At 48.9% G+C, this 46445-nt stretch carries 38 protein-coding genes; 30 read left to right on the top strand and 8 right to left on the bottom strand.

Features of this window, described 5'->3' with window-relative positions; genetic code table 11:
- Positions 1–109 precede the first annotated feature (109 nt).
- On the bottom strand, positions 110–238 hold the full coding sequence (locus BN162_RS18395) for a helix-turn-helix domain-containing protein (RefSeq protein WP_020225125.1): 129 nt from the start codon (positions 236–238) through the stop codon (positions 110–112).
- A gap of 219 nt (positions 239–457) precedes the next feature.
- Here BN162_RS18395 and BN162_RS10840 point away from each other — a divergent pair, with 219 nt between their 5' ends.
- From BN162_RS10840 to BN162_RS10825, 4 genes are all read left to right on the top strand, one after another.
- Positions 458–1396, top strand: coding sequence for an AEC family transporter (locus BN162_RS10840; protein WP_020225124.1), 939 nt, complete (start codon positions 458–460; stop codon positions 1394–1396).
- 18 nt (positions 1397–1414) lie between these two features.
- Complete coding sequence (locus tag BN162_RS10835; RefSeq protein ID WP_081587894.1) at positions 1415–2563, top strand: transglutaminase-like domain-containing protein; 1149 nt, start codon at positions 1415–1417, stop codon at positions 2561–2563.
- A gap of 418 nt (positions 2564–2981) precedes the next feature.
- A complete protein-coding gene (locus BN162_RS10830) occupies positions 2982–4337 on the top strand; it encodes an MATE family efflux transporter (protein ID WP_020225121.1) in 1356 nt (451 codons plus the stop codon).
- A gap of 219 nt (positions 4338–4556) precedes the next feature.
- Complete coding sequence (locus BN162_RS10825) at positions 4557–4916, top strand: hypothetical protein (RefSeq protein WP_020225120.1); 360 nt, start codon at positions 4557–4559, stop codon at positions 4914–4916.
- Position 4917: 1 nt separating this feature from the next.
- Here BN162_RS10825 and BN162_RS10820 read toward each other — a convergent pair whose 3' ends face one another.
- Positions 4918–5751 (bottom strand): MurR/RpiR family transcriptional regulator, encoded by an 834-nt coding sequence (locus BN162_RS10820; RefSeq protein WP_020225119.1) that lies wholly within the window; start codon positions 5749–5751, stop codon positions 4918–4920.
- 235 nt (positions 5752–5986) lie between these two features.
- On the opposite strand from BN162_RS10820, the gene BN162_RS10815 reads away from it, so the two are divergent.
- The 4 genes from BN162_RS10815 (at position 5987) to BN162_RS10800 (ending at position 9094) form a co-directional block, all read left to right on the top strand.
- On the top strand, positions 5987–6766 hold the full coding sequence (locus BN162_RS10815; protein ID WP_020225118.1) for a PTS mannose/fructose/sorbose/N-acetylgalactosamine transporter subunit IIC: 780 nt from the start codon (positions 5987–5989) through the stop codon (positions 6764–6766).
- Positions 6759–7580 (top strand): PTS system mannose/fructose/sorbose family transporter subunit IID, encoded by an 822-nt coding sequence (locus BN162_RS10810; protein WP_020225117.1) that lies wholly within the window; start codon positions 6759–6761, stop codon positions 7578–7580. Before BN162_RS10815 ends, BN162_RS10810 begins: the two co-directional genes overlap by 8 nt.
- 5 nt (positions 7581–7585) lie before the next feature.
- Entirely contained in the window at positions 7586–8308 is a 723-nt protein-coding gene (locus tag BN162_RS10805; RefSeq protein ID WP_020225116.1) for an N-acetylmannosamine-6-phosphate 2-epimerase, read from the top strand.
- 81 nt (positions 8309–8389) lie between these two features.
- Positions 8390–9094, top strand: coding sequence for a sugar isomerase domain-containing protein (locus BN162_RS10800; protein WP_020225115.1), 705 nt, complete (start codon positions 8390–8392; stop codon positions 9092–9094).
- A gap of 90 nt (positions 9095–9184) precedes the next feature.
- On the opposite strand, the gene BN162_RS17980 is transcribed toward BN162_RS10800, so the two are convergent.
- The 3 genes from BN162_RS17980 to BN162_RS10785 form a co-directional block, all read right to left on the bottom strand.
- The gene (locus tag BN162_RS17980) at positions 9185–12127 is read right to left on the bottom strand and encodes a hybrid sensor histidine kinase/response regulator (protein WP_020225114.1); all 2943 of its coding nucleotides are present in this window, start codon (positions 12125–12127) and stop codon (positions 9185–9187) included.
- Positions 12111–13073, bottom strand: a complete 963-nt coding sequence (locus tag BN162_RS10790) for a substrate-binding domain-containing protein (RefSeq protein ID WP_020225113.1) — start codon at positions 13071–13073, stop codon at positions 12111–12113. The genes BN162_RS17980 and BN162_RS10790 overlap by 17 nt, the downstream gene beginning before the upstream one ends.
- A gap of 335 nt (positions 13074–13408) precedes the next feature.
- Positions 13409–14677: an RNA polymerase factor sigma-54 gene (locus BN162_RS10785; RefSeq protein ID WP_020225112.1), complete on the bottom strand. Its 1269-nt coding sequence runs from the start codon at positions 14675–14677 to the stop codon at positions 13409–13411.
- 152 nt (positions 14678–14829) lie between these two features.
- On the opposite strand from BN162_RS10785, the gene BN162_RS10780 reads away from it, so the two are divergent.
- The 8 genes from BN162_RS10780 (at position 14830) to glyA (ending at position 24848) form a co-directional block, all read left to right on the top strand.
- Positions 14830–17655 carry a sigma 54-interacting transcriptional regulator gene (locus tag BN162_RS10780; protein ID WP_020225111.1) on the top strand — a complete coding sequence of 942 codons (2826 nt, stop codon included), beginning with the start codon at positions 14830–14832 and terminating at the stop codon, positions 17653–17655.
- 108 nt (positions 17656–17763) lie between these two features.
- A complete protein-coding gene (locus BN162_RS10775; RefSeq protein ID WP_020225110.1) occupies positions 17764–18183 on the top strand; it encodes a PTS sugar transporter subunit IIA in 420 nt (139 codons plus the stop codon).
- Entirely contained in the window at positions 18177–18650 is a 474-nt protein-coding gene (locus tag BN162_RS10770; RefSeq protein WP_020225109.1) for a PTS sugar transporter subunit IIB, read from the top strand. The genes BN162_RS10775 and BN162_RS10770 overlap by 7 nt, the downstream gene beginning before the upstream one ends.
- A gap of 15 nt (positions 18651–18665) precedes the next feature.
- Positions 18666–19448, top strand: coding sequence for a PTS mannose/fructose/sorbose/N-acetylgalactosamine transporter subunit IIC (locus BN162_RS10765; protein WP_020225108.1), 783 nt, complete (start codon positions 18666–18668; stop codon positions 19446–19448).
- The gene (locus tag BN162_RS10760) at positions 19441–20262 is read left to right on the top strand and encodes a PTS system mannose/fructose/sorbose family transporter subunit IID (RefSeq protein WP_020225107.1); all 822 of its coding nucleotides are present in this window, start codon (positions 19441–19443) and stop codon (positions 20260–20262) included. Before BN162_RS10765 ends, BN162_RS10760 begins: the two co-directional genes overlap by 8 nt.
- Before the next feature lie 50 nt (positions 20263–20312).
- Positions 20313–21383 (top strand): SIS domain-containing protein, encoded by a 1071-nt coding sequence (locus BN162_RS10755; RefSeq protein WP_020225106.1) that lies wholly within the window; start codon positions 20313–20315, stop codon positions 21381–21383.
- Positions 21384–21472: 89 nt separating this feature from the next.
- A complete protein-coding gene (locus BN162_RS10750; protein ID WP_020225105.1) occupies positions 21473–22834 on the top strand; it encodes an MATE family efflux transporter in 1362 nt (453 codons plus the stop codon).
- Positions 22835–23618: 784 nt separating this feature from the next.
- Positions 23619–24848 (top strand): serine hydroxymethyltransferase, encoded by a 1230-nt coding sequence (glyA, locus tag BN162_RS10740; RefSeq protein WP_020225103.1) that lies wholly within the window; start codon positions 23619–23621, stop codon positions 24846–24848.
- 77 nt (positions 24849–24925) lie between these two features.
- On the opposite strand, the gene BN162_RS10735 is transcribed toward glyA, so the two are convergent.
- Complete coding sequence (locus BN162_RS10735) at positions 24926–26275, bottom strand: ATP-binding protein (RefSeq protein WP_020225102.1); 1350 nt, start codon at positions 26273–26275, stop codon at positions 24926–24928.
- 5 nt (positions 26276–26280) lie between these two features.
- Positions 26281–26997: a LytR/AlgR family response regulator transcription factor gene (locus tag BN162_RS10730; protein ID WP_020225101.1), complete on the bottom strand. Its 717-nt coding sequence runs from the start codon at positions 26995–26997 to the stop codon at positions 26281–26283.
- 844 nt (positions 26998–27841) lie between these two features.
- Here BN162_RS10730 and BN162_RS10725 point away from each other — a divergent pair.
- The 4 genes from BN162_RS10725 to BN162_RS10710 all read left to right on the top strand — a co-directional run bounded on the left by BN162_RS10725 (position 27842) and on the right by BN162_RS10710 (position 32515).
- Positions 27842–28285, top strand: a complete 444-nt coding sequence (locus BN162_RS10725) for a PTS sugar transporter subunit IIA (RefSeq protein ID WP_020225099.1) — start codon at positions 27842–27844, stop codon at positions 28283–28285.
- Positions 28286–28312: 27 nt separating this feature from the next.
- On the top strand, positions 28313–29140 hold the full coding sequence (locus BN162_RS10720) for a PRD domain-containing protein (RefSeq protein ID WP_020225098.1): 828 nt from the start codon (positions 28313–28315) through the stop codon (positions 29138–29140).
- 343 nt (positions 29141–29483) lie between these two features.
- Positions 29484–30872 (top strand): PTS transporter subunit EIIC, encoded by a 1389-nt coding sequence (locus BN162_RS10715; protein WP_020225097.1) that lies wholly within the window; start codon positions 29484–29486, stop codon positions 30870–30872.
- A 191-nt stretch (positions 30873–31063) separates the two neighbouring features.
- Complete coding sequence (locus tag BN162_RS10710) at positions 31064–32515, top strand: M81 family metallopeptidase (protein WP_020225096.1); 1452 nt, start codon at positions 31064–31066, stop codon at positions 32513–32515.
- Between the two features lie 43 nt (positions 32516–32558).
- Here the strand turns inward: BN162_RS10710 and BN162_RS10705 are convergent, their stop codons facing one another.
- On the bottom strand, positions 32559–33428 hold the full coding sequence (locus BN162_RS10705) for a MurR/RpiR family transcriptional regulator (RefSeq protein WP_020225095.1): 870 nt from the start codon (positions 33426–33428) through the stop codon (positions 32559–32561).
- A gap of 95 nt (positions 33429–33523) precedes the next feature.
- Here BN162_RS10705 and BN162_RS10700 point away from each other — a divergent pair, with 95 nt between their 5' ends.
- The 10 genes from BN162_RS10700 to BN162_RS10655 all read left to right on the top strand — a co-directional run bounded on the left by BN162_RS10700 (position 33524) and on the right by BN162_RS10655 (position 46433).
- Positions 33524–34927: an aminopeptidase P family protein gene (locus BN162_RS10700; protein WP_020225094.1), complete on the top strand. Its 1404-nt coding sequence runs from the start codon at positions 33524–33526 to the stop codon at positions 34925–34927.
- Complete coding sequence (locus BN162_RS10695) at positions 34924–36375, top strand: M81 family metallopeptidase (RefSeq protein WP_020225093.1); 1452 nt, start codon at positions 34924–34926, stop codon at positions 36373–36375. The genes BN162_RS10700 and BN162_RS10695 overlap by 4 nt, the downstream gene beginning before the upstream one ends.
- 55 nt (positions 36376–36430) lie before the next feature.
- Positions 36431–37888: a M81 family metallopeptidase gene (locus BN162_RS10690; RefSeq protein ID WP_020225092.1), complete on the top strand. Its 1458-nt coding sequence runs from the start codon at positions 36431–36433 to the stop codon at positions 37886–37888.
- 60 nt (positions 37889–37948) lie between these two features.
- Positions 37949–39010, top strand: a complete 1062-nt coding sequence (locus tag BN162_RS10685; RefSeq protein WP_020225091.1) for an AbrB family transcriptional regulator — start codon at positions 37949–37951, stop codon at positions 39008–39010.
- A 17-nt stretch (positions 39011–39027) separates the two neighbouring features.
- On the top strand, positions 39028–40227 hold the full coding sequence (locus BN162_RS10680; protein WP_020225090.1) for an MFS transporter: 1200 nt from the start codon (positions 39028–39030) through the stop codon (positions 40225–40227).
- Positions 40228–40371: 144 nt separating this feature from the next.
- A complete protein-coding gene (locus tag BN162_RS10675) occupies positions 40372–41781 on the top strand; it encodes a glycoside hydrolase family 1 protein (protein ID WP_020225089.1) in 1410 nt (469 codons plus the stop codon).
- A gap of 2 nt (positions 41782–41783) precedes the next feature.
- Positions 41784–43196 carry a glycoside hydrolase family 1 protein gene (locus BN162_RS10670; protein ID WP_020225088.1) on the top strand — a complete coding sequence of 471 codons (1413 nt, stop codon included), beginning with the start codon at positions 41784–41786 and terminating at the stop codon, positions 43194–43196.
- 91 nt (positions 43197–43287) lie between these two features.
- Positions 43288–44220 carry an AEC family transporter gene (locus tag BN162_RS10665; protein WP_020225087.1) on the top strand — a complete coding sequence of 311 codons (933 nt, stop codon included), beginning with the start codon at positions 43288–43290 and terminating at the stop codon, positions 44218–44220.
- A 14-nt stretch (positions 44221–44234) separates the two neighbouring features.
- Positions 44235–45602, top strand: a complete 1368-nt coding sequence (locus BN162_RS10660) for an MATE family efflux transporter (RefSeq protein ID WP_020225086.1) — start codon at positions 44235–44237, stop codon at positions 45600–45602.
- A 21-nt stretch (positions 45603–45623) separates the two neighbouring features.
- Positions 45624–46433: an HAD-IIB family hydrolase gene (locus tag BN162_RS10655; RefSeq protein WP_020225085.1), complete on the top strand. Its 810-nt coding sequence runs from the start codon at positions 45624–45626 to the stop codon at positions 46431–46433.
- Positions 46434–46445: the final 12 nt, after the last annotated feature.

Raw genomic sequence — 46445 nt, 5'->3', positions numbered from 1 at the left:
AAGGCGGTACGCTACCCCCCTCCACGGGGCGCATACCGCCTTTTCTTGTTATCCAGCCCTCCGGCTGTATCGGTTGAGCAAAAGTCAGCGTGGGAATGGTGTGGTATCTTTATCTAAGTGATACCCCGCTTTCCCATTTTGAAACGGCCTGACGTGAAACGTTGAGTTCAAAAGCCAGCTGTTCCTGGGAAAAACCGGCATCTTTTCTTTTTTTCTGGAGTTTTTGGGCAAAATTCATCATTGTTCACCTAACCTTTATTTGATGTCTATATTGTAGGGGATATTGACAGGGAAAGCTACCAAGTTGTGTTTGCGTTTTTCAGCAACTTGAAGTTGCGGGACGAAAAAAAGGCAAAAACAGCTGTTATTGGATAAAAATTTCCTTTTTTTATCCTTTTTCAGCTGGACAATGAAGTTCATCGTTTTACAATATTGGGGTAGAGAGTGGGGATAGGAAATGGAGAGTCTTATTTTATCATTGAATGTGGTGATGCCGCTGTTATTTTTAATTTTGGTAGGTCAGGGCGTGCGCCGGCGGCATCTTTGTGATGAGCGGACATTAAAACAGATGAATCAGTGGGTCTTTAAATTGTTTTTGCCGTGTACATTATTCAATAATATACTGGCGACTGACTTAAAAACGGTACTGCAGCCGCAATTGTTAATCTATGCTGCTTCCGGCGTGCTGATCGCCTGTGCGGCAGGATGGCTGATCATGCCGCGAATCAGTCCTGATCCGCGGAAACAGGGCGTCATGATTATGAATACATATCGAAGCAACGCGGTGTTGTTCGGCATGCCGATTGTGCAGCTAATTTACGGCGACGCTCAGCTGGGTGTGATGTCGATGCTGATCGCTGTGATTGTGCCTTTGTTTAATATTTTATCGGTGATTGTGCTGGAGTCGTTCCGCGGGGGAAAAGCGCGGTTATCCAAATTAGCTGAAGGGATTGTGACCAATCCCCTAATCCTTGCGTCAGGGCTTGGCTTGCTTTGCTTATTTACCGGAATTCATTTGTGGAAACCGCTGGCTTCTGTCATCAGCGATATGGGGAAAGTATCGACGCCGTTGGCGTTGATCATTTTAGGAGCTGGCTTTCAGGCGGAAAAAGTCGCTGAGAATAAGAAGGAGCTGATCGCCTCGGTTTCTGCCCGATTGGTATGGACACCGCTGGCGGCCCTGGGAACGGCGGTTGTTCTGGGCATCCGCGGCGTGGCACTGGTCAGTCTTCTGGCGATCTTTGCTTCACCCAACGCGGTATCGTCTTATTCGATGGCTGAAGGAATGGGCAGCGACAGCGAACTGGCCAGTCAGGGACTTTTGTTCAGTACGGTGTTCTGCATTCCGACTATATTTCTGTGGATTTTCTGTTTTAGTCAGTTCGGCTTCATATAAGCTGGAAAGGAGAAGCAAATGATGGTTTGTTTTCAGCTGGATCCCAAAGATTGTCCGGATATCCGGCATGCCGGACAACGGATCATTGAAATGAATTCAGTGCCGGAGAATCCGCAGTGGAGAAGCTGGACTGTCGAATCCGGGAAAGAGAATTTAGAAGGCTTAATCCAACAGCTGCAGAAAGTCGCAAAGCATCGGCAGGTTCTTCCGCAAAGCTCCGATTTCGGCGCTCTTCTTGAGCTGCAAGAAGCGGCCCGGCGGTTAAGCCGGCAGACTGAGGATGATGTGGAATGGCTTGCGGCAGCGATCACTTTCATCCAGCAGCGAATGACTTATGATCCGCAATTGGCAGAGGATTACAGCCGCGGCAGAGATTCAGGTTTATCCTTAAAGGAAGCCTGGTTCCGCGGTCGGGGAACATGCCGGGAATTTGCGATGGAGATGGCGGCGCTTTGCCGGGAACAGGGGATTCCTGTTCGTTATGTTCAGGGAATCAGCGCCCCGAATCAGCTGCACGTGTGGAATGAAGTTTATTTTGATCCGACAGGCTGGCTGGCTGTGGATGCGCTATCCGGCTTGATCGGATATTGGGGAAATCGTGTGACGCTTCGGATTGCGGAAACGATCAGCGAATTGCCGATGCCGTCTGTGTTAAAGCTTAAAATTACTGAACCTCTGGCAATTCAGCAGGATCGGCAGGTTTATCTCCATTTTAAGAAAATGCCGAAAGCGTTGGAGGGGGCAGGGCAGTTTCTTTTGAAAGCGTGGCGGAATGAATTCGGAGTTCGATGTCTTGTACATCTTCAGGCTTATTCATCAACGTCAAACACGGCGTTGTCGCCGGCTGTGTTTGAAAAAATTTCGAGTTTCACTCAAACTGAACTGCTTACACAGCTCGAAACCAGTTCAGAGGCTGCAATGCAAGTATGGGAACAACTTTGCGAATCGTTAAGACAGTCTGGCTTCGCTGTGCGCATCGCTTCCGGTGTGAATTGGATTACAGGGCAGCCGGCAGTCTGGCTGGAACTTGAAGCTACGCCGTGTGAATGGCTGAAGCTGGATATCTCGACACAGACTTTGGGATATCCATCGGATTGCGTGCGGCTGAGTGTTGGAAATTCTGCGGCGGAGGTGATAGCCGGATTGCGGGAAAGCGCCGGCAACTGAGGAATCTTTTCGTCTGATTTGCAGAACCGGCTGTTAAGAAGAAGCGTCCGGGGTTCTTCATGATTGATATGAAGACTGAAGCGGAAGAAAAAATGGATTTGCTGTGTGCCGGCTCTGCCTCCCGGTTAGGCTTTTGAGCAAGGCTGCAAGCGGAATTAAAAAGAGCCGCGGGAATGCAGGGAAAAGTCCTGAATGATCACGGTAAGTTCAATCGAGGCGTCGATCATCCGCGGAATCTGTTTTTTCCCGGATGCAGCTGCGTACAAATGTGGTGAAGAAACGTTGACATTGACCGCAGATTTCAACTATAATGACAGTATTCATCGGAGGGGAAATCACATTCGGGTGATTTGCTGGATAAGATGGCTGACGGAAGCGTCAGTGTCTTATCCTTTTTTGATTGATTGGAGGAGTTTCAATGAGAGCTGAATTTACGAGTGGAAAAATTTTAGCGCCGCTGATGAAATTTACGGTGCCGATTATGATCGCCTTAATTTTACAGGCACTGTATGGGGCGGTGGACTTACTGGTTGTCGGTCAGTTTGCTTCGCCGGAAGCTGTGTCTGCGGTAGCGACGGGCAGTCAGGTGATGCACACGATGATGGTGATTATCACGGGACTGGCGATGGGCATCACGGTCTTAATCGGGCAGCAGTTTGGTCGGGGCGAACCGGAAAAAGTGGGTCAGACTGTGGAAAGCGGTGTTTTTCTGTTTGGCTGCCTGGCTTTAATTCTGACCGGGATCATGTTGTTCGCAACGCCGGCTCTGGTTACGCTGATGCAGGCACCGGCGGAAGCGGTCGCGTTTACCAATCAATATGTTCTGATATGCTCCGGCGGGATTTTGTTTATCGCCGCCTACAATACGCTGGGCAGTATTTTCCGCGGATTGGGGGATGCGCGCACGCCGCTTTTAGCCGTCGCGATTGCTTGTGCTGCGAATATTGTTCTGGATCTGCTTCTGGTTGCCGGATTTAAAATGGGCGCGGCCGGCGCGGCGCTGGCCACGGTCATGGCCCAGGCAATCAGTGTGATTTTGTCGCTGATGGTGGTTGCCCGTCAGGGCCTGCCGTTTCCTTTTTCCTGGCGGCATATTCGATTTCACGGCTCGACGATCAAGGAAATCGTTAAACTGGGCGCGCCCGTAGCGCTGCAGGACCTGCTTGTCAGCATTTCCTTTTTAGCGATTACGGCCATCGTCAATCAGCTTGGCGTTATCGCTTCTGCGGGCGTGGGTGTCGCGGAAAAAGTCTGTACCTTTATTCTGTTGGTGCCTTCGGCCTATGCGCAGTCCATCTCGGCCTATGTCGCTCAGAATATCGGCGCGAATCAACCCCAGCGGGCAAAGCGCGGCATGGTCTGCGGCATTGCGACATCGCTGTTATTCGGCATCTTCATGAGTTATTTCGCATTCTTTCACGGTCATCTGCTTTCCGGCTTGTTCGCACGGGACGCGCAGGTCATTTATGCTGCGGCAGATTATCTGAAAGCTTATGCAATCGATACGCTGCTGGTGTCGTTTATGTTCTGCTTTGTCGGGTACTTCAACGGCTGCGGCAAGACGACCTTCGTGATGTTTCAGGGACTGATCGGCGCTTTCTGTGTGCGGATTCCGGTTTCTTACCTAGCCAGCAAATGCGTACCAGTTACACTGTTTCGGATCGGTCTGGCAACGCCGTGTTCGACCTTTGTGCAGATCATCCTCTGCGTTCTCTATTTCTTTGTCTTAAGCCGAAAAGAAAAGAAAAATGCCTCACTGGCTTCGGCCCAATAAAATGACAAAAGAAAGCTGCAGAGCCGCAAGACCACACATTTACTGTTCGTTTCTTTGTTTGGCTTGACTGATTCAGAAAACGCAGGCAGCTTGAAGACTTAAAATTATAGCGAAGAGTTTATAAAAAAAGCCAGTTTTGATCGACTGGTTTTTTTGACCTCAATTTGCCTTGTTGGTTTTGTGGCAATCCCTTACAATAAATAAAACGGAGGAATTAGAATGGCTAAAATGAGTCTTTGTCGGCGCGGCGCATCGCTGCCGCAGACGCGAATCTGGATTCAGCATCAGCTGCTTCAAATCGATGACAGGCTGAGAAAAGCTGAGGAATTCAGCTCAGAAAATGCCTGGCTGGTGGTCTATGCGCATGAATTTACGCCTGCAACAATTCTGTTGGAAACGCTGACAGTCTCGCTGCGGTATGACGGCGATCTTTTAATCGTTCAGGCCCTTTCAGCAAGCTCCCAGAATGTTCAGCTGACAATTCGATTCGCATGGGATGTAGGGAATGTTCAGGCTTTGCGTCAGGCGTTGGAAACACAGGGATTTACTTTCTATCGTGAAGAACAGGAAACGCATTGACTTACCCGTTATATTTATAATCCAATAATTTCTCAGATTCCGCGATGATTTTTTCATAATGCTCAAAATCTGTCTTATACAAATTCAAATAGATCATATCCAAAAGACACAGCTGTGAACACCGCAGCGTCATGGCGTTCAGCCGGGTGTTGGTTTCGTAGTTTACGGTCTTTAATACAATATCTGAATAACCGTGAAGGCGGTTTTTTTGAATTCGCGTCATAGCGATGACCGTCACATTTTGATGTCCGGCAATTCTTGCGGCCTTTAAGATTTCCGGTGTTTCACCGGATTCGGAAATCAAAAACAAAACATCCTGCGGTCCAAATTGACTGAGCATAGAAAAAATAATGTGCGAATTAGCGCTGCAAAAGGAATCCAGACCCATTTTCAGCCACTGATTGGAAATATACTCCGCAAATAAATTCGAGTTGCCAAAACCAAAAACCATGATTTTCCGCGCATTTCTCAGCGCGGATACAGTCTGATCAATGACTTGCGGCGGATTGAATTCAAGAGTCAGTTCCGCCATCTTCTGATACTGCTGGATGATCTTCTGATTGGTGGAAGAGGTGCCTTCGTTGACGACGATTTCTTCCTTAACCTTTTCCTCGGTTAAAGAAATCGATAAATCTTCCAACAGCTCCCGAAAGCTGCGGTAGCCCAGTTTCTTGGAAAAGCGGATAATGGTGGATTGGCCGATATTCAGCCTGTCCGCAAGCTGATATGACGTAAAACTGCGCGCTTCCAGCGAATGCTTTTCAAAGAATTCCACAATGACTTTTTCGGTCTGCGTCAATTCATTTTGAACTTGTTTTAATTTTTCCTGATACATGAAATCCACCTCATTCTTCTGAATTTATTATAGCGAACCCAATATGAAAGAACAAGTTGATTATTCACAAATGACTCGGAAAGTCTTCGCAAAATAATTTATTTTTAAATTAATGACTTAATATCATTGACAAAAAGGAAGCGGAAAGATTATGATCTGGGTGTGTTAATTCATTTTATTTGCGCAAAGTAATGAATTAAAGAGTTATTGCGATGGATCGCAAGGAGGGCGTTTTATGACTTTAATTCAAGCTCTGCTGATAGCTTTATGCGGCTATCTCTCTTCCAATTATTCACCTTGGATCTTCGGCCAGCTGGGTGGCTGGTATACGATGGGCCGCCCATTGGTTTCCGGCTTGATCATCGGTCTGATTCTTGGGGACGTGCGCACGGGAATTTTAATGGGCGCCGCGGTTCAGACATTATACATTGGTTTGGTAACGCCGGGATTATCGATGCCGGCTGATCTCAATTTTGCGGCCTATATGGGGATACCGCTGGCAATGGTCGCCGGGGCATCCACAGAATACGCGCTCAGCTTATCCGTTCCATTAAGCTTCTTAGGCGTATCGCTGGTTTATGTCGTTGCTTCCGTGAACGTTTACTGGGTGCGCAAACAGGAACAATGGATTGAACAGGGAAAGATTAAAAAAGCGGCGAATGCACCGGTCTATGCTTCAATCTCTCAATTCATCGCACGGTTTGTTCCGATCTTTCTGGCTTGTTATTTCGGACAAGATTTCATTATTTCAGTTGTTCAGGCGATTCCGACCTGGCTTGGCGATACCTTTGTGATTTTCGGCAAGATGCTGCCGGCAGTCGGGTTTGCGATGCTGCTGCGGTTTGTCTTAAGCAAAAATATCGAGCTGGTCTATTTCTTCGTCGGCTTCATCATGATCGCGGTCTTGAAGATGCCGATTGTGGCCGCAACGATGGTTGCCTGCTTCCTGGCTTATCTGGATATCCGCTATACGGCAAAAAAGGAAAATGAACTGGAGGTTGAAGTCGATGAGTAACACGAAAAAATTATCGAATCGGGACTTATTCAACGCTTATGCTTATTGGATGATGTTCGCGCTGGCCGCGCAGAACATGGAACGGATGGAAGCTCCGGCCTTTGCGGGAATGATGGGCAAGGCCGCGGATAAGCTTTACGAAGATCCTGAAGAACAGAAGGCATTGATGCTTCGGCATACGCAGTTCTACAATACCCAGCCGATGGTCGGCGTGATGATCAACGGGATTGCGTTGGGCATGGAAGAACAGCGGGCCTGCGGCGAAAATGTTCCGGACGAATTGATCGCCTCGACCAAAACCGCTTTAATGGGGCCATTCGCAGGGGTTGGTGACTCCTTGTTTATCGGCACGCTGATTCCAATTCTGTTAAGCATAGGGCTGGGATTAGTCGGTGAGCAGGGCAGTTTGGCCGGTCCGTTGTTCTACATCGTGGCCTGGTTAGGCATCATGCTTCCGTTCACCTGGCTGACTTTCCGCTTCGGCTACCGTTCCGGGATTAACGCCATTCATACTCTGTTTGAAAGCGGCATGAAGGATATCGCAGTCCGTTTTGCCAACATCGTTGGGATGATCATCGTCGGCTGCATCAGCGCTCAGTATGTCAGTGTGAAGATCGGCTGGCAATACGTTTCCGGCGAGATGACAATGAATATTCAGGGAGTTTTGGATGGAATTATGCCAGGCTTACTGCCGCTGCTGTTGACACTGGGCGCATGGGCGCTGATGGAGAAAAAGCAGTGGAAGATGGGACGGGTCTTCATTCTGATCTTTGTGATTGCCTTCATCGGCCGATTCTTCGGAATCCTTGCTTAAACTTTATGAACAAGTCACTGATTGAACAGCTGCAGGGAGGTTTGGTCGTTTCCTGCCAGGCATTTGACTACGAACCTTTCTACGGCGCTGATTTTATGGCCAAAATGGCCGTTTCCGCCAAATTGGGGGGAGCTGCGGCGATTCGTGCCAGTTGGCCGGAGAATATCCGGGCGATCAAAAAGGACGTGGATCTGCCGGTCTTCGGCATCAATAAAATCATGCCGAAGACCTATGATAAACTGCGCGATGTGATCATCACGCCGACGCTACAATCCGCGCGGGCTGTGGCGGAAGCCGGTGCGGATATTGTGGCGGTGGACTGTACTCTGCGTCAGGGACGGACGCCGCAGGCTGTCCTGGATTTGCTTCAGGAATACAAAACTCATTTGAACGTACTGATCATGGCGGAAATCAGTACCGCTGAGGAAGGGGAAATTGCAGCTGAGGGCGGCGCGGATATTCTGTCGACGACGATTGCCGGCTATACGCCGTATTCCCGGCATCTGGAAGAGCCTGATTATCAGCTGATTGAGGAATTATGCGCTCTGACCTCACTGCCGATCAATGCCGAGGGCCGTTTTCACCATCCGGATCAGGTGGTGAAAGCATTCCAGCTGGGCGCCTGGACGGTCACGGTCGGCAGTGCGATCACCCGGCCGCACTGCATTACCCGAGAATTCACGCAGGCGATCGCCCGCCTTAAAGAACAGGAAAAGATTACAGAATAAAAACAGGTTAAATTATTCATAAAGTATTGTAAACTTTGAATAAAAAGTTTACAATGGGAACAGAAAGTGGAGGAATTGAAAATGAACAATAAAGTATTTCCAACGGTTCGCCAGCTTGTCGATCAAGTTGAAGCAACGCAGCAGGATAACATCGAAGCCGCAGCGCAGGCGGTTGCCCAATGCATTATCGACGGTGGTATCGTCCAGGCCTGGGGCGGCGGACATTCCTTAGCGGGAGCCATGGAAGTAGCCCATCGAGCAGGCGGATTCATTCCGACAAAGAAAATTGTAGAACCGTCCAACAATGCTTATGAAACGGTTGAAAGAGCCGGCGAGATTTTTATGAAGAAGGTTGATGTCCGTCCGGGTGATGTTGTCTTTATCATCTCCAATTCCGGCCGTAATCCGCTGTGCATGGATATTGCGCTGGGCTGCAAGAAGAAGGGTGCCAAGCTGATCGCGATCACAGCGCTGGAAGCTTCTTCCCATCTGTCGCCAAAGCATTCCTGCGGCAAGAATCTGTATGAAATTTCAGATATTGTATTGGACAACTGCACGCCGGAAGGCGATTGCTGCATCGATCTGGAAGGCTTTGACGGCAAGATCTGCGGCATGTCGATGATCACGACCTCGGTTCTGGTTCAGGCGGTGACCTATCGGGCAGCCGAAATCCTGATCGAAAAAGGGATTACTCCGCCGATCTACAAATCACAGAACATCGACGGCGGCCGGGAGTTCAACGAAGCGTTGGAGGCCAAATACATCGATCGTCTGTATCGGATTTAAGCGGTTTCTTAACTTATAAAGGAAAAAGCATCAGTGTACTGGAAGCGGGAAAACTTCCAAGCTGATGCTTTTTAATATCTTTAATGGTCTTTATTCTTCTTCTTTCTTCCTAACGCATTGTTCAAGAATTCGCAGCAGCCGTGCGCAGTCAAGCGGTTTTGCCATATGAGCGTTCATTCCGGCGCGCAGACATCGCTGCACATCTTCTTCAAAGGCATTGGCCGTCATCGCAATAATCGGAATCGTCTGAGCCTGCGGATGTTCGCTTTGACGGATTCTGCGGCACGCTGTTAAGCCATCCATAACCGGCATCTGCAGATCCATTAAAATCGCATCAAAGGTGCCGGCCGGAGCGGCCAAAAACTGATCGAGAGCTTCTTGGCCATTCACCGCGATCTGGGCTTCAATCAAGCCGATTTTCAGATATTCAACGGCAATTTCCCGGTTGAGTTCATTATCTTCAACTAACAGAACTCGGCAGCTGGATAATTCCGGAACACTTAACGGATCCGCAGTCTGCGGTTTTCCAATGCGGCCGCTGCGGATCTCAGACAGCGCACTGTACAGCCGCTTGCGAAACAGCGGTTTCTCAATGAAGTGTTCAATTCCGGCTTCCTGCGCCTTATCCATAATTTGCGACCAATCGTAAGCAGAAACGAAGATCACCGGCAGTTCCTCACTGATCTGTTCGTGAATTGTTTGTGTCAGCGTTAAGCCGTCCATTCCCGGCAGAACCCAGTCAACAATCGCAACATCATAATCCGCTTGATTTTGATGAGCTGACCGAATTTTCCGCAGCGCTTCAGGCGCATCGAGCGCACTGTCGACAAAGACTGCCGCCGCTTCTAAAATCGCTGTTACATCTTCACAAACCTGCGGATCATCGTCAATGATGATCACGCGCATTCCGGCAATTTCCTGCGGCCTGAATTCCGGATAATCCGCTTTTTTCAGATCCAGGCGGATCGCAAAGGCTGAGCCTTTTTCCAATTCACTTTCGACGGAAAGGGTACCGCCCATCATTTCCACAATGTTGTAAACAATGGATAAGCCCAAACCTGTTCCGCCTTCCTGAATATGCAGCTCGCCTTGTTCTTGTTCAAAAGGTGAACCGAGCCGCTGCATAAACTCTTTGGACATGCCGATTCCATTATCCCGTACCTGAAAGCACAGACTTACATAACCTTCCCGCTGCGAGGGACTTTCCATGATTTCAAAATTGATCTGGCCAAACGGCCGGGTATATTTGACAGCGTTGTTCAAGATGTTAATCAGCACCTGATTGAGCCGCGTCCAGTCGCCGCAGAGATGATCATTCCAGAGATCATGAATATGAATATCGAATGTGTGATGCTTGGCGTCCGCCTGCGTGCGGATGATGCCGGATACATTGTCAATCAGCTCAGAAAGGCAGAAGGGTTCCTCTTTAATCGAAACCTTTCCGCTTTCAATCCGCGACAGATCCAAAATATCATTAATGATGCTCAGTAAGTGAGCTGCGGATAAACGAAGCTTGCGCACGGATTCATGAACATGTACCGGATCCTGCGCGCTGCGGTCAAGAATTTCCACCATTCCGATAATCGCGTTCATCGGTGTTCGGATTTCATGACTCATATTGGAGAGAAACTCCGATTTGGCCCGATTGGCCTGTTGGGCCGCCTGAGCGGCTGTTCGCAAAGACTCCTGAACTCGCATGTTTTGCGTGATGTCTTCCCAATAAAACATCATTTTCTTTCGGCCGGCGATCATGATGCCGGTTTTAATCGTAAACCGCAGATCCAGCAGCTGATGGGTTTGCGCATGTTCGATCTGGAGCTGATAACTTTCATCTTTTTCGATTGTTTCCGCCATCAGCCGATGGTACAGATCGGGCGAAGCTTTGGAACACAGCTCCTCCAACAGTTCGGGATTCGTCAGATAAGCCTGGCTGTCATGGCCTAAAATCCGCTTGCTGCTGCGGAAAACCTGTTCCAAACGATGCTGATTCTGATCGAACAAACAGACGACCAAGTCGCTCTTTTCACTCAGGGCGTCATAGGTTGCATTCTGAATTTCCCGTTCGACTAACTGCCGGCGTTCATTGTTGCGGCGGCGAACCAGGAAGTACAGCACGACGGTAACAGTCAGAACCGAGATGACGATCAGCATTTCGATGATCCCGGTAATGATTGCCAGCACACTTTGTGATTCCGCCTGAATCACTTCGCTGGGAATAATCCCACACAGAATCCATTGAGGATTTTCCTGAACCGGAATAAAATACAGATAATATTCTTTCCCTTCAATCTTGCAGCGAATGCTGAATTCTTCCTGATTCATAAGCCGGTTTTTAAGCTTTTGCTGATCATCACCGCGATAGCCGGCAGCTTCGATCAAATCGGCAAACTGAATAATCTGAGTTTCATTTTCCCCGCTTTGTATCGCGGCGCTGACAGCCCGGCCGCTGAGCGTATCGACAAGAAAGTAATAACCGTCGCTGCGAAAGGATTTTGCGATGGCATTGCTGCTGTAACGCTCCATCGGAACACCGACGTAAAAAGCACCCAGATTCTGATTGTCTTTTTCCAGCGGCATCTCAATTACAGTTAAGCTCATCCCGGTTTCATCCACGAACATGGCTGAGTAAGCGGTGCTGCCGGACAGCGGTGCCTGCGGCGGGAAAGGAAGCTGATCCGCTGTCATAGTTTGTCCCTGGCTGTCATAGCCAATTCCCTCTGCATTCAGATAAATCGCAAACCGATAATCATATTCCTGCAGAAATGCCTGCATGGTTACCGTGGCTTTTTCAGGGTCATCCCAGCTTATGTAGGCGGCAAACCGCTTGACACTGTTAAGATCCGCGAGAATATCCGAATCGATCAGGTTTTCAGATTTTTGAAAAATATTCTTAACGGCATCCACCGCGTTGTTTTCCATCTGCTGCTGAACATGCCGGATCATCAAACCGGTCAGCAAAATCAGTCCGATTAAGACGGCGAGCAGCAGACCTTCAAAAACACGGGAAAGGGTGTGTTTATTCTTCTGTTTCATAATTGTCTAAATTATCCTGATTAATGATCTGCGAGTCGGTTAAATATTCAGCTTTCAGCGTTTTTCCGCTGAGCAGCTGATAACCCAGCTGCTGAAGAAGCACGCCCCATTGCGCAGGCGACTGCACTGAAGCAGCGCGCACAAAGCCTTTTTCAACGGCCTGAAGCAGAATATCCGTGCCGGCATCGTGATACAGACTGCCTGTTCCATATAACGAGATGCGATCCTGACGTCCGGCAGCCAAGACCAGACTGTGCATCAGCAGCGTAATATCATCGTTAAATCCCCATAGAATATTGATTTCCGGATATTCGCTCAGCAGCGTTTCAGCCGCCGGCAGCACTTCTTCATACAGCGTAACTTCAGCGCTGGCAACGACTTCTACCGCGGAACCTTCCAGCGTATCAAGAATTCCCTGAACCCGGCTTGTCACAGAGCGAGCCAGCGGATTGTTCAGCATACCCAGCTTTCCGCCTTCAGGATGATCCTTTAAAATCTGTTCGCCAATGAGCACACCCAGCTGATAATTGTCACCGCCGATAAAGGCGGCGGTATATTCAGAATCACTGACCTGGGAATCAAAACAAATGACCGGTACCTGAGCTTCCCGGCATGCTTTCAAAGCAGGTAAAATACCGTCAACATCCACCGGACCGAGAAATAACAGATCAATTCCCTGATCCAGCATCTGTTTGATTCCTTCAATCTGCCGTTCATTATCCAGCTGCGGATCAAAAGTAATCACCGCATCGCCGTTGGCTTCTGCCGCGCTTTGAACTTCTGCCAGCGCTGCCCGATAGGCGGGATCGGTTAGATCCATCCCCGTAAATCCAAAAGTAACGGGTTCCTCTATTGGCGTTTCTTTATCCATATTGAACAGCGTACAGCCGGACAGACTCAGCACTAGGCATAAACCAATTCCCAGGCTTCCCCATTTTTTTCGCATTGTGTTTCCCCCTCTGTATCCGTCTTTGTAACTTCTTTATTGTATGTTTATTATACCGCGAAAGAATACGTGAATTCTACCATTCTTACCGATTCTTCTGCTTTTATCAATTTGTCGGATCAGAGTTTCATTTAAAAGGATCAGTCGCTGCATTATTTTGTAAACTCTCAACAGGAAGAAATTCTAAATGCAGACCGAAATTTTATAGACCGAAAAAGAATAAACGCCGTTCTCTTCCATAGATGACCGGCGTTGTTCTGTTCAAGAGTTGTGAATGACGGTATCGCTGTTGCAAGCAACCCTGCGCTTTTATTACAGTCCATTTCTGAGTGATTTCAAGGTGCTTTCCCAGTTTTTTCAACCTTAACCTCTGTTTTATTGCTCTGCCGGGAAAAAGTCTTTGCAGAACAGAACTGTGTCTTGCTAATCTGACGGCGCTGATAGGAATTGGGGATGTTCAGGCGTTTGCGGTACGCGGCAATCCGGCGGCGGGAAAGCGGAACTCCCAGCGAGGCGAAACGTCGGGCCAGCTGATCATCGTCCAGCGGATCAGCTGAATTTTCAGCGGCTATCCAGGTACGCAGATGAAGTTCTATCTCGGAATAGCTGACATGATGAATGGATTTGCATAGGAGATCGGATACCGGGCGGATATGCCCTTGATATTCAAAATATTTATGAGCGCAGGCACGGGATACCGTTGAAATATGAAGACCTGTATCTTCGGCAATATCTTTAAGACGGCAGATAGCCAGCGGAGCCCCCTTCATCAGATGATTCTGTTGATAACGCACCAGACAGCGAAAAACAAGCTGTAAAGTGAGATTACGCTGATCAATCAAATCCAAGGTCAGCTGAGCCTCATTGAGATAACGTTTTAATTCCGGACTCAACGGGCCCTGCGGCCGATCCACAACAACCTGCGGCGTCAGCGATGTGATCCGGAATTCATCGTCTTCCAGCTCCAGCAAAACATCCGCCTGAATATAGGATTCAGAAGCAGGATTCAGCTGACAGGGATAGAGCTGGCAGCTTCGGATGATCTTCAGCTGATGCGTAAGCTGATCCTCAGTGATTTTCAATTTCTGGCATAAAGCGGCAGTTTGATGAGCGGTTAATTCCTGTGCGCCTTCGGTTAAAATACGAAGCGCCAGCGCTTCCTGACGGCTTTCCAGCTGTCTGACAAGATATTCCACACTGCTGCGCAAACCAACGCCGAAGGGTTCAAATTGCTGAACGACCCTCAGCGCATCGTCAATCTGACTGGCTGAAAATCCAGGGGCAGGAAGCTGGGGATCAAAAAAGCCATGATCGTCCAGGGATTCAATGATATATTCAGCGGCTTCAGTCCTGCAAGGCCAGCTGCCGGTATGCAGCTGCAGCAACAAGTCTTCCCGGATGTCCGAGGCCGCGGCCGGCTGGATCGATAAGACTTCATCACTGACGGTGTGCAGAAAAGGATTGGCCGCAATCAAAGAACGCAGCTGTACGTTCAGCTCCTGCCGGTTTTTTGTTAAGGTTTCGACAAAACGTCCGCGTGCAGGAGAGAACGCCTGCCGCTGATGCTGAGCTTGATGCAGTTTTAAGCTTTGCTTGTTTTTCATGTCATGACGCTCCTGCTTTTCAGTGTAGTCCTGTTCGCACTTCTTGGCAACCGCTTTCATTCATAATGCTAGAAATTAGGAAATCCGCAAAAATAAAGGAATTGTAAAAATTATTGAATGAATTTACAATGGACTGGAAGAGGAGCAGAACGATGGAAAAGAAAACAAAGCGTCAACTCTATGAACTCATTGAAAAACAGATGAATGGGAAGCAAGTCCGGGATCTCAATCTGGATTTGTTCTGTGCCCGAAGCTTATCGGAGAAAATGGAAATTTCCCGCAATTTGGCATCTCAATATCTCAATGAGTTGTTTTATCAAGGCCTGCTGATTAAAATCGGGGCTCATCCAACCTGTTTTTTAGCCCGCAGCAAGCTGTTGAACGATGGCTATGCCAGCGTCTATGCCAATGCTGAAGATTTGCGGATTCAGGCTGAACAGCTGCAGGAAAAACGTTCAGTCTTCTCCGATTTAATCGGAAGCAGCGGCAGTCTGCATTATGCGATCGAACAATGCAAAGCAGCGATGAACTATCCGGGCAGCGGATTAGCGGTTTTGCTTCATGGACCGACCGGCAGCGGCAAAAGCTTGCTTGCGGCGAAGCTGTATGATTACTGCCGGCAGCAGCGGCTGATCGCTGAGAAAGGGCAGCTGATCACGGTGAACTGCGCGGAGTATTCCGACAATCCGGATTTTTTTCTGACCAGCTTGTTTGGCTACACAAAAGGTGCGTACACCGGAGCGGAAAAGGACAGTGAAGGGTTGCTGACCCTCGCCGATCAAGGCCTGCTGTTTCTGGATGAAATCCACAGTCTGACGCCGGAATGTCAGGAAAAGCTGTTCCTGTTTATGGATAAGGGCATCTATCATCGGGTCGGCGATAATCAGAAATGGTATGCCAGTGCAGTTCGTTTTGTATTCGCGACAACTGAAAATCCGGATCAGGCCTTATTAAAAACACTGTTTCGGAGAATTCCGATCGTGATTCAGATTCCTTCGCTGAAAGAACGGCCGCTCACGGAAAAGCGGGAATTAATCCGGCATATTCTGGAAGGTGAACAGAAAAAGTTTAAAATGCCGGTGCGGATCAGTGAATCCGCCTATCGGCTGCTGGAGCAGCATGAATTCCGGCACAACATCGGAGAATTAAAAAACGATATCCAGGTTGGCATGGCAGGCGCGTATATGAAGGCTATCAGCAATGCCAGTCCCACCTTGGATCTGCATATCAGTGATCTGCCGTCTGCGCTGGTCCGCAATCCGCTGCAGAATTCCGGGCTGGATCAGGGCAGCATGAGCCGCCTGCTGCCGCTAAATGAACTGCTGCCTTATGGCGGAAGAGAAAACCGATATCTGTTATTTTATCAGGCCGCGATGCAGAATTACGAACGTTTCCAAAAGCATGAGCTGACTTTAGACACCTTTTTGGCAACGACAACGCTGCAGCTGGAACAATATGTTGACTTCCTGTTTTTCAATAATGAAAATTTCAATTCTCCGCAGGAGGAAATTGTGCAAAGCATGCTGGCGAATATCAACCGGCTGCTGTGCAAGAAATTGGGCATGCCGGAATTATCCAATAATGAAATTAAAATTCTGGCTCGCTACTTTACGGATTTAATGCAGAACGAGCCGATCAGCCTGGTTGAGCAACGCCGCCGCAGCCGGACGATTCAGGATTTTCAGGAAACTTTAAAATCGGTGAATGCCAAGCTGGTTTCAATTGTTGAAGAAATTCTGCCGCTGCTTAAAACAGGACTCAATTTATCCTTAGGTTCTTTTGAAGAAATTACAGTCACCTTGTTTTTCCTGTATTTCAATCATGGCTATCAGCCAGCGCCGATTCCTGTCGTCATTATGGCGCATGGCTATTCGATCGCCAGTGGGATTGCTGAACTGGCGAATCAGCTGCTGCATCAAAATATTTTTACAGCGATTGACATGCCGATAGAAAGCCATTTTGAAACCATCACCAACAAGTTAAAACAATATTTAAGCGAAATCAGAAACTGTCATGAGATTATCGTGATGGTGGACATGGGTTCGCTGGAAGGAATTCAAAAGTATATTGATCAGACTGCTGATCTTGACATTGGAATTATCAACAATGTGACAACCAAGCTGGCCTTGGATGTCGGCGCGATGATCATGGAAGGAAATTCTCTGGAGGCTGTTCTTGAAAACGCGAAGCAGCGTTCCCTTCCTAATTATGTGATTGTCAAAAACCGCGTTCGGCCGAAAGCGATACTTACCGTTTGTTCATCGGGCATCGGAATCGCCGGTAAAATTGCTGCTCTGGTGGAAAACAGTTTCCCAAAGAAAATGGATCTGACCGTTATCCCGATTGCTGCTGATACCTTGCAGCATCGACAGGCTTCTGGAATATTTGATAAGTACAATGTCATTTTAATTCTGGGAACGTTAAATTTAAAACCGCAGGGAATACCGTTTATCTCGATTGAGGATATCATCAATCAGAGCCAAAGCGACCAGCTGCAGGAAAAACTGGGCGGTCTGATGAGCAAACAGGAACTCGTGGTGTTTACACAAAATCTGGTGCGGAACTTCTCACTCGATAATCTGATCGATTACCTGACCATTCTCAATCCCGAAAAAATAATTGTTTATGTTGAAGAAATCCTTGAACAGATACAAAAGCAGTTGGAGTTTACCTTATCCAATAACATCTTAATCGGACTGTATCTGCATATCAGCTGTCTGATCGAGCGGCTGATCATTGACAAGCGGTTTGTATATTATCTCAACCTGGAACAATTTGAAGCGGAACACGGCGATTTTATCGCGATGATCCGGAAGGTATTCGGACATGTTTGCCGAGCCTACAATGTGGAGATTCCAACCGCGGAAATCGGCTATCTTTACAATTACATCTATCAGGGAGAATCTGTCGAAAAGCAGGCGGAATGTGTCGAAACTTCAAAATCCGAATTGATGGAAAGTGTCGGTTTTACAGAATAATTCCTAGAATAAAAAATTTTTTTCACTGAATTTCAAACAAAAAAGCGCTAAGTGATGAACTTGGCGCTTTTTTTGCTGATAAGAGGGTGAAGAAACGAGGTGAAGCGGATGCGGAAGATGATACTGACTTCCCATGGTCATCTGGCGGAGGGCATGCAGAGTGCCGTCAACATGATCTTAGGATGTCAGGCTGATCTTGAAGTATATGACCTGGATCACTATGAAGAGCCCGACATGATCTTGGAACAAGTAAGAAAACGGGTTGAAAAACAGCCGGACGATGAATTTATCATTCTGACCGATATCAACAACGGCAGCGTTCATCATCAGATGATGCAGCTCTGCCTTTGCCCCAATGTTTACGTTCAAACGGGCATGTGCTTGTCGATGGTCCTGGAAATCCTGCTGGCTGATCCGCAGGAAAAGATTGAGGAAACGGTAAGAAAAGCCGTGGAATCGACAAAGGAGAATATGCTCGGATTTAATTTCAGATCCATCAGAGAGATGAAGGAGGATGAATTATGGTAGTTCTGATGCGGATCGACGAACGAATGCTTCATGGACAGGTAGCGCTGACCTGGGTCAACGAGGTCCATCCGGAAGCCATTCTGATCGCCAATGACGAAGCGGCGGAAAACGACATGGCCAAACTGGCCTTCAAAATGGCGAAACCGGACGGGGTGAAGCTGGCGATTAAATCTATTGACGATGGGGCGAAACTGCTGAATAACCCGCACGCCCAAAAAATTCGGATCTTTGTGATCGTCAGAACGCTGGCTGATGCCGTACGTTTGGTCAGACAAACTGCAGAAATACACCGCGTGAATATCGGCGGTATCCGCAAGCGGGAAAACAGCCGTTCTTTTAGCTCTGGGATTTTTTTAACCGAGGAAGATCGGACGCATCTCAAAGAGCTGCACGAAAAAGTGGATTATCTGGAATTCCGGATGATTCCCAACGAACCCAAAGTGGATTATGAGAAGCTATTAAAATAAGAGGAGGGAAAGTTTATGTTGATTTATCAAAGCGTCATCGTCGGGGTGATTTATTTGGTTTTGGGATTTCTCGAAGAATATCTGTCATTCCCGATGTGCTCCCGGCCGATGGTTGTCGGAACGGTGATCGGATTCTTTCTGGGCGATCTGACTACCGGCGTCATGATCGGTGCTTCCCTGGAATTGGTGTTTATGGGAGCGGTTCAGATCGGCGCTTCCACTCCCCCGGATTCGCTGGTCGGCACGGCGGTCGGCACAGCGTTTGCGATCATTATGCATGCGGATGTGGAAGTAGCGCTGGCTCTGGCTGTTCCAGTGGCCCTGCTGGTTTCGATGACCAGTTCGATCTGGCTGACTTTGCGTACCTTCTGGCATCCGACAATTGAGAAAATGATGAACAAAGGGGACTACAAAGGTCTGGAACGGATGTTCTATGTCGTCGCGCTGACTTTGTATATACCCAAAGCCTTGCTGGTTACCTTTGCGATCATGGCTGGATCCACCGTTGTTGAAAAGATGATATCGATTATTCCGGAATTTGTAACGGGTGGATTGGGCGTCGCCGCCGGAATGATGGTGGCGGTAGGCTTTGCGATGCTGCTGAAGATGATGTGGTCGAAAAAAATGTGCGTTTATTATTTTCTGGGATTTTTGTCCGTTGCCTATCTGAACCTGCCGATCCTGGCGGTTGCCTTCTTCGGCGTCATCCTGTGCGTTATTCTGTACTTTGAAGGTAATTTTAAGATGAATAAAGCTGCCCCGGAAGCTTCAGAAGAGGAGGAATTATTCAATGATTAAGGAAAAACTGAATTTATCTGACGAAGACGTTAAAATGTGCAAACAGATTGGTTTTCGTACTTTATCACTGTGCTCCATTATGGAAATGGAAAAAATGCAGGCTTTAGCCTATGTCCGAGTCATGATTCCGGTGATCAATCGTTATTATCATACGGAAGAAGAACGGATCGAAGGGTATAAGCGGCATTGGGAGTTGTTTAACACAACACCGACCGTGGCCGGCTTTATCACCGGGTTATCTGCGGCCATGGAAAAGCAGGCATCAGAAGATCCGACGATGGATAAAAAATCAATCAATGCGGTAAAGGCCTCCTTAATGGGACCCTTTGCGGGAATTGGTGATTCGATTTTCTGGGGATCGTGGCGGATTGTTGCGACCGGCATCGGTTTATCACTTGCTTTGCAGGGCAATGTTCTGGGACCGATTCTGATGCTGGTCATCTTCAACATCCCAGCTCATTTCTGCCGTTATTACGGGCCGTTCCTGGGTTTTGGCTTAGGTTCTAAATTCTTGAGTCAGGTTTCTGAATCGGGTCTGATGCAGTTTTTGACCAAGTGTGCTACGATCGTCGGTTTGATGACGGTAGGAGCGATGACCAGTTCCATGGTCAGCTTGAATATCGCCTATGTTTTTACGATGAATGAAGTAGAAATGTCTGTTCAATCCCTGATTGATTCGATTATGCCGTCGGCTCTGCCGCTGGCGCTGGTCTTTGTCTGTTTCTATTTCTTGAAAAAGGATATTAAACCGATCACGATCATTCTCGGCATTATTGCCTTCAGTATTTTAGGCCGATTCATCGGTTTGGTTTAAGTTGAAGTCAGGGTACGTTTATCACAATTTTATAAAGGAGGATTTATTCTATGGTTACCATGCTTGAAGTCATCAACCGGATTCCAACCGTCTGCACAGATATTCTGAATCATCGGGAAGCCACTTTTGCGGCTTTAGTTGACACAGTAAAAGCTCATCCAGAAATCAATCAGATTTTGTTGATCGGATCTGGCACCTCGAATACCAGTGCGGTTACAGCCCGTCGTTTCATTGAAAAAACTTCAGGACTGCAGACGATCTGTGTGCTGCCCAATGAGCTGCTGCATAATTGTTTTGCCTACAATCCGCAGGCTCTGTATGTCTTTACCTCGCATTCCGGCACTTCAACGTTGACATGTGAAGCTGCTGAAAAGATTACTCAGCTTGGATTTCTGACGGCTGCGGTTACTGATGGTGCGGACAGTCCGATTGCCAAGATGGTAGATGTGTTTATCAATCAGCGCAATGGTGTTGAAGAATATCTGATGCGGACGATCGGTTATTGTTCGAGTGTTTTGACGCAGATGTTGATGGGGTTGGCAATCGGGAAAGCCCGCGGTGTGATCAGTGCAGATCAGGAAACTGCGTATTTGGAACAGGCCCAAGCCGGAATCGCGCATCATCCTGCGATTGTAGATGAAGCGATGACTTGGTTTGACCGCAACAAAGAAAAGCTGATGGCGGCCGAAACCTTTACGATTTATGGCCTTGATTCACTCTGGGGAGTCGCGTTGGAAGGGGCTTTGAAGATCCTGGAAATCTCAAAACGCCGAATTGGTGTGGGCTACGAATTTGATGATGGAATGCACGGCCCGACGATGGGATATACATCTTCAAACTGTGTCATTGTGCTGCATGACGGCGGACGTGAGGATCTGCGTGCTCATCAGCTGGTTCGTTTTGCCAAAAATGAACTCGGCTATGGTTATCTGATAGGAGAAAATCCGGTTGACGAAAACGATCTGGCTATTCATCTGACTGGCGGAGAATTCATTTTCCTGGAGCTGTCCCCGGTTGTTCAGGTTCTGGCTTACCGTCTGGCAATCGATTACGGCATTGATCTGACGGATATGTCTTATCATTCGGAAACGAAATATTTCAACACGCATAATGAAGCATAAAGCTTTTTAACAGACTTGAAGGGTAAGGCAGTCAGGGCGCATTGTCCAGGCTGCCTTTGCTTGTTTAAGGAAGAAGAGAGGATGGATGAATGCAAAAGAAGAAAATTCATTGGCTGGGAAACAGGCAGTTTTACCGAACCGCAATGGCACTCGGTATTCCGTTGATGTTTCAGCAGCTGATTACCAGCTCGGTGAATCTGGTGGATAATCTGATGGTAGGACAGTTAGGAAATACGGCGCTCAGCAGCGTAGCGGCGGTTAATCGCTTGACGATGGTCGCAATTTTTGCAGTGAACGGATTGCTGGCCGCGGCGGCGATTTTTATTGCTCAGTTCTGGGGAGCCGAAGATCGGGAGCCGATGAAGCAGACTTTTCGTTTCTCGCTGCTTGCCGCTTTTCTTATTCTTGTTCCATTTTGGCTTGGGGAAACCCTGATTCCGGAGCAGTTGCTGTCATTTTTTACCGATGTTCAGGATGTGATCAAAACCGGAAGTCAATACATGGTGATCGCGGCATGGGCGCTGCCATTCACCGCATTCTCATTGAGCACAGCCAGCGCGATGCGGGCTGCCGGGCAACCGCGATTGCCTTTGGGGATTAGTGCGGGAGCGGTACTCATCAATACGCTGCTGAATTATCTTTTGATTTTTGGAAAGGGTGGTTTCCCGGTTATGGGGGTTCAGGGAGCGGCGCTGGCGACAGTCATGGCGCGGCTGATCGAAGCGCTTCTTCATCTTTATTTCTTAGTACGGAAATCCTTTCCATTTACAACCCGACTTCGTGAACTGTTTGTGATCCCTCGATCTCTTGCCTGGTCGATCTTGAAAAAAGCGCTGCCTTTAGCCTTGAATGAGTTCCTGTGGTCTTTGGGAATGGCAACGTTATTTATGCTTTATTCACAGCGAGGACCGGAAATCATGGCGGGCTATTCGATTGCGAATACAATCAGTGATTTGTTTTTTGTTTTATTCGGCGGGCTGGCAACCGCAACGACCATACTTGTTTCCAAACCGTTGGGTGCCAATCAGATGGAAGAAGCACGAGAACGAGCCTATCAACTGCTGGCTTTTTCGATTTTTCTGGCTGTCTTATTTTCCATGGCTATGTTCGGCGCTTCGTTTATTGTGCCTGCTTGGTATCAAGTGAGCGTACAGACTAGGCAGATTGCAGCTCAGATGCTGCAGGTGATGGCTGTGATGTTCTGGACATATACCGCGAATACGCAGTGCTATTTTATTCTGCGGGCCGGCGGGGACACCCGTTCAACGTTATTTGTGGATTCGGGCTTCATGTGGCTGGTTAATATTCCGCTGATCGGATTACTGACCTGCTTTACCTCAATGAATATTATGCAGATGTATCTGATTGGCCAAATGACTGAACTGGCTAAACTTTCCATAGCTTATCATTTAGTACGGAAAGAAAAATGGCTGGTCAATCTGACGCAATAAGCTGTATAAGACTTCATTCCTATAGGTTTTCCTTTAATTTTACAGGCGCAATCAAGAGCGCCTTTTTGTTTGTAATTCTAGCATAATCTTGAGTTTTTCTGAGCTAACTCAAGATTCATGCTTTTTTCAATTGATTGTTTCATAAGATTTACATAAGGGGATCAGAAAATCTGTGCTGTAACCTTACTTTTTTCAATTTTTGGCGGGGCTTTTTCCAATTTTCCGCAATATTAGAAATGTAGGATTTCTTGTTAACAGCGGTTGCCCGTCCGGATGGATCATTGTTTGATTCATTGTTTTTCAAGTTCGATTTTCTGAGCTTAGGAAAGGAGGGGCTTTTTATGAAGCTATTCATAAAACTTTTGAGCTCTATTTCTCTTTCTGAATTCATACTGATCGTCCAAACAACGATCCTGTTTCTTGAATACAGATTGAAAATTATAGACCGAAAAAGAAAAAACGCCGTCAACTCTCACAAAGATTCTCGGCGTTTATCTGTCCACCACTTCCCTCGTAAGAGGTAGTGAATGACGGGTATCGCTGTTGCAAGCGACCCTACGCTTTTATTATAGTCCTTTTCTGAGTTAAGACAAGACTCTTTTATCAATTTTATCTTTATTTTCTCTCCAAAAATAAGAAAACGGAGAGGCGCAGATCCATCTCTTAAACATGTGACAAAAAATCAATTCCAACACGAGAGAATGTCGAAGCATTTTTCTTCCTATCGACTTAAAGCATGATATAATCAGATTATCTATGAATTGAGAAAGAGAGGATCCTATTGATGATTGATGCCGAAGTGCGCCATGCGATTGAATTAGAGACAGAACGACAGACCCATAACATTGAACTGATCGCTTCAGAAAATTATGTTTCCCGTGATGTATTGGAGGCTGTCGGCTCCATTTTGACCAATAAATATGCTGAAGGATATCCAGGCCGGCGTTATTATGGCGGATGTGTCGATGTGGATAAAATAGAGAACCTGGCGCGTGAGCGCGTGTGCGAGTTGTTTCAGGCGGAACATGCTAACGTCCAGCCGCATTCCGGTTCCCAGGCCAATATGGCAGTCTATATGACAATCCTGCAGCCAGGTGATAAAGTATTAGGCATGGATCTGAACTCTGGGGGACATTTGACCCATGGCCATCAGCTGAATTTCTCTGGCCGGCTCTATGAGTTTCACAGCTATGGTGTCGATCAGGAAACCGAATGCATTAACTATGAGGAAGTGCGCAGGATTGCGATGGAAGTGAAGCCGAAACTGATAGTGGCTGGGGCCAGTGCTTATCCGCGCGAAATTGATTTTAAGAAATTCCGCGAAATTGCGGATGAAGTTGGTGCTTATCTAATGGTGGATATGGCGCATATCGCCGGTTTGGTTGCCGCTGGTCTGCATGGCAGTCCGGTTCCTTACGCCCATTTTGTGACTTCAACTACACATAAAACGCTCCGCGGACCGCGCGGCGGCATCATTCTCTGCAAACAGGAATTCGCAAAGGACCTTGACCGTAATGTTTTCCCAGGGATCCAAGGCGGACCGCTGATGCATGTCATCGCAGGAAAGGCGGTGTGCTTTGGTGAAGCGCTGAAGCCGGAGTTTAACGATTATGCTCGGCAGATTGTCAAAAACTGTCAGGTTTTCTGTGAAACACTGAAGCAGGAAGGCCTGCGGATTGTGACCGGCGGAACGGACAATCATTTGATTTTGGCAGATGTAAAATCTTCTTACGGCCTTACTGGGAAAAAAGCCGAAGCCCTGTTGGACGAAATCAACATCACCTGCAATAAGAACACCATTCCTTTTGATCAGGAAAAACCCTTTGTGACCAGCGGTATTCGTCTGGGTACAGCAGCGATGACAACGCGTGGATTCAAAGAAGCAGAATTCCGCCAAGTCGCTCGCTGGATGACGATGATTCTGAAAGATCCTGAAAATGAAGCGCTTAAGAACCAGCTGCGTCAGGAGGTCATCGCAATGACTTCCCGTTATCCACTAATTCGCGAAGCATAAAAGAGAAAAGTCCTGTCTGATCAGTGCAGTCTGCATTGATCCGGCAGGACTTTATTCTTATAACCAAGACAACAGACTCAGGCTGGAAGGGAATCTGTCGGCAGATTTAACAGGAGATTGACAGTAAAGACATGCTCGTTGGGGGTGATTTTTAAAATTCCATGATATTTTGCGCATAAGGACTGAATGGAAGATAAACCAATGCCCTCCCCTTCCCGCTTCGATGACAGAAAGATATCGTCCTGCTTCCGGATTTGGCCGTTATAGCTGTTGCGGCACTGCAGTACCAATCCATTCTCACCCTGCATCTGGCTTTTTACTTCAATAAACTGCAGTTCCCCTGCTTTTTGACGCAGACAGGCTTCCATGGCATTTTCTAAAATATTGCCTAAGATGACCGTCAGGTCGGTATCCCGGATCATCAAGGCTGACGGCAGGACGATTGACGTGGTAAACGCGATTCCGTTTTCTTCAGCCATATCCATGTAATACCGCACAATGGCGCTGAATAACAGATTTTCGCAGACTGGAGTTTTAACCGAGGACTCAAAGGTACTGATAAACTGATTCAGCGACGTTCGCAGTTTGTCTGTTTCCCCCTGATCCATGTAGGTTTTTAAGGTTAAAAGATAATGATGCAGATCATGGCGGGTCTGGCGTGTACTGGTGATGCTGGCAGCCAGGCGTTCCGCTTGTTTATCCCGAATCAGCGCCTGATATTCCTGAACCTGCAGCTGCTGCTGGAGCTGCTGCTTTTCTTCGCTGAAGTTGATCATGCTCAGCGTCGCATAATAGGAGAGAAAGGTTCCGGCTGTCCACACAATGGCCAATAACAGCGGCCAGGTAATTTCCGTGTTGAGAACCGCCAGCGAAGACGTGAAGCCCAGCCGATAAATTAGATAGAACGCTGCCGGAATCAGCCACAGCATACTCCAGATTTCCGGTGTGTCTTCATGCTCCCATACCGGCAGTACCTGATGAACAAGGAAGTACCAGATCAACGGCACGCTGATCGTGAAAATCACAATCCGGCACAGAGAGATGGAGGCGACGGCAGAAAGTCCAACCAGCCAGGGGGTGAGGTGAGCTTCTAAAATCTCTGAAAACATCAAAACGATATCCGAATAATTTTCTATCAACAAGATTAGAAACAACAGCTTGCGCAGCGAGGTACGCAAAACCCGATAGGCAAGAAAGAGACAGAATACGAGAAAGAAACATGTGAATGAAAACATCCATATAGAATCTAATCCGTAAGTTTCACCTAAAAAACAAACGCTTAGTGTAGTCGCTAAATAAAACACCAGCGCATATAAAATGCCGCGGCCAAAAGAACAGCGCAGATGCTTTCGGAACGGGATTAAAATCAAAAACAAATAGGGCGCCAGTCGGGTGCCCAAGCTTAAAAAATAATCCAGAATGGACATGATGCTTACCCCTCGTTCAGACGCTTAAACGAATAATCGGCATAAGCCTGCCGGATTTCCGCTTTGCGTGTGCGATTGATCGGAATCTGGACCTGGTCTTTCATTAGAAAATAGTGATCATCCATCTGCAAGACATAATCCATATTGATCATGCAATTGCGGTAAGGGCTGATAAACTGCTTGTATTTTAAAAGCAGCGGGGAGAATTCCGCAAAGGACATATAGGTTTTAACCATCCGATTTGCCGTGTGAATTTGAATGTAATGATTATAGTAATCTGTATACATGATGTCGCGAACCAAAATCCGTGCCATAATCCGGCCTTCTTTGACGTCGATGTAATGATTGCGGGAACGAATCGACTTTTCACTCAACCGCATGACATGGTCCAGCTTGTCCTGAGGGATCGGCTTTAAAAGATAATGGAAAGCCTGCACATCGTAACTCTCAACCGCATAATCAGGACTGGATGTTGTGAAAATAATTAATGAGTTGATATTGTTCTGGCGCAAGGTCCGGGCCAGTGTCATTCCGTCGATCTCATTCATAAAAATATCGAGGAAAATGATGTCCCAATCCCCGTGTGAAGCTTGCAGAAATTCACTGCCCGAAGGAAAAAGACGGATCTCATAGATCAGGGATTCGCGCAGGCAGAAATTTTGAATTTTTTCAGACAGCAGCTTCCGATCTGCAGCTGAGTCATCGATCACTGCAATTTTCATAATGAGTGCTCCTTTCGATCCGCTTGCAAGCGTAACGCTCCGGGATAAGGGAATAAATTGTTCGATTTCCTTGATTTTCTTTATTATAGCAGATTTTTGAAACAAATTTAATTTTATAAATAATTTGACTATAAATTATTAAAGAATCATGAATTTTTCATTCAGCAGTGAGAACGGAAGAATAATCGAAATCCTAGAGAAGAACAGTTGCCGCTTGAAGAAAAGAATGACTGCTTCCCAGCCAATGAAATCGAACTTTTTGTCCTTGACGAAAGTTTTGCCTTTTGGTTGAAATTATTGTGGAAACAAAGGCGGATTGACTGACAGCGGACATCAAACGAAAAACGAAAGAAAAAGATTTTCACTGAGGGGCTGGCCGTTCATTTCCAATTTTTTTTACTTTGGAAAAAACGAAAAAAATGAATGGATTATGATAAAAAATACAGCGATATTAAGATAAAATTTTTAAGAACTGAAAATGGGATGGAGATCAAAATTGATGGTGAAGGAATACAGGTGTCTGTCCACCCTTAATAAATAAAAGACTTGGGAAAAGGGGCGATCGAGTGGGAAAGGAGGCCGCGGTTCGTTTCTTGGATTCATTATTTTTAAGCAATAATATCGTTGCGTTTATTCTTACCTATGAAGTCCCAACGGGGAAATCCGACAGGAATCGAAAGCAAAAAAAAGTAAAATTTGTTGTTGACAACGACGGATGATATCGCTTACAATGACGGTGTAATTGGATTGTTATTGTTCAATAAAACAAGCAAAACCAATTTGCAAGAGGACTTTTATGTCTTCTCTGCAAATTGGTTTTTTCTATTTTCCAAGGAGGTATACGATGGAAATCTGTTATAGCCCGCTGGCAGGAAAAGCCGTGAATTTGGATCAGGTTCAGGATGAGATGTTCTCTCAGCGAATGCTGGGGGATGGCATGGCAGTCCAGCCGGAAGCCCGTGAAATTTACAGTCCGGTTGCTGGTGAAATTACGATGGTGTATGAAACACAGCACGCAATTGGGATTAAAACCGAGGGCGGCAATGAAATTCTGCTGCATATCGGGATTGATACGGTCATGCTTAACGGTACGCCGTTTGACACTCAGGTTCAGGTTGGGGATCACGTTCAGCCCGGAGATCTGCTGACCATTGTGGATTGGAATTATATCAAAGAAAAGGGCTGTGATACGATCGTGCCGATTTTGGCAATCAACCACAAAGTAAAGCTGCTGAAAAGCAAGGGAACGGTAAAACCCGGCGAAGCTTTATTTGAAATCGAAGCGTGAAGCATGCGCTGAAAGCGAGGTGGCTCTGTGATCATCAAACAGATTTACAATAACAATGTCATCCTCTCGGAAAACGAAGCGGGTGACGAGATCATTTTAGTTGGCCGGGGAATAGCTTTCGGGATGTCCCGCGGAAGCAAAGTAGTAGAAGGCCGAATTGAAAAGAAGTTTGAGCTTCAGGATGACGTGGGTCAGAAATTTAAAAAGCTGGCTCAGGAAGTTCCGTATAAAACAATTATGGTTTCCGAAGAAATCATTGATTATATCAAGACTCAGTCCAACAAGCGGATCAATGATTCCATTTATGTTACGCTGACAGATCACATTGCCAATATGATTGAACGGATCAAGATGGGCATCGTCTTTGATACGACGCTGCTGCTGAACGTCAAGTCGCTGTATAAAGAAGAATACCGGCTCGGCTTAAAAGTGACGGAACTGCTGCGGCAGAAATTGAAGATTCAGATTGACGATGGCGAGGCCAGCTTCATCGCCCTGCACATCATCAACGCCGAACTGGATTCCAACATGCAGCAGATGTATGAAATCACCGCGGTGATCGACGAGATTCTAAATATCGTCCGGGAAGATTTCCAGCTTGAACCGGAAAATGGTCAGTGTGACCGATTCATCACGCATTGCCGCTTCTTTGCTCAGCGGGTGGTGAATAACGAATATCTCAGTACGAAGTCCGATATGAATCTGAGCACCTATCGCGTTTTTGAAGACACCCATCCGCGGGAAACGGCATGCATCGAGCGAATCGCCCAGCGGATCCAAGAACGTTATCACTACGAAGTCAGCACCGATGAAAAACTGTACATTATGATTCATCTGATCCGGCTGACGGAATAAACGGGTTATTGCCAGACCTGGGAAACGGTCTGTGTAATAAATAAATTTGAAAAATGATTGGCGGCTGAAACGGGCTGCTTCCTACTTCTGACAGGCTCAGCTGGCCTGTCTGCCTAGCCGGCTATAGACGGCAGGCGGAATTCGGAACGAAAAGGGCAGACCGTAAAACCAACGCCAAAAGGGATGAGGAAGCGGACGGCGATCAAAGCGATGACCGTACCGACCAGCGAGGCAGAGAACTGCAAAGATCGCAGGGGAATCGATCCTGATTGTACCGAATGGATCAGTCCGATCATTTTCAAGCTTGAACTTAGCGTTAGATTTGAAAGGAGAAATTACCAATATGGGGAAATATGAAGAGTTATCCAGAAAAGCTCTGGAAAGCTTAGGCGGCGTTGAGAATATCACGCACGTCACACACTGCGCGACTCGGCTGCGGATCAGCTATGCCCGCAAGAGTCTTGTCAATGAAGAAGGTTTAAAAGATCTTCCGGGATCCGCCGGCTTAGTCAACAAAGACAAGCAGGTTCAGCTGATCATCGGCCCGGGCGTCCATGATGCCTATGAGGAATTCCTGGAAATTTCCGGATGGAAAGAAGGCGGCGCTGTCGCGGTGGAAGAAGAGGAAGAAACCGGACCGAAAAACGCCATGTACTATCTGAATAAGTTCGGCAATTTCGTCGCCCCGATCTTCATGCCGGTTGTTCCGGCAATGATTACCGGCGGTATGATCTTAGCGATGAAAAACCTGCTGGTCAACTACTTCGGTATGGGCGTCGACAGCGGCACAGCGCAGCTGATGCTGATGATCTTCGATGCCGGCTTTGCCTTCCTGCCAGTCTATGTCGGCTACACGTTAGCTTCTCAGCTGAAAATGCAGCCGATCATGGGTGCGTTCTTAGGTGCGACCCTGATTGCTCCGCGTTTTGGAACGGGAACGGTAACGGATTTCTTCGGAATCGGCATTCCGCAGGTTTCTTACAGCTCGACGGTCATTCCAATCGTGCTGGGCGTGTTCTTTATGTACTATGTGCAGAAGGTGCTGAAAAAGATCATTCCGGAAGCCTTAACGTTCTTCTTAACACCGTTGTTAACGATGATCGTCGTCGTTCCGGTAACTTTGATTGTTTTAGGTCCGTTAGGCAACCAGCTGTCCGGCTACATCGCCGCCTTCTGTATCTGGCTGACTGACACCCTCGGCTTTATTGCGCAGCCAATCCTGTCCGCGATCTATCCATACATGGTTATGTTCGGTCTGGATAAAGGTCTGTCTCCAATCGGCATCGAATTGATTGCCAACCTCGGCTACAACTCGGTCACCGGCGTTATGGGCTTTGTTTCCAATATCTGCATCGGCGGCACCGCTCTGGCTGTGGCCACGACGATCAAGGACAACAAGGCACAGAAGGGCATGATCGCTTCCTTCGGTGTTACCGCGCTGTGCGGCGTTACCGAACCGGCCTTCTACGGCGCGCTGCTGTCTCGTCCGAAGGCGTTGATCGGTACGGCAATCGGAGCTCTTTCGGCAGGTTTGGTCGCGGGCATCTTCGGATTGAGAACCTTTGTTCAGGGCGGCTGTCCAGGCTATCTGACACTGTTGTTCTTCGTTGATCAAAACGGCGGATTATACTATGTCTTTATCGCTATTTTGGTCGCCGCGATTGCAACGATTGTTTCCTTCGTCGCTACGAAGATTATTCTCAGCCGCGACGCGAAAAAGGCAGTTCACTAACATTCAGTCATTTGATTTCTGCCGGAATGTATCATTCCGGCAGAAATTCTATAAGCCTGTTTCAAGAAATGCTGGATCAGAATCAGATCTATTTCCATGCCGCTGTTTCAAGACAGGAGTGTACTCAACGATTTTGTTTTACGGGATTGAAGAAAAGGAAAGGATTAAGGGGCAGCCCTTAAAGGTGAGTTATGAAAATATTAATTGGACAGTTTATTAATGAAGCCAATGCCAACATTCCAGTGAAGGATGAAATCACGACCTTCGATATTGCTTTCGGTGATGAGCTGATTGAAAAGATGCAGGTCGGCGATCTCTTTGAAAGCGCCGGAATTGAAATCATTCCGTCCGTCTATGCCGTTTCCGGAGCTTCCGGGGTGATCAAACGCCACACGTTTGATTATATCGAGGCTTGTTTCGTCAATGCCGTAAAGGAACATCTGCATGAAATCGACGGAATTTACCTGATGCTTCACGGCGCCAGTGAAGTCGAGGGCTTGGGTTCCGGGGATCATCATATTTTAAAGACAATCCGCGAATTGGTTGGACCGTATATTCCGATCACCGTCGCCTGCGATCCGCATGGCAACCTGTGTGAAGAATATGTGCATGCGACAACCGCAATCCGCAGCTACCGGGAATCGCCGCATACAGATTCCCGTGATACTTGGCGGAAAATGGCGCAGATGGCGATTGATTTAGTCAAGAACCGGCAGAATATTCATTCTGTCTACCGCAAGCTGCCGATGATTTTAGGCGGGGAACAGAGCGTTTCCGCGGATGAGCCGGTACGGTCAATCAATGCGTATATGAACGAACTGGAAATAGATCCGAGAATCCTGAGCTGTTCGTGGCATGTCGGCTATATCCGGCATGACTGTGATGTCGCAGGCTGCGGCATTGTCGTGGTTCCGGCAACCGAAGCCGATCAGCAATATGCTGAAACGATCGCCGATCAGCTGGCGGCGTATGTCTGGGACAAGCGGCATGAGTTCCATTATACCGGCACGACAGCCAAGCCGGAGGCGGCGCTGCAGATGGCGCTGGAGTTTGACGGCAGGCCGTTTGTAATCACGGATTCCGGCGATAACACCACCTCCGGGGCTACCGGTTGGAATACCTTTATTCTGCGGCAGGCTTTAGCGGTAAAGAACTTAGAGAAAACCATTCTGTTTGCTTCGATCTGTGATCCGAAGACCGTCGATCAGTTGGAAACCACAGCGATCGGGGAAACAGCCCAGATCGAATTGGGAATGGGCTATGATGCGATGTCGGAAAAGGTTGCGCTGAAGGTGAGCGTCAAGGCCAAAGGCGAGATTGTCCGGCCGATCGGCATCGGCAGCGAGGATATCGTTAAAACCTTCGGCAAATGCGTGCTGGTGCATGTCGAAGGGACAACGATCGACATCATCATCGCCAATCACCGCCAGTCTTACGCCCATGCCATTCAGTTTGAAAAGGCGGGAGCGGACTGGATGAATTACGATATCACCGTCGTTAAACAAGGCTACATCTTCCCGTATCTCAAAGAACAGGCGAAGGGCTATGTGATGTCGTTAACCGACGGCGCGACGCCGCAGGATACGGCTTCGATTCCATTTAAACGAATTATGCGTCCGATGTTTCCTGTCGACCAGATATAAACAAAAGTGCAGCGGTGAATTTCACCGCTGCCCAACCTCCCTTTTAAATTTCGGGTTCCCGGCGGTTTAACCGCCGGTGAATCTTTTCGTAAGTGGACAGCTTGCGGTCTAACAGCGTTTGGTAGTTGAGCCGGAAATAGATCGAATACAGCGTATCCAGAATGTAAAGCAAAGTCAGCCGTGTGGAGAAGGAAGAAATCTTCTGATAGTGATTTTCATAAGACGACATGAAGATGCGGTATTTGGCAAAGCGGGTCAGCGGATTTTTCTGCGTTGAGGTAATCAGCACGATCGGCGATTGATTATCGCTTAAAATCTGACAGACCGTATTCATCGAGCCGCCCCGTCCGCCAAAGGAAATCACGATCGACAGATGCGTGGCGTCGGCATTGCCAGCCGAGAGCTTCTGCATGTATTCCGCTTCCGGAACATGGACGCTGACGTTGATTTCCTGCATCTGAAACGCAAAGTTTTGGGCAAAAAAGAGATTGCCGGCGGAGGCGTAGACGTCGATATGAGCGGCCTTTTGCATCAGTTGTGACACCTCGACTAAAACCTGCTGATCGGAAAGCTTCAGCGTATCGTCAATCGTCTGGGCATACACGTCCTTTAAATGCTGCTGGATTTCGTTGACCGTATCCGTCGGTGAGATCGGAAAGTCAAAGCTTTCCACCGCCGTTTCAGTTTCCGTATGCAGCGCATCCTGCAGCTGCAGCTTCAGATCGTTGACGCCGCTTAAGCCCAGCTTGTTGATCAGGCGGTAAAGCGTTGGTACGGAAACATAAGTCAGCGAGGCGATTTCTTTCGGCTTGGCGGCAAGGAAGCGTTCCGGATCGTTTAAAATCGTTTCGATCAGAATTCGCTCGTTGGGCGTCACATTTTCAAGGTTTTCCAGTTTTTTAAGAATATTCACAGCGCATCTTCCTTTTCTGTTAATTCCACTATATCACATTTTAATCAGAAAGACGGAAGAAAAAAAGCTGCGAAAAAGAGAAGGAGAAAGAATTTATGGTTAAAGGAAATGTTGTTTTAAAACAGGTTAAAGCGCCGCAGAAGGACTGTACCGGGATCCCGGTAGCCCTGAGCGACGCTACGATTCAGCAGCGTAAAGACAAAGTCCTGAAAAAGATGCAGGAACGTGGTCTGGATCAGCTGGTGATCTATGGCGATGTTGAGCACGGCGGCAACTTTGAATATCTGGTCGGCTACTTCACGCGTTTTGAAGAAGCGCTGCTGGTGCTGAATGCGGATGGCAAAGCCACATTGGTGCTGGGCAATGAAAATCTGAACAAAGCGTCCAAGTCACGGATTGAAGCGGCGGCAGTCCATGTGAGCTTGTTCTCGCTGCCCAATCAGCCCAACCGCAGCGATAAAACATTGAAGCAGCTGTTAGAGGAAGCGGGAATTGCGGCGGGAAAACGCACCGGCTTAGTCGGCTGGAAAATGTTTACGAGCAGTCTGGAGGACAACAAAAAAATCTATGATGTTCCTTCATACGTCGTCGATGCGGTCAAGGCGATTGTCGGCGAAGATCAGCTGAGCAATGAAACCGACCTGTTCATTGGTGAACAGGGCGTGCGTACGATCAACAATGCCAATGAGATCGCACATTATGAATATGCCGCGGCCTTGGCTTCCGACTGTGTGCTGGATGCGATGGATAAATTGGAGATCGGCGTCAGCGAACTGGAGTTGGGCGATGCGCTGGTGCGAAACGGGCAGCATACCAGCATCGTTACGATTGCGGCCAGCGGTCCGCGGTTTGTCAAGGCCAACATGTTTCCAACCGCCAACACCGTTAAGCTCGGCGATCCGATCGCTTTGACCGTCGGTTACCGCGGTGGGTCCAGCAGCCGTTCCGGTCTGGCAATTCAGGAAGCGGCGCAGCTGCCGGAAGCGACGCAGGATTATCTTGACCGTGTCGCCGGGCCGTACTTTAGAGCATACTGCGCCTGGCTGCAGGCGATTCACATCGGTCAGTGCGGCGGCGCGCTGTTCGATACGATTGAAGCCGTTCTGCCGCGGGCGCAATACGGCTGGTCGTTATGTCCGGGGCATCTGAGCGCTGAGGAGGAATGGATGTCCTCACCGGTGTATGAAGGCAGTCAGGAAAAACTGGAAAGCGGAATGCTCTTTCAGATCGACATCATTCCGTCGGTGGCCGGCTATCCCGGCACAAGCGCGGAAAGCACGGTCGTGCTGGCTGATGAACAGCTGAAACAGGAAATTCAAAAACAATATCCGGATATGTGGGAACGGATGCAGCAGCGTCGGGCTTATCTGAAATCCGAGCTGGGCATCGAGGTATCCGAGGACGTTTTGCCGATGTGCAGTACTGTGGCTTATCTTCGCCCGTTCTTATTAAATAAGGATAGTGCTTTTGTTTTAAAGCCGGGTACGGAGCAGCAATGAAGAAAATTTTGATCGGAGCGCTGCTGGCGGAATCCAACGCCTATGTGCAGAAAGACTGTGAAATTCAGGACTTTACGATTTTGACCGGCCCGGCCATGGCGGACAAACTGGCGATCCGCGAGCTGGCTGAAGCGCATGACGTTCAGCTGATCCCATCGCTGCATGCCAGCTGCATGGCAGCCGGCTGCGTGGATGAAGATACGTTTGACTATTTACAGAAAAAATTCATCCAAGCCGTAAAGGCTCATCAGGAAGAGCTGGATGGGATCTATCTGTTTCTGCATGGCGCCAGTCATGTGCGGAATTTGCCGGGCGGCTCCGGCGATCATTTCCTGCTTCACGCGATCCGCAAAATTGTCGGGCCGTATCTGCCGATTGCGGTTCTATGCGATCCGCACGGCAATCTGGCGCAGGAATATGTCGATGAATGCACGGTGCTGCGTACCTTCCGCCATTCCCCACATTCAGATCGGGACCAAGCCAGTCAGATTGTCTTCCAATGTCTTTTAAATGTATTACAGGATCGGCGTCCGATTCATCCGGTTTATCGGAAGGTTCCGATTCTCTTAGGCGGGGAACGCTGTGTTTCGGCGGATGAACCGTTATGCTCGATCAATCAGAAGCTTGATCAAATTGAAGCGGATCCGAGGATTTTGTGCTGTTCCTATCATATCGGCTATCTGCGCCATGACAGCGAGCACTGCGGGGCGGGAATTGTCGTCGTGCCGAATCAGCCGGAAGATGAAGCCTATGCTGAACAAAAAGCCGATGAAATTTATGATTATGTCTGGCAGCGCCATACCGAGTTTCATTTTACCGGCAACGCGTCGGAACCCGCTGCGGCGTTGGCGGCGATGCTTGAGTTTGACGGGCGGCCGTGTTTCCTGTCTGATTCGGGGGATAATGTCACCGCCGGCGCACCGGGCGTAAACACGACGATGCTCAGACAAGTGCTTGCGCTTTCCGATTTTCACAACAAGCAGATCCTGTTTGCGGCTATCTGCGATCCTGAGCTTTGTGCTAAAACGTTGATTCATGTTCGGGCCGGCGAGAAGGTGGATGTCGAAATCGGTGCGCAGCTGGATTCCAATTCAGCGCCCGTCAGAATCCGCGGAACGGTCGCGGCTGTCGGGAATCTGCATCGGCGGTATGGCGATGAAGCGGTCGCCGGCAGTGCCTGGACGGTCAAGCTGGAAGATCTGCCGGTCAGCGTGGTGATTGCCAGCGCTCCGGTTTCCTTTTCCGAACGGCTTCAATATGAAAAAGCCCATGTGGATTTAGACGCCTATGATCTGATCATCGTCAAACAGGGCTATCTGTATCCGGAGCTGAAAGCAATGGCGGCAAACTATGTCATGGCCTTGACTGACGGAGCCTGCATGCAGCGGACAGAAAAGCTGACATACAAAAAGGTCAGCCGTCCGATCTACCCGCTGGATGCGATCTGAGATCAGGATCAGAATGAAGAGAGCTGCGCTACGATGTGCGCACAAGGAGGAATGTATGAAAATATTAATTGGCGGCTTAGTCGCTGAATCCAACGCTTATGTCGCAAAACCCTGCGAAATTCAGGATTTCGTCATTCAGACGGGAGAGGATATCGCCCATCGCATGTATCTGGATGAACTGCAGGATGAACTGCAGGCCAATCAAATTGAACTGATTCCGGCAATTTTCGCCTATGGCGCCGGGGCTGGCCGGGTTGCCTACGATACCTTTGATTATATTCTCAAGCAGTTTCTGCGCAAGGTCAAAGCCCATCAGCACGAACTGGACGGCATGTTTTTCTTCCTGCATGGGGCAAGCAACGTCATCGACCTGGAAGGCGGCTCCGGGGATCACAAGATCATTGAGGAAATCCGCAAAATCGTCGGCCCGTACATGCCGATTGCGGTCGTCTGCGATCCGCACGGCAATGTCGATCAGGAATATGCTGACCGCCTTAATGTGCTGCGGACCTTCCGCCACAGTCCGCATACGGACCGCAAGGAAGCCCACCAATATGTTTTCCGCTGCCTAGTCGATCTGCTTCAAAATCGTCGGGAAGTCCATCCGGTTTACCGCAAAGTCCCGATTCTCTTAGGTGGGGAACGGTGTGTTTCAACCGATGAACCGCTGGTTTCGATCAACAAGCTGCTCGATCAAATTGAAGCCGATCCGCGGATTTTAAGCTGTTCCTATCACATCGGCTATCTGCGTCATGACAGCGCCAAGTGCGGCGCCGCCGTTGTCGTTGTGCCGAATCAGCCGGAAGATGCAGCTTATGCGCAAAGCAAAGCGGATGAGATCTATGACTTTGTCTGGGCGCGGCATAAGGAGTTCCATTTTACCGGCTATGCCGATGAGCCGGAAGCGGCTTGGGCAGCGATGCTGAAGCACGAAGGCCGGCCTTGTTTCCTGACGGATTCCGGGGATAACGTTACCGCCGGCGCGCCGGGCGGCAATACCGTCGTACTGCGGCAGGTTCTGGCGGAAACCGATTATCATGGCAAATCTATTCTGTTGGCGGGGATCACCGATAAAAAACTGTGTGAACAGGTGTTTGTCCATCAGCATGTCGGCGATCATGTAACCTTTGCGGTCGGACCGGAAATTGATGAGTTGTCGGCGAAGGTCACGGTCAGCGGTACGATTCTTTCCACCGGGGATCTGCACAATCATTATCATGATCCGAAGGTGGTTGGCACATGCTGGACAGTGAAGCTGGATGATCGCCCGGTGACGCTGGTGATTCAGAGCTATCCGGTTTCCTTTGCGGAACGGGCTCAGTATGAACAGGCGAATGTGGATCTGGACGGGTATGATCTGATTATCGTCAAACAGGGCTATCTGTACCCAGAATTGAAAGCGATGGCTTCGCATTACGTCATGTCACTGACCGATGGAGCGTGCATGCAGCGGACAGAACGGCTGAGCTACAAGAAGGTCATTCGTCCGATTTATCCGTTAGACAACATTTAAACGCAGCTTCCTGTTTCCGATTGCGGAGGCAGGAAGCTTTCTGTAAAGGGGGATGGATTCATGAATGCTTTACTGACGTTGGCGGCGGGAATTATGGGATGGAGAATCGCGGCGCGTCTGAAGCTGCCGGCACCGGCGATGCTAGGCAGTATGATCGCCGTCGGGCTTACGAATATTTTGTTTGATTACGCCGCTTTGCCGCTGGCCGTTAAGGTGTTTGCCCAGGCGATTTCCGGGGCGTTTATCGGCATGCAGATCAACCGTTCGGATTTAGGCCGGCTCAAGTCGCTGATCATCCCGTTTCTGATTTTGGCGGTTCTGCTGACGGCCAATACGTTTGTTGTCGGGATTGTGATCCGGCAGCTGTGCGGCTGGGACTGGATGACGGCGCTGCTGGCCTGTGTGGCCGGCGGGGTGACGGATATTTCGCTGATCGCGATGGAGATGGGCGCGGACGTCGGAACGGTGGCGATGATGCAGACCTCACGGCTGGTAGGAGTGCTGTTGTTTTTTCCCTACTGGATTCAGTTTCTGACCCGTCATGAACCCGACGCCGAAAAACCAGCGGAGACAGAAATCCCGCAGCCAATGCGGATTACATTTTTGGATCGCCTGATTCACCATCGCAGCGGAAAGATTGCCTTTACCTTATTGCTCAGTCTGGGTTTGGGGATGATCGGCAATGCCAGCGGTCTGCCGGCAGCGTCGATGGTCTTTCCGATGATCGGCGTGGTTGGCTTCAACTGTACGACCTCGGTCTGCGCCGTACCCGTTCAGATTAAGAATCTCGCGCAGCTGTTAGCGGGTTCCCTGGTGGGCGTCAGCATCACCGCGGCGACCTTTGGCAGTCTGTCCTCGACCTTGGTGCCGGTGGGGATTCTGTTAGTGAGCTATTGGGTTGTGAATCTGATCTACAGCCTGTTGTGCAAACACCGGCATCTGCTGGATCTGAAATCCGCGATGTTTGCGTCAGCGCCGGGCGGGGCGACGGACATGTCGTTAATCGCCGCCGATCTGGGAGCGGATCTTTCGCAGATCGCCTTGATTCAGGTGCTGCGGGCAGCGTATGTGGTGGCGGTGATGCCGCCGCTGATCCTCGGCTTCATCCGGCTGTGGGGATAAGAATGAGGGAGTAGAAGATGAAACGTTATTTTTATTTAGGTCTGGGTTCATTGGCGATGTGCGTCTTTGGACTGATGTATAACTGGACGGTGTTTTCTCCGGCCGTCAGCGCTCAGCTGAACGTCTCAGCTGCCAGTGTCGCCAATGTTTTCTCGGTCTGTCAGATCTGTTTCTGTGCCGGCGGGGTGCTGAGCGGTTTTATTTATTACCGCGTTCCGTTTCGCGCAAGCATGCTGATCGCCAGTCTGATGATCGGCGTGGGTTTGTTTCTGACCAGCCGGGCAGATCAGGTAGCGATGATCTACGCCTGCTACAGCGTGTTGTTTTCTCTGGGCGCTGGGTTTGCGTATAAGGCGTTATTGACGACGGTCATGACCTGGTTTAACGATAAACCAGGCTTAGCCAGCGGCGTATTGGTGATGGGCGCGGGACTGACGGCGTTTGTATTCAATGTCCCGACCTCGCTGATCATTGAAAGTCTGGGCTGGCGGACGGCGATGCTTCTGCTGGCGCTGATCGCCTTTGTTCTTTCCTTGGTCGTATCGCTGATCGTGCGCCCGCGCGGCATCGTCTGCAAAGCGGGAAAGCTGGAGGAAGGGGAGGAAGAAGGTCAGGTTTCGACCGGACAGATGATGAAAAGCACCCGTTTCTACGTGTATTTCATCTGGAGTGTTTTAGTGCTGGCTGGCTGCAGTTCACTGACTGGCACGGCGGTCAGCTGCGGCATCAGCTTCGGCATCAGCGCGACGATGGCGGCCACGCTCTCGATGATCATCTCGCTGTTCAATTCCGTCAGCCGCGTCTTTTACGGCATTATTTATGACAAGATCGGCCGGAAAACAGCGATGGGGATCGCCACGACGCTGTTTATCATCGCGGTCATCATTCTCTATTGCGCCTTTACCCTTGGCAGCACAGCGCTGTTAGCGGTCAGCTTTATTTTTGTCGGCCTCAGCTTCGGCGCGGTGCCGACGATTTCTTCCGCTTACATCCTGACCACCTTCGGCAAGAAGTATTATCCGAGCAATTTCAGCATCCAGGGAACCTATACGCTGTTCAGTCCATTTTTAGGTACAATGCTGTTCAGCGCCCTGTTTACCGCAACTCAAAGCTACCCGCTTTCCTACAGCTATCTGATCGCGTATGCTTTGATCGCGCTGGGGCTGTTCTTCGGCCTGAACCGATTGTTAAACAACCCGAAAACCACGGCTCGTTGACAACAATTTCTCACCCGGACAGGCAGGACAAAAGCCGGTTTGAGAATTTTATTCAAAGCTTTTTGAAGCCCTTAAAAAACACTGAAAAAGCAATATAATGAAGGGCAGAAAGACTCAGTCGAAAAGACTGAAAGGAGGAAAACAATGGACGGAAAAGTCAAAAAAGGTTTCTTATGGGGAACTGCCAGCGCGGCCTATCAATGTGAAGGCGGCTGGAATGAAGGCGGCAAGGGCGAAAGCAACTGGGATCAGTTCTGTCATGGCCCGAAGAACGTCAAAGGCTACACCGGCGATGTCGCCGCCGATTTCTATCATCGCTACAAGGAAGATATCCGGCTGTTAAAAGAAGGCGGACACAATACCCTGCGCTTTTCGATCAGCTGGACGCGGATTCTGCCGGATCAAAGCGGCAAGGTCAATCCGGAAGGTGTCGCCTTTTATAAAGATGTGCTGAAGGAATGTCGTGAAAACGGGATTACGCCGAATGTGACACTGCTGCACTATGACATCCCAGCCTGGCTGGAAGATCTGGGCGGTTATGCCAATCCGATCTTCTCGGATGAATTTGCCAAATACTGCAAGGTCGTCTTTGAACAGTTCGGCAATGAGATTCCGCTGTATGTGACGATCAATGAATCGACGCACAACGCTTACTGTTCCTATCTGACCGGCAACTATCCGCCGAACATTCATAACGTTCAGACGTTGGTGCAGGTGTGCTACAATCTCGTCGTTGCCAATGCCAAAGCTATTCGGGAGTTCCGCAAGCTCAATCTGACCTCGCAGGTCGGCATCGTACATACAACCAATACTGTTCAGATTTTGAAGGATACTCCGGAATATCGGATTGCGCAGCGGCGCGGGGATCTGTTTAAAAATAAGTGGGTCACCGATCCGGCCATTCTGGGCAAGTTCCCGGAGGATCTGTTTCCGCTGCTGGAAGAAAGCGGGATTGATCTGTCCTTTGTCAAACCGGAGGATCTCGATATCATCGCCCACAACACGATTGATTTCTTAGGTCAGAACTGCTACACCCGCGCGCTGGTCAAACCGTATGAATCCGGGGAAACCAATTACTATCCGAATAATGTCGGCGCCGGACAGAAAACCATCGAAGGCTATACGGTCAAGGGCTGGTTTCAGACTGACGTGGATCCGAACACGCCGAAAAATGCCTGGAGCCGGGAAATTTATCCAAAGACGGTGTATGACATGTTGATGGGCATCAAGAAGGATTATGGCGATATTCCGGTCTACATCACGGAAAACGGCCATGCCTTATATGAAGAACCGGATGAAAACGGAGAAGTCAACGATGACGAACGAATTGAATTTTTGAAGTCCTATCTGGAATGGCTGATCAAAGCGCAGAACGAAGGCTGCAACGTGAAGGGCTATTACGCCTGGTCAACAACCGACTGTTATTCCTGGATCAACGGTTATCAGAAGCGCTATGGTCTGATCTACATTGATTATGATCATGATCTGAAACGGATTCCGAAGAAGAGTTACTACTGGTACCGGGATTTCATCAAGGAACATACGGAGGACTAACGATGACCGAGCAGTTTTTATGGGGATCGGCAACCGCCGCTTATCAATGCGAAGGGGCTTGGAACGAGGATGGCAAAGGCGCCAGCATCTGGGATGAGTTCTGCCACAGCGACAAGAATACAACCGGCATCACCGGCGATGTTTCCTGTGATTTCTATCATCATGTCGAGGAAGACATCCGCATGCTGGCAGAAGGGGGACAGAACACATTCCGCTTCTCGATCAGCTGGTCGCGCATCGTACCGAAGGCGGACCGGGTTGTCAACGAAAAAGGACTGGCTTTTTACGACAGGGTGCTGGATGCCTGTGAGAAATACCATGTCATTCCCAACGTTACCTTAGTTCATTACGATCTGCCGGACTACATCGGCGCCCAGGGCGGCTGGTGTTATCCGGGGGTGGCAGACGAATTTGCCTATTACGCAGCAGTGGTCTTCCGCCATTACGGCGACCGGATTCCGCTGTATGTCACGATCAATGAACCGAATCACAACGCCTACTGCAACTACTGCGTCGGCAACTATCCGCCCAATGAAACCAATCTGCAGCACTATTGTCAATGTGCTTACAACATGGCGGTCTGTACGGCCAAAGCGATCCGCGAGTTCCGCAAACTGGGACTGAAAGCGCAGATCGGCGTCGTGCAGGGCTGCGGCCCGGCGACGTCGCTCTTGGACACGCCGGACTATCAGGAAGCAGTCAAATACTGCAATTACTTCTGCAACGACTGGATTCTTGATCCAGCGATCAAGGGGGAATATGATCCGCAGCTGATCGCGGCTGTCCAATCCCGCGGCATCGACCTCAGTTTTGTCAAAGAAGAAGATCTGGCTGTGATGAAGGACAATACGATCGACTTTCTCGGCCAAAACATCTACAGCCGCATGCTGGTGAAGCCGAATACTTCGGGGATAACCGCCTTTACTGTCAACAACGCCGGCAACAACGATGGATCTGCCCAGGCCGCGAGGGAAACCCGGGCCATCGCCGGCTGGTTTGAATCGGACCGCGATCCCAACACCAAACTGAATCACTGGGGACGGGAAATCTTTCCGGAATGTGCTTACAACACGCTGATGGAACGCAAGCGGCGTTATGGGAATATCCCGATTTACGTCACCGAAAACGGACATGGCTGTTATGATGTCGCCGATGAAAACGGATTTGTGGAAGATGACGAGCGGATTGAATTTTTATCCAACTATCTTCACTATATTCTCAAAGCGAAACAGGATGGCGTGAATGTCAAAGGCTATTACGTCTGGAGTACGATGGATCTGTATTCCTGGATCAATGGCTATAAGAAACGCTATGGACTGGTACGGGTTGATTACGATGATCCAGCCCGCAAGCGCACGCCGAAAAAGAGCTACTATTGGTATAAGCAGTTCATTCAGGATCATCAGGATCTTTAATTATCAACACAGGCATTCCGACCCTGATCAGCGTTGTTTCTTGCGGTCAGCCGGATGCTTTTTTCCAAAGTGAAAACCAGGGGGAATTGTTATGTTTGATCTTGCGGTCCTGTTTCATGTTGAAATGCAGATCCTGATTTTTTTCGGGCTCGGCGCGCTTTTAAAAAAGCAGAAGATCACTGACAGTCACATCGACGAATTTTTATCCACATTGATTCTGAATCTGATCATGCCAGTGAATATCTTTCTGTCGTTTTACCGCAATGTTTCGGTTGCGATGCTGCAGAAGAGCTTTCTGTTAGTTCTGGCGGGGGTGATCGTCGCCGTGCTTGTATTGGCGCTGTCGCGCCTGCTGCCCAAGTCCATGTCGTTGGAAAAGCGGCGGATCGCACAGTATTCGATGTTGATTTCCAATGGCTCGCTGATCGGCCTGCCTTTGATCGAAGGCTTGTGCGGCAGCACCGGCGTCGTGTATGCCAACATCTTCATGATTCCGACGCGCATTCTGTCCTTTTCTTCGGGTGAAAAATATTTCAATACGGAGTGGAAATCGGGTGGAGCGTTGACCGTTGCGAAGAAGTTCTTTTTCAATCCGATCACCCTGGCGATGATCCTGGGATTTCTTTTCAATCTTGCCCAGCTTGGAATACCGGCAGGGATTGATGCGGTATTCAGTTCCTTGTCGGGCTGCATGAGTCCACTGGCGCTGTTATTGGTCGGCTCAACCTTGCTGGAAAGCGGCTCGGAAAAAGAGAATGTTTCAAAGGACATCGTTGAAATCAGCGTGTTCCGCCTGATCATCGCTCCGCTTCTGACCTACTTTGTGTGCGCTGCGCTGCGCCTCAGTACCCCGCAGATTATCGCCGCCGTTCTGGTCAACGCCACGCCGGTAGCTTCCACGGCAACGATCTTCTGCCGCAAATACAACGGAAACATCCGCTACACCAGCCGCTGTGTCTTCTTCTCCACGGTGTTGTCCTTATTTACGTTAGTGCTGGTTTCGGTTACAATGTCCATGGGATAAGGGGGAAATTTTCCATGACGAATAAACTTCAGTTCAAGGTCGATCTGATTCGGGGACCGATCTTTCAGTCGCTGCTTTTATTTGCGATCCCGCTGTTTTTTTCCAATGTGTTCCAGCAATTATACAATACTGTAGATACGATGATCGTCGGACATGTGTTAGGAGATTTGTCGCTGGCGGCGATCGGCTCCTGCGCGGCGATTTATGATCTGCTGATCGGATTTGCATTGGGGATCGGCAACGGACTGGCGATTGTCACTGCCCGCAGTTATGGGGCACAGGATGAGGAGCTGCTGAAAAAGTCGGTTGCGGCTTCGATTGTGATCGGACTGGTCACTTCGCTGGTATTAACCGTGGGAGCGGAGATCATCTTAATGCCGCTGTTAAAAATGCTGGATACCCCGCCGGAGATCCTTGCGGAAGCGTTCAGCTATATTTCGATCATCACGCGCTTTACGCTTGTGATGTTTGCTTATAATCTGTGCGCGGGGCTGCTGCGGGCGATTGGCAACAGCTTTATGCCGCTGATCTTTTTAATTCTGTCCTCGTGTTTGAATATCGGACTGGATATCTTCTTCATCGCCCAGCTGAATATGGGCGTCGGAGGTGCGGCGATTGCGACGGTCATCGCACAGGGAATTTCCGTGGTGCTGTGCCTGATTTACATCCTGAAAAAAACGCCGGCCTTGATTCCGCAGTCACGGCATTTCAAGATCGGACGGGAAATCTATGCGGAGATGGTCGGTCAGGGTCTGTCGATGGGCTTCATGGGCAGCATTGTCGCTGCCGGATCCGTTGTGCTGCAGTATGGCATCAACAATCTGGGAACCCTGATCATTGCCGGGCATACCGCTGCCCGCAAGCTGTTTATGTTTTTCAACATGCCGTTTTCAGCGATGGCAATGGCAATTTCAACGTTTGTATCGCAGAACCGCGGGGCCGACCAGCGCGGCCGGATTTTAAAGGCAATGCGCTGCGCGGTGATTTATGATTTTGTGATGGCGGCGTTAGTCACGGTGATTCTCGGTTTGTTCGCGAAGGATCTTGTTCAGCTGATTTCCGGATCCCAGGAAGCAGTCGTGCTGAATAACGGCGCGTTGTATCTGCAGGTTGTCGGTCCTTTTTACGCGGTGCTGGGGGTGCTTTTGGAAACGCGGTTTGCCCTGCAGGGCTTAGGCGCAAAAATGATTCCGCTGGTTTCCAGTGTGATCGAGCTGGTGGGCAAGGTCGTGTTTGCCTTCCTGTTCATTCCCAAGTTTGCCTATCTCGCTGTGATTTTCTGCGAGCCGGTGATTTGGTGTCTGATGACGGTGCAGCTGATCTATGCCTTTGTCACTCATCCATATATTCACTTGCTTGCGCCGAAATTGAAAACATCGTGATGAAGAAAAGAGGACAGAGCGATGAAAGTGTTTGTTTCTGATTTGGACGGTACGCTGTATCCGCCCAATGTCACGGACAGCGGTGAGGAAAACCGCGCGGCGATTCGCCGCTGGCGCGAAGCAGGCAATGTGTTTGCGGTCGCGACAGCACGAATTCATCAGTCTTATCCCAAGGTCGCGGAGGACCTGGGATTTGCGGTGGATTATCTGGGCGGCAATGGTGCAGAACTGATTTTCAGTGATCAAACTCGGATCCTGCGTACGATCAAAGCGGAAGTCTTTCTTGAACTTGCGGACTGGTTAAACGCACATGACGTCGATGGAACGGTTAAGATGAATTGCCAGGGGCGCTGGATCAGCAGCGACAGAAAGCATTATCCGTATGGTTATCCTGAACGAATCCGCAATTCTCTGCGGCAGTCCCTGACTCGGGATGAGGTGACGATTTTGCCGGATGCGGAAATTGTCAATCTAGGCATTATTCTGCATCCGGATCAGCGCGACGCCGTAAAACAGGCACTGCGTTTGAAACTGGGTTCACAGCTGAATATCGTCAGCTCGGATCGGGACAATCTGGATGTGATTCGTCCGGATTGTTCCAAAGCGGCGGCGCTGGCTTTATTAGCTGAACGCTATAAGGTGCCGTTGAGTGAGGTCATCGTGATCGGCGATTCTGAGAATGACGTGGGCATGTTTAACATCGTAAAGATGAGCTATTGCATGGCTGATGCAGAACCGCAGATTCAGCAGAAGGCCGTTCAGACAGTTCGTTCCGTTGCGGCGGCACTGGAGCTGGAAATGGCCAAGCTGCAGGCGGAGCCGGGATCTTAATCAAGGATAAAA

The organism is Holdemania massiliensis AP2, from assembly GCF_000327285.1.
Classification (GTDB): Bacteria; Bacillota_I; Bacilli_A; order Erysipelotrichales; family Erysipelotrichaceae; genus Holdemania; species Holdemania massiliensis.
Note: the sequence above shows the minus strand (reverse complement) of the source record. Positions and strands in the feature narration are given on the sequence as shown.

What these genes read in the sequence shown, in the direction of transcription:
- BN162_RS18395 (WP_020225125.1), bottom strand. Translation starts at nt 238, where the DNA reads ATGAATTTTGCCCAAAAACTCCAGAAAAAAAGAAAAGATGCCGGTTTT.
- BN162_RS10840 (WP_020225124.1), top strand. Translation starts at nt 458, where the DNA reads ATGGAGAGTCTTATTTTATCATTGAATGTGGTGATGCCGCTGTTATTT.
- BN162_RS10835 (WP_081587894.1), top strand. Translation starts at nt 1,415, where the DNA reads ATGATGGTTTGTTTTCAGCTGGATCCCAAAGATTGTCCGGATATCCGG.
- BN162_RS10830 (WP_020225121.1), top strand. Translation starts at nt 2,982, where the DNA reads ATGAGAGCTGAATTTACGAGTGGAAAAATTTTAGCGCCGCTGATGAAA.
- BN162_RS10825 (WP_020225120.1), top strand. Translation starts at nt 4,557, where the DNA reads ATGGCTAAAATGAGTCTTTGTCGGCGCGGCGCATCGCTGCCGCAGACG.
- BN162_RS10820 (WP_020225119.1), bottom strand. Translation starts at nt 5,751, where the DNA reads ATGTATCAGGAAAAATTAAAACAAGTTCAAAATGAATTGACGCAGACC.
- BN162_RS10815 (WP_020225118.1), top strand. Translation starts at nt 5,987, where the DNA reads ATGACTTTAATTCAAGCTCTGCTGATAGCTTTATGCGGCTATCTCTCT.
- BN162_RS10810 (WP_020225117.1), top strand. Translation starts at nt 6,759, where the DNA reads ATGAGTAACACGAAAAAATTATCGAATCGGGACTTATTCAACGCTTAT.
- BN162_RS10805 (WP_020225116.1), top strand. Translation starts at nt 7,586, where the DNA reads ATGAACAAGTCACTGATTGAACAGCTGCAGGGAGGTTTGGTCGTTTCC.
- BN162_RS10800 (WP_020225115.1), top strand. Translation starts at nt 8,390, where the DNA reads ATGAACAATAAAGTATTTCCAACGGTTCGCCAGCTTGTCGATCAAGTT.
- BN162_RS17980 (WP_020225114.1), bottom strand. Translation starts at nt 12,127, where the DNA reads ATGAAACAGAAGAATAAACACACCCTTTCCCGTGTTTTTGAAGGTCTG.
- BN162_RS10790 (WP_020225113.1), bottom strand. Translation starts at nt 13,073, where the DNA reads ATGCGAAAAAAATGGGGAAGCCTGGGAATTGGTTTATGCCTAGTGCTG.
- BN162_RS10785 (WP_020225112.1), bottom strand. Translation starts at nt 14,677, where the DNA reads ATGAAAAACAAGCAAAGCTTAAAACTGCATCAAGCTCAGCATCAGCGG.
- BN162_RS10780 (WP_020225111.1), top strand. Translation starts at nt 14,830, where the DNA reads ATGGAAAAGAAAACAAAGCGTCAACTCTATGAACTCATTGAAAAACAG.
- BN162_RS10775 (WP_020225110.1), top strand. Translation starts at nt 17,764, where the DNA reads ATGCGGAAGATGATACTGACTTCCCATGGTCATCTGGCGGAGGGCATG.
- BN162_RS10770 (WP_020225109.1), top strand. Translation starts at nt 18,177, where the DNA reads ATGGTAGTTCTGATGCGGATCGACGAACGAATGCTTCATGGACAGGTA.
- BN162_RS10765 (WP_020225108.1), top strand. Translation starts at nt 18,666, where the DNA reads ATGTTGATTTATCAAAGCGTCATCGTCGGGGTGATTTATTTGGTTTTG.
- BN162_RS10760 (WP_020225107.1), top strand. Translation starts at nt 19,441, where the DNA reads ATGATTAAGGAAAAACTGAATTTATCTGACGAAGACGTTAAAATGTGC.
- BN162_RS10755 (WP_020225106.1), top strand. Translation starts at nt 20,313, where the DNA reads ATGGTTACCATGCTTGAAGTCATCAACCGGATTCCAACCGTCTGCACA.
- BN162_RS10750 (WP_020225105.1), top strand. Translation starts at nt 21,473, where the DNA reads ATGCAAAAGAAGAAAATTCATTGGCTGGGAAACAGGCAGTTTTACCGA.
- glyA (WP_020225103.1), top strand. Translation starts at nt 23,619, where the DNA reads ATGATTGATGCCGAAGTGCGCCATGCGATTGAATTAGAGACAGAACGA.
- BN162_RS10735 (WP_020225102.1), bottom strand. Translation starts at nt 26,275, where the DNA reads ATGTCCATTCTGGATTATTTTTTAAGCTTGGGCACCCGACTGGCGCCC.
- BN162_RS10730 (WP_020225101.1), bottom strand. Translation starts at nt 26,997, where the DNA reads ATGAAAATTGCAGTGATCGATGACTCAGCTGCAGATCGGAAGCTGCTG.
- BN162_RS10725 (WP_020225099.1), top strand. Translation starts at nt 27,842, where the DNA reads ATGGAAATCTGTTATAGCCCGCTGGCAGGAAAAGCCGTGAATTTGGAT.
- BN162_RS10715 (WP_020225097.1), top strand. Translation starts at nt 29,484, where the DNA reads ATGGGGAAATATGAAGAGTTATCCAGAAAAGCTCTGGAAAGCTTAGGC.
- BN162_RS10710 (WP_020225096.1), top strand. Translation starts at nt 31,064, where the DNA reads ATGAAAATATTAATTGGACAGTTTATTAATGAAGCCAATGCCAACATT.
- BN162_RS10700 (WP_020225094.1), top strand. Translation starts at nt 33,524, where the DNA reads ATGGTTAAAGGAAATGTTGTTTTAAAACAGGTTAAAGCGCCGCAGAAG.
- BN162_RS10695 (WP_020225093.1), top strand. Translation starts at nt 34,924, where the DNA reads ATGAAGAAAATTTTGATCGGAGCGCTGCTGGCGGAATCCAACGCCTAT.
- BN162_RS10690 (WP_020225092.1), top strand. Translation starts at nt 36,431, where the DNA reads ATGAAAATATTAATTGGCGGCTTAGTCGCTGAATCCAACGCTTATGTC.
- BN162_RS10685 (WP_020225091.1), top strand. Translation starts at nt 37,949, where the DNA reads ATGAATGCTTTACTGACGTTGGCGGCGGGAATTATGGGATGGAGAATC.
- BN162_RS10680 (WP_020225090.1), top strand. Translation starts at nt 39,028, where the DNA reads ATGAAACGTTATTTTTATTTAGGTCTGGGTTCATTGGCGATGTGCGTC.
- BN162_RS10675 (WP_020225089.1), top strand. Translation starts at nt 40,372, where the DNA reads ATGGACGGAAAAGTCAAAAAAGGTTTCTTATGGGGAACTGCCAGCGCG.
- BN162_RS10670 (WP_020225088.1), top strand. Translation starts at nt 41,784, where the DNA reads ATGACCGAGCAGTTTTTATGGGGATCGGCAACCGCCGCTTATCAATGC.
- BN162_RS10665 (WP_020225087.1), top strand. Translation starts at nt 43,288, where the DNA reads ATGTTTGATCTTGCGGTCCTGTTTCATGTTGAAATGCAGATCCTGATT.
- BN162_RS10660 (WP_020225086.1), top strand. Translation starts at nt 44,235, where the DNA reads ATGACGAATAAACTTCAGTTCAAGGTCGATCTGATTCGGGGACCGATC.
- BN162_RS10655 (WP_020225085.1), top strand. Translation starts at nt 45,624, where the DNA reads ATGAAAGTGTTTGTTTCTGATTTGGACGGTACGCTGTATCCGCCCAAT.